The sequence below is a fragment of the Pseudophaeobacter sp. EL27 genome (genome assembly GCF_900313025.1).
Taxonomy (GTDB): domain Bacteria; phylum Pseudomonadota; class Alphaproteobacteria; order Rhodobacterales; family Rhodobacteraceae; genus Pseudophaeobacter.
Map to the genome: position 1 here is coordinate 57672 of NZ_OMPQ01000009.1, position 57671 is coordinate 115342.

Sequence of the window (57671 nt, forward strand, 5' to 3'; positions counted from 1 at the left end):
GATCCAGAGCCGGATTGATGGCTGGCAAATCCACCGCGATATCGCGCATCTGTTCCAGCGCAAAGGGCACGGTTTCGCGCACCGCCATCAGCGCCTCCAGCGCTAAAAGCTCATTTTCAGCAATAGGCGGCGCGGCGGCGTCTTCGCGCAGCAAAGCCACCCGCTCTGCCACTTCTGCTTCGCTGCGCTTGCCCAGCACTGTGGCCGAGCCGGTCAATGGACCCTCTGACGACAGCAGTTTCAGCCGACTGTCCGGCACCGGGTTACGGCCGGCGTAGCGGTCCAACAGAGAGCGAAACCGCCGGGGACGCCAAATATGACGCATCAGCGCGGCTTTGCGCATCTCGGTGGTGTTCAGCCCTTCGACCGCCGCCATCAGGATGCCAATATCGCCGGTCGCCGCCCGCAACGGCAATCCGCGCAGCTGCAAGGCAATCAGCGCAAAAACCTCGGCATCGGCGCCAGCAGGATCATCACGCTCAAAGATCTCGTAGCCAACCTGCAGATATTCATTTGAGCGATCCGGATCGTGCTCCTGACGCCGGAAAACCTCGCCGGAATAGGTATAGCGCGCAGGCTCTGCGCCGTCGCGCATATGCATCTGCACCACGGGCAGGGTGAAATCAGGGCGCAGCATTTGCTCGCCGCGCACCGCATCCGAGGTCACATAGGCGCGGGCGCGGATATCTTCGCCATAGAGGTCCAGCAGCGTGCCGGCGGGCTGCAACAGCGGCGGCTCCACAACCTGCGCACCTGCGGCCTCAAAATTCATGCGCAGCCTCGCAGCCCGCGCCAGTGTTTGAGATCTATCAGACATGATCAATCCTGACTTTCGAGGATTTCGCGCACCTTGGCGACCAGGTCACCGCGCGGCACCTCAAACTGGCTGGGGCGTTCCTTCCACTCTTCCAGAGTGGCGCTTTCGGCGATCTTGGCGCCCAGGATCAGATCCTTGATCTGGATGACGCCGTTTGCCTTTTCGTCACCGCCTTCGATCACCGCAACGGGCGAATTGCGCCGATCTGCATATTTCAGCTGGTTGCCAAAGTTCTTGGGGTTGCCCAGGTAGACCTCAGCGCGGATGCCTGCATTGCGCAGTTCCGCCACCATGGTCTGGTAATCCGCCATGCGTGCCTTATCCATCACCGTGACCACGACCGGGCCCGTAGGCGTCGCACTGAGACGGCCCTTTTCACGCAGCGCTGCCAGCAGACGGTCAACGCCGATAGACAGGCCAGTGGCCGGTACTTCCTGCCCCGTGAAGCGTTTCACCAGATCATCATAGCGCCCGCCCCCGGCAACCGAGCCGAACTGCCGCTTGCGCCCCTTTTCGTCAAAGATCTCAAAGGTCAGTTCCGCCTCATAGACCGGGCCGGTGTAGTAGCCCAGGCCGCGCACGATGGAGGGATCAATCTCGATGCGGTCAGAGCCATAGCCACCGGCAGCCATCAGATCGCCGATCTGTTCCAGCTCGCCGATGCCCTCTGCCCCGACCTTGGAGGCGCCCACTGCCGCGCGCAGGTTCTCAAATGTCTTGGCAACATTGTCTGCCTTGGAGGTCAGGAAAGCCAGAACAGGCTCCACCTGATCATCACTGAGACCAACACCGTCGATATAGGCCCCCGAGGCATCCAGACGGCCCTTGGTCAGCAGCTCACGCACCCCGGCCTCGCCCACCTTGTCAAATTTGTCGATGGTGCGCAGCACATTGTCCTTTGCCGCCTGATCATCGCCCAGGCCCATGACCTCCAGCACGCCGTTCATCACCTTGCGGTTATTGACCCGCACCAGATAGTCACCGCGCGGAATGCCGACGGTTTCCAGCGTGTCCGACAGCATCATGCAGATCTCGGCATCTGCCGCCATCGAGGCGGTGCCCACGGTGTCGGCGTCGCACTGATAGAACTGGCGATAGCGGCCAGGTCCTGGCTTTTCATTGCGCCAGACCGGCCCCATCGCATAGCGGCGATAAGGCGTCGGCAGATCATTGCGGTGCTGAGCATAGACCCGCGCCAGCGGCGCCGTCAGGTCATAGCGCAGCGCCATCCAGTCACCCTTGTTGCTGTCGGGGTCGTGTTCATCGACCTCCTGCCAGGCAAAAACACCGGCATTGGGGCGTTCAACATCGGGCAGAAACTTGCCCAGCGCCTCGACGGTTTCCACCGCCGCGCTCTCCAGCGCCTCGAACCCGTAATGATGATAGACACCCGCGATGGAGCGCAGCATTTCAGAACGCTGTGTCACCTCTTCGCCGAAATAGTCACGAAATCCCTTGGGCGTTATCGCCTTGGGACGGGGCTGTTTCTTGATCTTGGCCATGAAAAGGCCTCCTCACGGGTGGGTTGGGGTCATTTACTCGCCGCGCGGTCTAGCCCAAGCCGTGCCTGTGGGCAAGGCGACAGGTTCGCCCCTGCCCTTTGCCGGCAGGGCAGATGCGCAGCAATCGAGCGCTGCCTAGGTCTTATGCGTAACATCTGTGCGACAGGCCTTCACCCTTTTACAGGTCCTGCCCAGTGCCACTGTCAGATCTGCGAAAAATCGCCCGACCGCCCCAGCCCCTCGGCAAAGCGCTGCGCCCCATCACGCCCTTCTGCCAGAAAGGTCTTGGCCGAACGCCATTCCCGCCGTAGCGCCGCGGCCAGATCCTGCGAGGGCATCTGCGCCGACAAATGATCCGCCCGCATACAGGCCTGCGGAAACCGGGTAAGATCCTGCGCCAGGGCCTGCGCCATATCCAGCGCCTCACCGCTGGGGGCCAGGCGATCCGCAAAGCCAATGCGATGGGCCTCTGGCGCAGGCAGGGTGCGCCCCGTCAGGATCAGATCATTGGCCCGGCCCTGCCCCAGGATTTGCGGCAGGCGCACAGTGCCGCCATCAATCAGCGGCACCCCCCAGCGGCGGCAATAGATGCCGGCAAAGGCATCCTCTGCCATGACACGCATATTGCACCAGGCGGCCAGTTCCATACCCCCCGCAACGGCCGGCCCCTCAATGGCGGCGATCACCGGTTTTGACAGCATCAGACGCGACGGTCCCATGGGGCCGGGGCGGGGATCCACCACCGGATCGCGCCAGTCCGCCTCAATGTCCAGCGAGGCCAGCCATTCATCCGACGCCCCACCGCCAGCGGATTTGAGGTCAAAGCCGGCGCAGAAATACCCGCCCTTGCCGGTCAGGACCGCGACCTGTGCGGTCTCGTCCGCCTCAAACCGCAAAAACGCCGCATAGAGCGCCCGCGCCGTGTCAGGCCCAACCGCATTGCGCATGTCGGGGCGACAGATGGAGATTGTCATGACGCCATCCCGCTGGCGGATCTCTACCGGTGGTTTTTGACCTTGGCTTGCAGACATGGCCCTCTCCCTTCTTGGTTGTGTCACGCATTTTACCCCCAGCCTGCGCGTCTTGCCCATGGACCGACAAGGGGAAGAGGCATATGACGTTGCGCAGCTATGGAGAGTTACATGCAAGCCTTGGAAGAACAGATCGCCCACCTGACCCGCACCGTCGAGGAGCTGAGCGACGTGGTTGCCAACCAGCAAAGTGAGCTCGACCGGCTCTCCAAACGGGTGCGTATGCTGATGGAACGCGAAGCCGGGCGCGAGCAAGGCGGTGGTGGCGCGCATGTCTTTGGCGACGAGCGCCCACCGCATTACTGAACCCCGCGCCGGGTCTCGCTGCAAATTCCCCTTGTTTTATGGGCTCTGCCACCTCAGGCTGGGGCATCTTTTTTGCTGACCCTCCGTGTCAGCCCAGTTTTTGTAGGTGACCCAGTTTAAGGGAGCGGATTTCATGGCCGAGACAAAGGACCCCGTGGACTATGTTCAGGAGGCAATCGTCAAGCACCAGGAACGGGTGCTGAGGTTCTACAAAACCCTGTGGAAGCGGATCAAATCCCTGCTCAAACCGCTCAAGGATTTCCTGAAGGATCTGCTTTCGGCAACGAAGGAGATCGCCAAGACCGTCGGCAAGCGCGTCATCAGCATGATCACCACAAGCCTCCGCGCCATTCTGGATCTGCTGACACGGCTGGAGAAAGTGCTGAAATCCGTCATCCTGCTGGGCAAGCGCATTCTCGCCACCCTGCGCAAAGCGACGGATCAGGTCAAAGCCATCCGGTTTTTGAAAACCGTGGTGCGCAAATACGTCGAGTTCATCAAGAAGATATGGGCGATGATTACAGATCTGGCAAAACAGATCGGGCTTCTGGACGGCGCCATTGCCATCCTTGATACCTTCAGCACGGTGCTGAGCTTTGTGTTCAACTGGATCAGTGCGTTTATCAAAGGCATCACGATGATGTCGCGCAACATTGGTCGCCATTTGAAGCAGGGGATCAAGGCCTTTGTCAAAGAGCGCAAGGAGGCAATCCAGCTGGGCCGCTATGTTGCCAAGATGCCGGTGCCAAAGCCGGGATAGCGCAATAACCGGATTGCTTTGGAAACCGCCGGGGGAGCGCCCGACCCTAGGTGGCTGCGAAGCGCCCTCCCATTTTGCTGGAAGCAAACTTGCAGTTTGAAGGGAGGGTCGGGCGCTGCCCGGTCTATCGACCGAGAACACCAAACTCATCTTAGGCATGCCGCTCGAAACGATAGAAATGCAGTTGCAATGTCCGCTTCCCCAAAAACAAAAAAAGCTCGCAGCACCCCTTGAACAAAAAGAGAACACTATTAACTGGATACCAATGCAATCTAGAACAGGAAGCAAAATGGATTTTAAACTTGAACGGGTGAATCCCAATCTGTTGAACGTTAAAGTATCTGGCACATCTGAAACAACGGAACGGCTTTACGACCATGTTAAAAAACTAGCTGAGCAGATTGAGGAATTGAAACTCGAGTTGAAAACTTTTGACAATGGCCGCCAAGTCTTCTCAGGATCCAAAGGCTCAACGCTCGAAAACGTTACCAATCTAGAAATTGAACGACTGCAGAAAAACATATCGATGAACACCGCCATCATTGAAGATCTGGTTACCATTCTTCAGCCGAAATAGGCGACATCACAGCTAGCTGCTCCCTCTCAAGCTTTGATTTTAGCCATAAGTTTCCACGCGCAAGCTTAGATCTCCTCGACCTCCATCACCCCTTCCAGCGACTTTAGCGCGCCTTTGATCTGTGGGTTGATGGGGAACATCTGGCCCAAGTTCATTTCCACATCGCCCGGCAAATCTGAATCCTGCAGGTAAAGATAGATCTCTCCGGGGCTGGCGCTGCGGGCGGCGGATTTGGCGTCTTCCAACACCGTCGCCACCGTGCTGATCGCCGTTGCATCCTCCAGATAGATCCGCAATGAGGAGCGCCCGGCATCAGCCACCGCCGCATCCACCGGTCCGGCAGAGCGCATCAGCAGCTTGAGCTGATCGCTCTCCATCGTGGCCTCGGCGGTGATCACCACCTTGGATCCGGTATCAAGGTACTCGCGGGCCTTTTCCAGGACATCCGAGAAGATCGTCACCTCATACCCACCGGTGGTATCCGACAGCTGCGCAAAGGCAAACCGGTTGCCGCGCGCTGATTTGCGCTCTTGCCGCCCGGCAACCACCCCGGCCATTTTGGCCATAAAGGGCCCGCGCTCGGCCTTTGCCATGACCTCATCCAGGGTCATTACATCCTTGCGCTTCAGCGCGGGCATATAGTCGTCCAGCGGATGGCCCGACAGATAGAACCCGATCGCCTTGAACTCTTCTGACAGGCGCTCGGCCGGCAGCCAGTCGGGGGTATTGGCCAGACGCGGTTCCGGCAGATCATCGCCCGCCTCGCCAAACAGGGAAACCTGGTTAGAGTTCTTCTGCTCATGGATGGCATTGGAGTAATTCACCAGCCCTTCGAGGCTGTCAAAGATCCGGCGGCGGTTGCGGTCCAGCTGGTCAAAGGCTCCCGCTCGGGCCAGCATCTCCAGCGGGCGCTTGCCGATCTTCTTGAGGTTCACCCGGCGGGCAAAGTCGAAGATATTGACAAAGGGCTGTTCGTGGCCGTGTTCGCTCCGCGCTTCGGCCACCAGTCGCATCACATCCATGCCGACGTTTTTCAGCGCGCCCAGCGCATAGACCAGCTCTCCGTTGACCACATTAAAGGTTGCCAATGAACGGTTCACACAGGGCGGCACATAGGGCAGCCCAAGTCCCTTTTTGACCTCTTCAAAATAGACCGCCAGCTTATCCGTCAGATGGATATCGCAGTTCATCACCCCGGCCATGAACTCCACCGGGTGGTTCGCCTTGAGCCAGCCGGTCTGATAGGACACCACCGCATAGGCCGCCGCGTGGGATTTGTTGAAACCGTAGTTGGCGAATTTCTCCAGAAGGTCAAATACCTCGGAGGCCTTTTTCGCAGGCACGCCGTTTTCCCCGGCGCCTTTTTCAAATTTGGGACGTTCGGCGTCCATCGCCTCTTTGATCTTTTTACCCATGGCGCGACGCAACAGATCAGCGCCGCCAAGGCTATAGCCCGCCATGACCTGGGCAATCTGCATAACCTGTTCCTGGTAAACGATAATACCCTGGGTCTCTTCCAGGATATGGTCGATCAGCGGGTGCACGGATTCGATCTTTTTGAGGCCGTTTTTTACCTCGCAATAGGTCGGGATATTCTCCATCGGGCCCGGACGATACAACGCCACCAGCGCCACAATATCCTCGATACAGTTGGGCTTCATCCGCTTCAGCGCATCCATCATGCCGGTGGATTCCACCTGGAACACCGCCACGGTCTTGGCTGCGGAATAGAGCTTATAGGTGGGCTCATCATCTAGCGGAATGGCGTTGATCTCATTCACCGCGCCTTCCGGCGGCTCATAAAGCGTGGTCCCATCGGCGGCCACGTGCAGATCCCGCCCCGACTGTTTGATCAGATCCACCGCGTTTTGAATAACGGTGAGGGTTTTCAGGCCCAGAAAGTCAAACTTGACCAGCCCGGCCTGTTCCACCCATTTCATGTTGAACTGGGTTGCGGGCATGTCTGATCGCGGATCGCGGTAGAGCGGCACCAGGGCATCCAATGGCCGGTCGCCAATCACAACACCCGCAGCGTGGGTGCCCGCTGAGCGCAGCAGCCCTTCGACCTGCATGCCGTATTTCAGCAACCGGTCCACAACGGGCTCGTTCTTGGCTTCTTCCTGCAGGCGGGGCTCTTCCTTCAGAGAGTCCACGATCGACATTGGTTTGACGCCCTCGACCGGGATCAGCTTTGATAGACGATCCACCTGGCCATAAGGCATCTGCAAGACGCGGCCCATGTCGCGCACCGCCGCCTTGGACAGGAGCGCACCAAAGGTGATGATCTGGCCGACCTTGTCGCGGCCATATTTCTCCTGCACGTATTTGATCACCTCTTCGCGGCGATCCATACAAAAGTCGATGTCAAAGTCGGGCATCGATACCCGTTCCGGGTTCAAGAACCGCTCAAACAGCAGCGAGTAGCGCAGCGGATCAAGGTCGGTGATGGTCAAGGCATAAGCCACCAGTGAACCCGCACCCGAGCCCCGCCCCGGTCCTACCGGGATATCGTGATCCTTGGCCCATTGGATAAAATCAGCAACGATCAGGAAGTAGCCAGGGAACCCCATGCCCTCGATGATGTCGAGCTCAAAATCCAGCCGCTCCTGATACTCCTCGACTGTGACCGCATGAGGGATCACCGACAGGCGGTTTTGCAGCCCCTCATTGGCAATACGACGCAGTTCGGCGACCTCATCATCGGCAAACTTGGGCAGGATGGGGTCGCGCAGATAGGCCTTAAAGGCGCAACGCTTGGCGATTTCCACAGTGTTTTCAATCGCCTCAGGAAGATCGGCAAACAGCGCGACCATCTCCTCCTGAGACTTGAAGTAATGCTGCGCGGTCAGGCGGCGGCGGGGTTCCGACTGATCTACATAGGCGCCTTCAGCGATACAGATCATCGCGTCATGGGCCTCATACATTTCCGTATTGGGGAAATAGACATCATTGGTGGCCACCAGCGGCAGATCCATCGCATAAGCCATTTCCACATGGCCGCGCTCGCTCAGCTTTTCGGCCTCGGGCTGGCCATCCTCACCGGGGTGACGCTGCAGCTCCACATAGAGCCGATCGGCAAAGATCGCCTTGAGCCGCTGCATCAACGCTTCGGCGGCCGGGCGCTGCCCTTGTCGCAGCAGACGTCCCACCGGCCCATCCGGTCCACCACTAAGGCAGATCACGTCCTCGCAGTGCTCCGCCAGTTCCTCCAGCGTGACATAGGGCAACTCGCTGCCCTGACGCATATAGAGACAGGAATTGAGCTTCATCAGATGCTCATAGCCGGTCTCGCTCTGGGCCAGCAGAACCAGCGGCGCCGGCGCCTGGGGGCGCTCCCCCGGGGCAGGCTCGGCAAAGCGCATATCCATTTGACAGCCCACAATTGGCTGTACCCCTGCCCCGCTGGCAGAGACTGAGAACTCGAGTGCCGAAAACAGGTTGTTGCTATCGGTCACCGCAATTGCCGGCATTTCGTGCTTTTTACACAGATCCGGCAGCTTTTTCAGACGCAAAGCGCCTTCAAGCAGGGAGTATTCCGTATGGCTGCGCAGGTGAATGAATCGTGGAGCATTTGTCATGAGCGCCAAGCTATCCGATCCCCCGCGCAAGGATAAGAGCTGATCTTGCGCCAGACCGCCAAGTCTGCGAGCAATTGCGGCTTTTTCAAAACGATGCTGGATTGATCAGATCTCAGGGTGAGTGCCGCCTCTTGCATCGAGATGCCCCTTGTAAATTCAGGATGATTATCAAATGATGTTTGAAAGTCCTATGCGCCAGAGCCCCGATTGCGGCAAGCATGCAAAAGGAAGTGCTTTAATTATAACGGCATGCGCCTGTATACGGCAAGAATCTTGCGTCCGCAAAATTCTGCACCGCAGAGTCGCTTTTTCTTGCCAGAGCAAGGCAGAGCTTCCTAGGCTGAGGCAAGCAAGCAAATAAAAAAACGCCCGCTATTCCTTCTACGTCGCATCGAAGGTCTGGCACCGGGGGGAACCAAGTAACGCGACGGGTTTCTAAGATGACAATCACCTTTCATCTGAACGATGAAGAGGTTGTGCTGCAGGAGTATGATCCTTCGGCCACGCTGCTTGATTTTTTACGCGAAGACCAGGGTTTGACCGGCACCAAAGAAGGTTGCAATGAAGGCGATTGTGGCGCCTGCACCGTAATGGTGACGGATAAGGCAGGCTCCAAGCCGCTGAATTCCTGCATCCTGTTCCTACCGCAGCTCAACGGTAAATCCATCCGCACGGTTGAGGGCGCGGCTGATGCCGATGGCACCCTGCACCCGGTACAGAACGCAATGATCACCCATCACGGCAGCCAGTGCGGCTTCTGCACACCCGGCTTTGTCATGTCGATGGTCACCGCTCATAAGAACGGCGCGACGGATCATGATGTGCAGCTGGCCGGCAATCTGTGCCGGTGCACCGGTTATGCGCCAATCATTCGCGCCGCCGAGGCCGTCGAGGCCCAACCCGTCCCACAATGGATCACCAAAGAACCCCTACCCGCAGCATCTGATTCCGCCGCGATTCCGCGATCTTCTGATGCTCTGGCTGCGCGCTATGCCGCCAATCCGGAGGCGAGGCTGGTCGCCGGAGCCACCGATCTGGGTCTTTGGGTCACCAAGGGCCTGCGCGATCTGGGCGAGATGATTTTTCTCGATGGCTGTGACGACCTGAAACAGATTGAGAACAGCGACCATGAAATACGCTTTGGCGCCATGGTAGATATGAACCGTGTGCGCGAAGCCATTACGCCGCTGCACCCCTCTTATGGGGAAATGATCCGCCGCTTTGCCAGCCAGCAAGTGCGGGCTGCGGCGACAATTGGCGGCAATATTGCCAATGGCTCCCCCATTGGCGACAACCCGCCTGCGCTCATCGCTTTGGGGGCACGTCTGCACCTGCGACAGGGCGACAGCCGCCGCGAGATTGCTTTGGAAGACTTCTTTATCGACTACGGCAAACAGGATCGCCACCCCGGTGAATTCATTGAGGCAGTGAGCATCCCGCGCCAGGAAGATTGCCTGCGAGTCTATAAATTATCCAAACGCTTTGATCAGGATATCTCTGCGGTGCTTGGCGCCTTTAACATCACCCTGAGCGATGGTTGGGTGAGTAGCGCCCGCATTGCCTTTGGCGGGATGGCTGGCACCCCCAAACGGGCCGCACATCTGGAGGCAGCTCTGATTGGACAGGCCTGGGATGAAGCGAGCATTACCAAGGCCATGGCCGTGCTGGAGCAGGATTTCACCCCGCTGAGCGATATGCGCGCCTCGGCGGAGTACAGACTGGAAACCGCGCGTAACCTGCTGATGCGTTACTTCAATGACACCAATGGCGAAACCCAATCGGTTCTGGAGGTGCAGGCATGAGCGTTGCAAAACCCCTGCCCCATGACGCGGCCAAACTCCATGTCACTGGCAAGGCCCGCTATGTGGATGACACGCCTCTGCCGCGCGATGCGCTGCATCTGGCCTTTGGCCTGTCGGCAATTGCCAAGGGGCGGATCACTGAGATGGATTTGTCAGCTGTCAAATCCAGCCCCGGCGTGGTGGCGGTGCTGACTGCTGCCGATCTGCCCTTTACCAATGATGTCTCGCCCTCGATCCATGATGAACCGCTTTTGTCCGATGGCACGGTGCATTACCTGGGTCAGCCGCTGTTTCTGGTGGTGGCCAAAAGCCATCGTGCGGCGCGGGTGGCGGCGCGTAAAGGCGCAATTTCCTACGCTGAAGAAGAGGCATTGCTGACCCTGGATGCGGCCCTCGCCGCTGATAGCCGGTTTGAAGAGGGCCCACGCATCTACCAGAAGGGCGATGCCGCCAGTGCCATCTCCAAGGCCCCGCATCAGGTTGAGGGCACATTTGAACTGGGTGGCCAGGAGCATTTTTATCTGGAAGGTCAGGCCGCCCTGGCCCTGCCGCAGGAAGACGGCGCCATGCTGGTGAATTCCTCGACCCAGCACCCGACCGAAATCCAACACAAGGTGGCTGAAGCCATTGGGTTGCCAATGCATTCGGTGCGGGTGGAGATCCGGCGTATGGGGGGCGGCTTTGGCGGTAAGGAAAGTCAGGGCAATGCCCTGGCCGTGGCCTGCGCCGTTGCCGCGCGTCAGACAGGCAGGCCCTGCAAGATGCGCTATGATCGCGATGATGACATGGTGATTACTGGCAAACGCCATGCCTTTCGCATCTCTTATCGCGCCGGATATGACAAAACGGGACGTCTGCACGGGGTAGAATTTACTCATCTGGTCAATTGTGGCTGGGCACAGGATCTGTCGCTGCCAGTAGCGGACCGGGCCATGCTGCATTCGGACAATGCCTATGCGATCCCGACGATCCGTATTGAGAGCCACCGGTTGAAAACCAATCTGCAAAGCGCCACCGCTTATCGCGGCTTTGGCGGGCCGCAGGGGATGGTGGGGATCGAGCGGGTGATGGATCATATCGCCTATGATCTTGGGATGGATCCTGTCGCGCTGCGGCGGTGCAACTATTACGACGCCCCTGAGGAAATGTCTCAGGACAACACCACGCCCTATGGGATGCAGGTCAGCGATTTTGAGTTGCATGAGTTGACCGACCAACTGCTGGAAAGCGCCGACTATGCAGCGCGTAAATCCGAGATTGCCAATTGGAACGCCGGACAAAGGGATCTGAAACGCGGGCTGGCTTTTTCGCCGGTGAAGTTTGGCATATCCTTTACCCTCACCCATCTCAACCAGGCCGGAGCCTTGGTGCATGTCTACCAGGATGGTTCGGTGCATCTGAACCATGGTGGCACCGAGATGGGCCAGGGGCTGTTTCAGAAGGTGGCGCAGGTGGCGGCCAGTCGGTTTGGGATCTCAATGGCAAAGGTGAAGATCACTGCCACCGATACCGCAAAGGTGCCCAATACCTCAGCTACGGCGGCCTCTTCCGGGACTGATCTGAATGGCATGGCGGTGAAAGCGGCCTGTGACACCATCCGCACCCGCATGGCTGTTTTTCTGGCAGAACGCTACCAGACGGATGCCAAATCCATCGCGTTTTTGCAAGATCAGGTCCGTATTGGGGAAGAGGTGATCTCCTTCGATGAGGCGGCAAAACTGTGCTATGAGGGACGGGTTAGTCTCTCGGCCACCGGGTTTTACAAGACGCCAAGCCTGAAATGGGATCGCATCAAGGGCCAGGGGAGACCGTTTTTCTACTTTGCCTATGGGGCCTCATTAACTGAGGTGGTTGTGGATCGTCGCTCCGGTGAAAACCGCATCCTGCGCACGGATATTTTGCACGATGCTGGGGCCTCGCTGAACCCGGACCTGGACATTGGCCAGGTCGAGGGCGGCTATGTGCAGGGCGCAGGTTGGCTGACCACGGAGGAGCTGATCTGGGATGACACGGGGAACCTGCGCACCCATGCGCCCTCGACTTACAAGATTCCGGCTTGTTCAGACCGGCCCGATATCTTCAACGTAGCGCTCTATCAGGGGGAAAACCGCGAGGACAGTATATACCGTTCCAAGGCGGTTGGAGAGCCGCCCTTTATGTTGGGGATCTCAGCCTGGCTGGCGATCAGCGATGCGGTGGCGCAGTTTGGCGAGACCTATCCGGCGCTGGATGCCCCAGCCACGGCGGAAGAAGTCTGGCGTAGGGCCCGGAGGCAGAGCAATGGGGTTTGATCTGGAGGCGTTACGGAGCTCCGTGCAGGCGCATGGCCGGGTGACCCGCGTTGTGATCGCCGCTATTCGCGGCTCTTCCCCACGCGAAGTTGGTGCCGCCATGCTGGTCTGGGACCAGGGGCAGAGCGGCACAATTGGCGGTGGTGCGCTGGAGTATGAGGCCGCGGAGGCCGCGCGTAGGCAGACCCTGAAAACCAAGCTCAGCAGTCATGCCCTGGGACCCGACCTGGGCCAGTGCTGCGGTGGATCGGTCACATTGCTGAGAGAAACCTATGACAGGGAAGATTTGGCGCAACTGGGCGGGGAGGTCATTTTGCGCCCTGCCACACCGGAGGCAGCCAAAAGCCCGCCCTTGGCCGCAAAACGCCTGTTGGCGCAGATGCGCGCGCAGGGGCAACGCCCTGACCCGCAATTGATTGATCATTGGATGCTGGAGCCGGTTCACGCCCCACAAACAGACCTATGGATCTGGGGGGCTGGCCATGTGGGCCGGGCATTGGTGGATGTAATGGCGCCATTGCCAGATCTGGCGATCACATGGGTGGACACCTCACCGGAGCGATTTCCACCGCATATCCCGGCGGGTGTCACCATGTTGCCAGGTCAGAATCCGACGCTCTTGCTGCGTCATGCACCGGTAAATGCACAACATCTGGTGTTGACCTATTCCCATGAGCTGGATCTGGCGCTATGCCATGCACTGCTACTGCATGGGTTTTCCTTTGCGGGGCTTATTGGCTCGGCTACCAAATGGGCGCGATTCCGCAGCCGGTTGGCAGCTCTGGGCCATGGCCCGGCCGAGATTGCCCGCATCACCTGTCCGATCGGTGACCCGAGCCTGGGCAAACACCCGCAGATGATTGCGGTCGGCGTCGCGGCGGAGCTGTTGGCGCGGGCTACGACCAAAGAGATGAAAGAGGAGCTGCGCGCGTGACTGAGGTACTCTTGAGCCTGAAGGGCCTGACCAAGGCCTACCCCGGCGTGGTGGCCAATGACTCCGTCTCCTTTGATATCGGCGCAGGCGAAGTGCATGCGCTGCTGGGCGAAAACGGCGCCGGAAAATCCACCCTGGTCAAGATGATCTACGGGTTGGTGAAACCCGACAGCGGCGAGATGCTGCTGCGCGGCGTGCCTTTTGCACCCAGCGAGCCCCGCCAGGCCCGCGCCGATGGGATTGCAATGGTGTTTCAGCATTTCTCGCTGTTTGACGCGCTCAACGTGGCGGAAAACATTGCCCTGGGCATGGAAAACCCGCCGGCGCTGCGCGATCTGGCAACAAAGATTCGCGAAGTATCTGAGGCCTATGGGCTGCCATTGGACCCCTATCGCACTGTTGGCGATCTCTCCGCTGGGGAACGTCAGCGGGTTGAGATCATTCGTTGCCTGCTGCAGGATCCAAAGCTGCTGATCATGGATGAACCCACCAGCGTTTTGACCCCGCAAGAGGTCGAAATCCTGTTTCAGACCCTGGAAAAACTGCGGGCCGAGGGCACCTCGATCCTCTATATCAGCCATAAGCTGGAAGAAATCCGCACGCTTTGTGATCATGCGACCATCCTGCGCCTTGGCAAAAACGTCGGTGAGTGTGTTCCCGCAGAGACCTCTGCCAGTGAAATGGCTGAACTGATGGTGGGTGCGGCGCTCACCCCGCCCAAGCGCGGCAATCGTGATTTTGGCGCTGTGGCGATGGATATTTCCGGCCTATCGGTGCCCTCGCCTTCGGCCTTTGGCACCGCGCTGCGCAATGTACATCTGACCGTGCGCCGCGGCGAGATCCTTGGCATTGGCGGCGTCGCCGGCAATGGCCAGGATGAGCTGCTCTCGGTGCTGTCTGGCGAGGTACTAACCCAGACAGATGCGGTCAAGCTCGGCGCTGATCCCATTGGACACCTTGGCCCTGTGGCGCGGCGCGCGCTTGGCGTGCTGGCGGCTCCCGAAGAGCGTCTGGGCCATGCCGCCGCCCCTGACATGAGCCTGACTGAAAACGCCATGCTGACCGGGGCCACGCGAGAAGGTCTGGTGAAAAACGGCTTTCTGAAATGGGCCGCTGCCAAAGAATTTGCCGAGCGGGTGATCGAAGCGTTTGACGTGCGCACCCCAGGGCCTGAGAATGCTGCGCGCTCGCTCTCGGGTGGCAACCTGCAGAAATTTGTCATTGGCCGCGAGGTCTTGCAACGCCCCGAGGTTCTGGTGGTGAACCAACCCACCTGGGGGGTGGATGCCTCGGCGGCAGCGGCCATTCGCCAATCCTTGCTGGATCTGGCCGCAGGCGGCGCCGCAGTCATTTGCATCAGCCAGGATCTGGACGAGCTGATGGAGATTTCAGATAGTTTTGCCGCCCTCAACGAGGGACGGCTGTCGGCGCCGCGTCCGGCAGAGGGGCTGACGGTGGAAGAGATCGGCCTGATGATGGGCGGCGCTCATGGCATGGAGGTGGCGCATGTTTGAGACCACTCGCACAAGTTTCGCCTTCGGCGAGAATATTTGGGGAAAGATGATACAGGGGGCCGCGCAATGATCCGGTTAGAAAAACGGCCACAGCCATCGCGCGCCTGGTCGTTGGCCACGCCGCTGATCGCGGTACTGGCCACCATGATTGCCGGCGGGCTGCTCTTTGCACTTCTGGGCAAGGACCCGGTCGAGGCCATCCGTACCATTTTCTGGGAGCCGCTCTTTGGCGAGTTTTCCTTTTATTACCGCCCCCAACTTCTGGTGAAGGGTGCGCCGCTGGTGCTGATCGCCATTGGTTTGTCGCTTGGGTTCAAGGCGGGCATCTGGAACATTGGCGCCGAGGGGCAATATATCATGGGCGCCCTGGTTGGCGCAGGCATTGGTCTCGCCTTTTATCCGCTGGAAGCCTGGTATGTCTTTCCGCTGATGGTGATTGGCGGCGCCTTTGGCGGCTGGCTTTGGGCGATGATCCCGGCCTATCTGAAGACCCGCTTTGGCACCAATGAGATCCTGGTGTCCTTGATGCTGGTCTATGTCGCCGAACAGTTCCTTGCCTCCATGTCGCTGGGATTAATGCGCAATCCAGAAGGCCACGGCTTTCCCGGTTCGCGCAATTTCAACAGCTATGAGGGCGCCAGCAGCTGGATTAATGAAAACGCTGGCATGCACTGGGGCGTGGTTGCCGCCCTCATTGCGGTGATCTTTGCCTATGTGCTCTTGAACCGCCACATGGTGGGCTATCACATCCGGCTTACCGGCGAAGCGCCTCGTGCGGCCAAGTTTGCCGGGGTGAACCCGGCCCGCCTAATCCTGTTCTGCCTTGGCACCTCTGGCATGCTGGCCGGGCTTGCCGGGTTGTTCGAGGTCTCTGGTCCCTCGGGGCAGGTCTCGATCGATTTCAACGTCGGCTATGGGTTTACCGCCATTATCGTCGCCTTCCTGGGACGATTGCACCCGGTGGGTATCCTGCTGGCGGGCGGGCTGATGGCGCTGACTTACATTGGCGGTGATATTGCCCAGTCGAACCTGCAACTGCCCTCTGCCGCCATTCAGGTGTTCCAGGGAATGCTCTTGTTCTTCCTCTTGGCCTTTGACCTTCTGACCAATTTCCGCATCTCGCTTGGCAAACCGGAGGTCGCGTAATGGATCTTTCTGCAATTAACCCGATCCTGCTTGTCGCCTCACTGATGGTGGCCGCAACACCGCTGCTGTTTGCCGCTATTGGCGAATTGGTGGTGGAGAAATCCGGGGTGCTGAACCTCGGGGTTGAGGGGATGATGATCATTGGCGCTGTGGCAGGTTTTGCCACCGCTGTTGAGAGCGGCTCTCCTATGTTGGGCTTTGTGGCCGCTGCCGGGGCTGGTGCTGGGCTCTCGGTCCTGTTTGCGGTGCTGACGCAATATGCCCAGGCCAATCAGGTGGCCTCTGGCCTGTCGCTGACGCTATTTGGTCTCGGACTCTCAGCCCTGATGGGGCAGAGCTATGTCGGCATCAAACCGCCGCAGATGCAGAAACTGGATATTCCGGTGTTGAGCGATCTGCCGGTGGTCGGCCCGATCCTCTTTGGTCATGATCTGATGCTCTATGTAGCGCTGGGGGTGATCACTGCCGTCTGGGCCGTGATCAAGTTCAGCCGTATCGGTTTGGTGCTGCGCGCCGTCGGTGAAAACCACGATGCCGCCCATGCGTTGGGGTACAAGGTTGTGCGTATCCGCATCATGGCCATCATGTTTGGCGGGGCCTGTGCCGGGCTAGGCGGCGCCTACATCAGCCTGATCCGCGTGCCACAATGGACCGAAGGCATGACGGCGGGCATTGGCTGGATTGCCCTGGCCCTGGTGGTCTTTGCCAGCTGGAAGCCCTGGCGGGTGCTGCTGGGTGCCTATCTTTTTGGCGGTGTCACCGTTGTGCAGCTCAATCTTCAGGCCGCAGGCGTTGCCATCCCGGTAGAGTATCTGGCAATGTCGCCCTATCTGATCACCATTCTGGTGCTTGTCATCCTATCGGCCGACAAAAGCAGCGCACCGGCTGCTTTGGGCCGAAACTTCCACGCCGCGCGCTGACTGTCAGCGCCTGGCCTACGACTTGTCCGGGGCTAAGTCTCCCGGGCACAATTAAAAACCAACTCGGGGGATCCCTTTGATGAAACTGACTAATCTTATGACCAGCGCCGCTATGGCCTTTGGTCTTGCAACCGCAGCCCTGGCTGATGATCCGACCAAAGTCGGCTTTGTTTACGTTGGCCCAGTGGGTGACGGCGGCTGGACCTATGAGCACGACCAGGGCCGCAAGGCGGTTGTTGCCGAATTTGGCGACAAGGTCGAAACTGTCTATGTTGAAAACGTCGCAGAAGGCCCCGATGCCGAGCGAGTGATCACCCAGATGGCCCTGCAGGGTGCCGACCTGATCTTCACCACCTCCTTTGGTTACATGGATCCCACCATCAACGTGGCGGCCAAATTCCCCAATGTGCGTTTTGAGCACGCCACCGGCTACAAGCAGGCCGACAACGTCGCCACCTATTCGGCGCGTTTCTACGAGGGCCGCGCGGTGCAGGGCACCATCGCGGGGAATATGACCAAGAGCAACATCGTGGGCTACATCGGCTCCTACCCGATCCCCGAAGTGATCCGCGGCATCAACTCTGCCTATATTCACGCCAAGAAAGTGAACCCCGACGTTGAGTTCAAAATCGTCTGGGCCTTCACCTGGTTTGACCCCGCCAAAGAGGCCGACGCTGCCAAGGTTCTGATCGAACAGGGCGCGGACGTGATCCTGCAGCACACCGATTCCACCGCGCCACAGGCAGCGGCTCAGGCTGCTGGCAACGTGATCACCTTTGGTCAGGCCTCCGATATGGCCGAGTATGGCCCACTGCCACGGGTTTCTTCGATCATCGATGACTGGGCGCCCTACTACATCGCCCGCACCCAGGCCGTCATGGATGGCACCTGGGCCAGCGGCAACACCTGGGACGGCATTGGCGCCGGCATGGTTGGCATCGGTGAAATCTCCGACTCGGTTCCTGCTGATGTAAAAGAAGCTGCCCTGGCAATGAAAGCCGCCCTGGCGGATGGCTCCTACCACGCCTTCACCGGCCCTATCAACAAACAGGACGGTTCGGCTTGGCTGGCCGAGGGTGAAGTTGCAGATGACGGCACCCTGGCTGGTATGAGCTTCTATGTCGAAGGCATCGAAGGCGACATCCCGCAGTAAGCGTCCTCTATCGACAGATGTAGAAAGGCCCGCCAATTGGCGGGCCTTTTTCTTTGTACTGTCAAACACCTTGCCTGAGATGACTGCTTAGTGGCCTGAGAACACAAGGGTTTGGACGGGCAACAGTAGCATCTGCAAGCGCAGCAAGAGCGCATGCACCACACCAACGGTATCAACCATGTGCAAAAAGGCCCATTCCCCCAGCCCCAAAGAGGGATCTGACAGCCGATCATGATTGTAGGTATAGGCATTCGCCAAACAGGTGCTGCCTGGCGGAATATCATCAGCCTGCCCCGCATAGAGCGGCTCGAGATAGACCGTCACAGTCCCCGGGCGCGGGTTGTCCTGCGGGTCACGCAGCTGATCAGAGGGACGGACCTGCCCCGAGGGGATCACATCCTGAATTTCAACCACCACCATCGGAATAACCGTGAAAGGCTTGCTGAGACAGCCCATCTCGGCAAACATTCCCGGCTTAATTACATTCGCAGTCAACTGGCCAAACCCGGCAACAAAGCGATCCCGTTCCACATGTTCCTGTGGCACCAGAATGCCCGCCGGACGCAGCAAGGGGCTGACAAAGTCACCAGCCTGCAAGGCAAATTGCTCTACCCGCCCGGATACGCCAGCGACAACGGTTGTCTTGGCCAACTCGACCTCAGCCTGTTCCAGAGCTGCGATAGCGCTGCTCCGTTGGGCTGGGATCAAAACGGTGATGTTTTCCTGCACGGATGCTTGTCTGGCGCGTGCGGCTTCCAGCTCACCTTCTCGCTGTGCGACTAGGTTTTGCAGCCGCTCGATCTCTGCCTCGCGCACCGCAGTTGAACCGCGTTCCCGAAGGGTCACATTGCGCTCCAGGTCTTCCTGCGCCTGACGCAGAACGGCCGCAACCTGGGACACCCCGGCGCTGGCCGCTGCAAGGTCAGTGGCCGCGACGGCTAGCCCGGCCTCAATCTCGGCTATCTTGGCTTTTGCAGTCTCGACTGCGGCCTCCTGGCTGCTGGCATCCAACCGGAAGAGCACCTCGCCGGCCTGGACATATTGATTGTTCACCACATTCACTGCCGCAACACGCCCACCTGCCTCGGGTAGGATCGTGACGGTGCGAAAGTAAGAGGCCACCCGCGTGGTTGCCGGATGATAGTAGAAAATCGTGGTGATCAAGGCGACTGTCAGCACAAAGCAGGCGGTGATACCAAAACGCAACTCATACCAGACCGAGAAGAAATTTATTTCGTGGCCAATCCGTTTACCCTGCCGATAGCGGCGGAAAAGGTAGTCTGGCAGCACGGTCAACAGAGAGCAGATCAACAGTTCCAGCATGGGTCAGCCCTCCTCTGCTTGGGGTTTGGCGGGATCGGGGGATGACACCTTTTCTGAAACGGTAGGCACAGGAACCTCTTCTGGCCCTATTTCATTTGGCTCCAATCGTTTCAGGGACCCAGCGATTGATTGGATGGGGGTCAGAAAATCAGGCATCCGGAAGGCGGCGATCACAATGGCCGCAACCCAGAACAGATTGTTATGAGTGAACAGAGCCATCACCGACAAAATACCGATCAGCTGAAACTGCATATGATTGTCGGTATGCGCCATCTTTTCAGGCAAGGCGTGCAGCGTGAAATACAAAGCACCAATGCCCATGATCAAAACAATGGTGAACACAGCCATGACCGTAAACAGGGGGTCACTGCCATCCGCTCCCGGCAGGTAACCCGGAACATGGCCATGCGCCATGTGATGTAGATCGGGGTTGCTCAAAATAGGTCCTCCAAAACAAAAAAGAGAAATCACTCTAATGTTACTCTGGCACAAGTTGGTGCTTTCACAGAGTTCTTTTCTGAGCGCCTGCCTGGCAAAAGTCGTGAAACAATTGCATCAGCGCGCAAATAGCGGCTTTTCCCCGGGCTGCTGCCATGCAAAGTTTCGCCTATGACCAGAACCCTCACCAGCCCCGATGGAACCCCTGCCAGCTGCTTTGCCTTTGGCACAATGCAGTTTGGTGGCCGCGCCGATGCCGCACAATCAGCCGAGATTTATGCGGCTTGTCGTACAGCCGGTATCACCCATTTTGACACTGCTTGGGTCTATACGGATGGCCGCAGCGAAGAGATCCTTGGCGACCTCATCAAGGCTGAGCGCGATGAGCTGATCATCGCCAGCAAGGTCGGCTATACTGGCGGCGCCGGACCGGACAATATGCAGGCGCAGTTTGACACCAGCCGCTCCCGCCTGGGGCTCGATTGTATCGATATTCTCTATCTGCACCGCTTTGACGCGGACACCGATCTGCGCGTCACGCTGGAGTGGTTTGCGTCACGCAAACAGGCAGGGGACATTCGCTACATCGGTCTGTCGAACTTTGCCGCCTGGCAGGTGATGAAGGCGCAGATGCTGGGGGCTGATCTGGGTTTTGCGACGGATATCCTGCAACCAATGTATTCGCTGGTGAAACGTCAGGCCGAAGTGGAAATCCTGCCCATGTGCGCAGATCAGAGTATCGCTGTTGCTCCCTATTCCCCCCTGGGGGGCGGTTTGCTGACTGGCAAATATGTCACGGGAGGCGAGGGCCGTCTCAGCGAAGACGCCCGCTACAACAGCCGCTATGGCCAGACCTGGATGCACGACACCGCACGCGGCCTCAGCGCCCTGGCCCAAGAGCTCGGCGTCTCGCCAGCGACGCTGGCGGTGGCCTGGGCAGCGGCGCATCCCAGCGCGCCGATGCCGATCATCTCTGGCCGCAACGTAGAACAGATCGCCCCCTCACTTGCGGCACTGGATTTTCAAATGGATGCTGACCTGTATCAGCAGATTTCCGACCTGAGCCCGCGCCCTGCCCCGGCGACAGACCGCTTGGAAGAACAGGAGCTGGGCGCATGACATGTGACTTTTTGATTATTGGTGGCGGCATCGCCGGCGCCAGCGCCGCTGCCCGCCTGTCAGAGCTGGGGCATGTTGTCCTGCTGGAGATGGAAGAGGCCCTTGGTTACCATGCCTCGGGGCGTTCAGCCGCGATGTTTGAGGAAAACTATGGTCCCCCGGCTGTGGTGGCTCTGAACAAGGCCAGTGCCGACTACCACCACAGCGCAAATGGTGGCTACCTGACGCCGCGCGGGTTGATGTTGGTCTCGGGTCCGGATCAGGAGCAACAGTTTCGCGAGGACATCAAGGAACTCGACCTCGAGGAAATCAGCTTTGCCGAGGCACAGGCCCGCATACCAATCCTGAACCCAAAAACTGTCACCCATGCAGGCCTGCATCTGGCGGCGCAGGATCTGGATACCGACCGAATGGTGCAGGATTTTGCCAAGGCCGCGCGCAGCAATGGCGGCAAGGTTATCACCCGCGCTCAGGTCACAGAGATCAGCCGCAGCCCAACAGGCTGGCAGGTCGAGGCCGGTGGCGAAAACTATGAGGCCAAACAGCTGGTCAATGCCGCAGGCGCCTGGGTTGATGAAATCGCCGCTATGGCAGGTGTTGCGCCAATTGGAATTGCGCCACGCCGCCGCTCCATGGCGCGACTGCCAGCACCGGGTGGCCATGACGTCACCAAATGGCCGATGCTGATGGGTGTTGGCGAGAGCTGGTACGCCAAACCCGATGCAGGCAAATTGCTGGTCTCGCCAGCGGATGCCGATCTGGTTGCCCCCCATGATGCCTATGCTGATGATATGGTGCTGGCCGAGGGGCTGGCCCGCTATGAAGAAATGGTCACCACCCCGGTGACTCGGGTTGAAAGCAACTGGGCCGGGCTGCGCAGCTTCTCCCCCGATGGGTCCCTCGTGCTGGGACCGGACCCGGATCGACCTGATTTCATCTGGTGTGCAGCGCAGGGCGGTTACGGATTTCAGACCGCCCCAGCCGCCTCGCGCCTGTTGGCAGATATCCTCGGCGGACGCAGTTCAGAACTGGACGCCGCAAGCCGCTCAGCCCTTTCCCCGGCGAGGCTGCGCTGATGCCTGTGCGATCCGTTCCCGGCAGTGCCTCGATCGCCAATCCTGAGGGCGGCAAGCTGTTTGCGCCTTCAGCCGCCCGCAATCTGGACGTACTGTGCGATCTGCTGGATCAGGTTGCCCCGGCAACGGGCCGCGCCGCGCTGGAACTGGCCAGCGGCACCGGGCAGCATGTGATTGGCTACGCTGCCCGTCTGCCTCAGTATAGCTGGCAACCCAGCGAGGCTGATCCCAGCCGGTTGCAGAGCATCGATGCCTATGTTGGTGAAGCCAAGCTGGACAATGTGGGGCCCGCAAAGCCGCTGGATGCCACTGCTGCAGGCTGGGGCGCGAAGCATACCCCACAGGATCTCATCGTTCTGTCAAACCTGCTGCATCTAATCAGCACATCCGAAGCACAGTGCCTGATCCGCGAAGCCGCTGCCGCGCTTGCGCCCGCGGGGCGTCTGGTGATCTATGGCCCCTTCATGCGGGGCGGAGAGCTGACCAGCCCCGGCGACGAGAGGTTTCACGCCTCCTTGCAGGCCCATGACCCTGAGACCGGATACAAGGATGATTTTGATGTGCTGGACTGGGCGGAGGCTGCGTGGCTCACCCCGGTTGAGGTCATTGAAATGCCTGCCAATAATCTGGCACTGGTACTTGCGAAAGCCTAAGCTTTCCCTCTCCAGAGCGTTCTCAATATGCACCCCCATCCTATGACCTAGATCAAGGCTCACCGCAGCCAGCCCGCTTACACCTTCGGTAAATTGAATATTTATCGAAGGACATCAAATGGACTGGTTAAACAAACTGGACGACACCCGTCAGGGACTGCGTAATCTGAACAAGGCCATTCCTGATACAGCCCAGGCCTTTGGTGCGCTTGGGAAATCTGTAAAACAGGGCGGTGTGTTGGAATTCAAACACAAAGAATTTGTTGCCCTGGGCATCGCCGTTGCTGTGCGCTGCGACGACTGTATCGGCCTGCATGTTGAGGCCTTGGTAAAAGCTGGTGCCACACGCGAAGAGGTCTCGGACGTTCTGGCCATGTCGATCCAAATGGGCGGTGGCCCGGCCATGATGTATGCGGCCAAGGCACTGACATGCTATGACCAGCTGACAGGTGGTTAAGCAAACGGCATGCAGTTCATCGCGCTTGCCCACCTTAGAATGACAAAAGCCCCAGTCCTACGACCGGGGCTTTTCATTTCAATCACTGACACCTTAACCGTTTTGGCGGATGGTGGCATTTGTCGGATCATAGGGGCTGTCACAAGTGACTGTGGCATCCCAGAGCTTGTCCAGAATCTTCACCTTCAGCTTGGTGCCCTCTACCGCCAGTTCTGGCGGCACGTAGCCCATGCCAATGCTCTTTTCAAAGGCCACCGAATAGCCACCCGAGGTCAGACGACCAACGCGGGTTGCACCATCTTCAGTATAGAGCACTTCGCGGCCCCAAGGGTCGGCATCTTCTGGTCCGTCGATCAACAGGGTGCAGCACTTAAAACGCACGCCCTTTTCAACCATCGCCTCTTTACCGTGGAAGTCTTTCTCCAGGTCGATAAAGCGTGGCAGATCGGCCTCGGCGGGGGTGGCATCGCGGCCCAGCTCAGTGCCAAAGGCACGGTAGCTTTTTTCCATCCGCAGCCAGTTCTGAGCGCGGGCGCCAGCCAGCTTCATACCGTGCTTTTCACCCGCTTTTTCGAGCAGATCAAACAGGTAGTTCTGCATCTCGATCGGGTGGTGCAGTTCCCAACCCAGCTCGCCAGTATAGGCCACACGGATCGCATTGACCGGGCACATGCCCAGTTCGATCTGACGCGCCGACAGCCAGGGGAAGCGCTTGTTGCTCAGGGCTGTTTCCGGATCCGCATCACTGATGATTTCCTTCAGCACATCGCGCGATTTTGGACCCGCGATCGCAAAGACGCCCCATTGGGTGGTGACATCCTGGATCTCGATGTAGCCGAACTCTTCCATCTTGTCTTCGGCCGCTTTGCGCAGGAAGTCCGCGTCATACTCGGTCCAGGCCCCGGCGGAGACCAGATAGTAGTTGTTCTCACCGTTGCGCACGATGGTGTATTCGGTGCGGGTAGTGCCTGCCGAGGTCAGCGCATAGGTCAGGTTGATACGGCCGATCTTGGGCAGCTTGTTACAGGTGAACCAGTCCAGGAACTGGGTAGCACCGGGGCCCTTGACCACATGTTTGGTAAAGGCGGTTGCATCCACCAGGCCCACGCCTTCGCGGATCGCCTTGGCTTCCTCAACCGCGTAGTTCCACCAGCCACCACGGCGGAAGGAGCGCGCGTCGTGGTCAAAGGTTTCAGGCGCATCCAGAGGGCCAAAGTAGTTGGGGCGTTCCCAGCCGTTGACCCAACCAAATTGCGCGCCGCGCTCTTTTTGACGATCAAAGGCAGGTGAGCAGCGCAAGGGGCGCGCCGCAGGGCGTTCCTCGTCCGGGTGGTGCAGGATGTAGACGTGCTCGTAGCATTCTTCGTTCTTGCGGGCCGCGAACTCGGTGGTCATCCAGTTCTGCGAATAACGCTTTGGGTCGAGGGACGCCATGTCGATCTCAGCTTCGCCATCGACCATCATCTGCGCCAGATAGTAGCCGGTGCCGCCGCCTGCGGTGATCCCAAAGGAGAAGCCCTCGGCCAGCCACATGTTGCGCAGTCCAGGTGCTGGACCAACCAATGGGTTGCCATCGGGGGTATAGCAGATCGGGCCGTTGAAATCGTCCTTCAGGCCGCTTTCAGCGCAGGAGGGCACCCGTTCGGTCATCGCCATGTACTGCTCAGCAATCCGGTCCAGATCCAGCGGGAACAGATCGGCCCGGAAGCTGTCTGGAACGCCGTGCTCAAACCGTGCTGGCGCGTCTTTTTCATAGATCCCCAGGATCCAGCCACCCCGCTCTTCGCGGGCATAGGATTCATTGTCGGCGTCACGCACAACGGGGTGCTCGGGGTTGCCCGCTTCACGCCATTTGACCAGCTCCGGGTCTTTGTCCATGACGATGAAGGTGTGCTCAACCGGAATGGCAGGCATCTTGATGCCCAGCATCTTGGCAGTGCGCTGCGCGTGGTTACCAGAGGCGGTTACGACGTGCTCGGCGGTGATCACCACCTGTTCGTCGGAAGGTACAAGATTGCCGCCCTGCTCAACCATTTTGGTGCAGGTGACTTCCCAATGGGTGCCGTTCCAATGGAAGGCATCGGCCTGCATCTTGCGGTGAATTTCAACGCCACGCTGACGGGCGCCCTTGGCCATGGCCTGGGTCACATCGGCAGGGTTAATGTAGCCATCTTCGGTGTGGTAGATCGCGCCTTTCAGATCGTCGGTACGGATCAGCGGCCAGCGCTCTTTGATCTGATCGGGTGTCAACCACTCGTAGTCCACATCGCAGGTCTCAGCGGTCGAGGCATAGAGCTTATACTCGTCCATACGCTCTTCGGTCTGCGCCATGCGCAGGTTACCAACAACCGCAAAGCCTGCGTTGAGGCCGGTCTCTTCTTCCAGCTGCTTGTAGAAATCGACCGAGTATTTGTGGATATGGGTGGTCGCATAGGACATGTTGAACAGCGGCAGCAGACCGGCGGCATGCCAGGTGGAGCCGGAGGTCAGCTCATCACGTTCGATCAGCATGACATCATCCCAACCGGCTTTGGCGAGGTGATAAGCGATAGAGGTCCCAACGGCGCCGCCGCCGACAACCAATGCTTTGACTTGGGTTTTCATGAGGCTGTTCTCCGGAACAAGTGACTCGTTTTCTGCATCGGTTATGCCCAAAGCCCAGCGAAACGGGCTAAATCCATCCGACCCAAATACAGTCAAAACCGACCTTTTGGCGCGATCAGACCCTGGTTGCGGCCGCACCCCGTTTCCAGATCACGCCAGTTCCGCAGCTTCCAGTCAGGCTATTGGCAATTCAGTGCCGTCCCGCGGCGAATACAGACGGTGGTGGGGGCCTCTTCCTCGCCCCCGACCTGCGCCTCAGCCAAATCCGCACTACCAGAGAGGCCTGCGCCAATACCAGATCCTATTCCCGTGACCTTTTGCCAAAGACCATCACCCTGCGGAACCGTAGCAATCTGGCTGGCGGGGTCTTTGTCATAGCGCTTTTGCACAATGGCCGCGTAACTCTTCATGCTCAGCTCGCCGGGTCCCAGCCCTGCTTTCTGGCTTTGCATATTGTAGTCAACGGCAACAACCGCCTGGGTACTAAATATCAGTATCCCCAAGGTCTTTCGCAAACTCATCTGGCCGCTCCAAAACTGCATCAGCATTCCGCAACCAGACTATAGGGGGAGTTGGGACAAAATATGGCAGCCTCCGCGCCTGCCGCCGTGGCGGCCAGCACAGGGACGTTTCAGACCTCACCCCTTGTCGGTGAGGATCTTGCCAGGATTGAGGATATCATCGGGATCAAGGGCCGCCTTGATCGCTGCCATATAGCGGGTCGCCGCGCCCAGCTCCTGTTGCAGATAGGGGCGTTTGCCCTGGCCGATACCATGTTCACCGGTGCAGGTGCCATCCATCGAGATCGCCATACCGTTGAGCCAGCTGATAAACTCATCCGCCTTCTGGCGCTCCTCGGCATTCTCCATGTCGACCAGAACCAGCGAGTGGAAATTACCATCGCCCACATGGCCGACGATGGGCGCCACCAGTCCCAGTTCTTCGGCTTTTTGCTGGGTTGCGCCAACGCATTCGGCCAGTTTTGAAATCGGCACGCAGACATCGGTGGAAATCCCCTTGGTCCCGGGGCGGATCTGCATGCAGGCCCAATACATGTCATGGCGCGCCTGCCACAGCTTGTTGCGCTCCTCCGCCGAGGACGTGGCCTCGATGTCAAACCCCCCAAATTCATCCGCAATGGCGGCGAAGGTCTCGCTCTGCTCCAACACGCCAGCATCTGATCCGTGGAACTCCAGCAGCAACAGTGGGGTCTCTGGCAGCGACAGTTTGGAATAGCTATTGGCCGCGGCGACGCTCATCTCATCCAGCAGCTCCATCCGGGCGACGGGAATGCCATATTGAATGGTCATCATCACCGCGCGACAGGCGTCATCTACAGTGCGGAAAGAACAGCGGGCAGAGCGAATTGCCTCGGGGATGCCCTGCAGGCGCAGGGTGATTTCGGTCATCAGACCCAATGTGCCCTCTGAGCCAACCATCAGCCGGGTGAGATCATAGCCGGCCGAAGACTTCTTGGCGCGCTGCGCGGTGCGGATCACCTCGCCGTCGGCCATGACCACTTCCAAAGCCAGCACATTGTCCTTCATGGTGCCATAGCGCACCGCATTGGTGCCGGAGGCCCGCGTTGCGGCCATCCCGCCCAGCGAGGCATTGGCGCCGGGGTCGATGGGAAAAAACAGACCTTGATCGCGCAGGAAAGTGTTCAGCTGTTCACGGGTGACGCCGGGCTGCACCACAACATCCAGATCTTCGGCATGAACGGCCAAGATCTGATCCATCCGCATCATGTCGACACAGATGCCGCCGGCAGGCGCGTTGACATGGCCCTCCAACGAAGTGCCAGTGCCAAAGGGAATGATCGGCACACCGTATTTGGCACAGGTTTTGACTATGCTGGCGACCTCATCCGTGGAGGTCGGAAAGACCACAGCATCGGGGGCCTGATTGGTGATCCAGGTGGTGGTATGCCCATGTTGTTCGCGGATCGACTGACCGGTTTGCACCTGCTCGCCAAATTGCTGTTTGAGCACCCCGATGGCGGCTTGAATACCAGCCTCGTTACGCGGCAATGCAGTCGCTTGCACCATGTCTTGATCCCTTTTCTTCCCTCAACAACGCTGGGCGTTGTCACTCCAGTCGCGTGTTGTCATGACAACACGCCTATGCTTATCGCGCAAAAAAGGGGCGCAGGCAAGCTATGCCTCCGCCCCTTGAATGTCTGACCTGTGTTTTTCACAAATCACCTGAGGTTGATCATTGCCCCAGTGCAATGCCTTCGCGACGTGGATCAGCCCCCCCTTTCAGGGTCTCACCAATCTCGATGGCATGCAGGCCCGAGTTCAGATCCCGAATATTGACCTGATAGCCCATCTCCGTCAGGGGGGCCTCCAGATCCGCCGCCACCGTATTGGCCTCCAGATCATAGGTGCCAAAACGGTTGACCGCATGTGGCAGGGCCAAGGCCTGCTGAACATCCATCCCCCAATCGGCCCAGGCGACAATGGCGGTGGCCACATAGCCGATGATCCGGCTGCCCCCCGGTGAGCCAATTGCCAGAACCGGCGCGCCCTCTTTCATCACGATGGTCGGCGCCATCGAGGAGCGTGGCCGCTTACCCGGCTCCAACCGATTGGCAATGGGCACCCCGTCGCGATGGCTGCGAAAGGAGAAATCCGTCAGCTCGTTATTGAGCAAAAAGCCATTGCTCATCAGACGTGAGCCAAAGCCATTTTCAATGGTCGTGGTCATCGACAGAACATTGCCATACTGATCCACAATCGTCAGATGCGAGGTCGAGGGGAACTCGATTGAGGCATCATCCGCCCAAAGTGGTGCCAGCCCGGCATGATCGAACTCCGGCTTGCCCGGCGCCACCTCTGTCAAAGCTGCCTCGCCTGCCAGCAATGCGGCCCGGCTGGCCAGATAGTTGTTATCCACCAGCCCCTTGGCAGGGACCGGCACAAAATCACTATCGGCCATGTAGCGGCCCCGATCGGCAAAGGCGAGCCGCGAGGCGTCGCCGATCAACCGCCAGGCCTCTGGGTTTTCAGCACCCAAAGACGCCAGATCATAGCCGCCCAGCATGCCCAGGATTTGCCCAACCGTCAGCGCCCCGGATGAGGGCGGCCCCATGCCGCAGACCTCAAAAACTCGGTAGCTGGCACAGCTGGCAGGGCGCTCCTTGACCTCATAGAGCGCCAGATCGATTGCCGAGAGAACACCGGGATTGCCCTCGGCCTGCTGCACGGTGCGCACAATATCAGCTGCGATGGGTCCGGTGTAAAAACCCTCGGCGCCTTCAGCGGCAAGGGTGCGCAGAACCACCGCATAGGCATCATTGGTCAGCAGCTCGCCAGCAGCCAAAGGCGTGCCGCCGGGCAGGAAATAGTCAGCGGTGGCCGGGAACCGCCCCAGTCGGTCTGCATCACGCGCAATGGAACCCGCCATGCGGGGGGAGACTTCGAACCCCTGTTCCGCCAGAGAGATACCTGCCTCAAACAACGAGCCCCAATTGGCCCGTCCCCATTTGCGATGCGCCGCCTCCAGCAAGGCCGGCGTGCCGGGGGTGCCAACAGATCGTCCGCCAACAACGGCATCAAAGAACTTTAGCGGCTCGCCTGCATCATCCTGAAACAGCCGGGGCGTTGCCGCCAAAGGCGCGGTTTCGCGGGCGTCCAGCGTGGTGATCTCCCCGGTCTTGGCATCATACCATACCAAAAAGGCACCACCGCCCAGCCCCGAGGACTGCGGCTCGACCAGTCCCAGCACAGTCTGCACCGCCACCATGGCATCCGCGGCCGTACCGCCCTGACGCAGGATCGCGCCCCCCGCTTCGACCGCATGCGGGTTGGCGGCGGCAATCATCCAGTTCTGCGCCTCCACCGGCGTGCCTGCTGCCTTGGCCGCAAGCGAAGCGGCCACTGCCGCAGAGTTTGTGGTCAACCCGCCAGCGCTTGCCCCTTCAGGCGCAACCGCATCCGCGGCCTCCTGCGCGGCGGCCACAACCGGGGCCAGCCCCAAAGCAGACAGGGTTAGACAGGTCAGTAAAACAGATCTCATGCAATGCCCTAACACAACTTTTAGATGCAGATCAGACCCTTACAGCATGGCTGGAACAACCTGATCCGGCGGTCGATGCCCATCCTCGAAGGTTTTGATATTCAACAGGACTTTCTCACCCATCTCAATCCGCCCTTCCAGAGTTGCCGACCCCATATGCGGTAGCAGTACCACATTTGGCAACTCGCGCAAACGTGGATTGATATCGGTGCCCTTCTCGTAGACATCAAGGCCGGCACCAGCGATGTCACCACTGCGCAGCATGCGGGTCAGCGCATGTTCGTCAATCACCTCCCCGCGAGAGGTATTGACCAGGACGGCCGAGGGTTTCAACAGCTTCAGCCGACGGGCATTCAGCAAATGGAAGGTCGAAGGCGTCGAGGGGCAATTGACCGAGATCACATCCATCCGCGCCACCATCTGATCCAGGCTTTCCCAATAGGTGGCCTCCAGATCAACCTCGATTTCGGAGCGCAGGCGACGGCGGTTGTGATAGTGGATTTGCATGCCAAAGGCCCGGGCACGCCGGGCCACAGCCTGACCGATTTGCCCCATGCCCAGAATGCCCAGGCGTCGCCCGGCCAGACGTCCGCCCAGCATCGCGGTTGGCGCCCAGCCCTGCCAGTCGCCTTTTTGCATCACCGCAAGCCCCTCGGGGATACGACGCACCACAGCCATGATCAGAGCCATGGCCATATCGGCAGTATCATCGGTCAAAACACCTGGTGTATTGGAGACCAGAATGCCGCGCTGGCGGGCGGTGGCCACATCAATGTGATCAACCCCGGCGCCATAATTGGAGATCAGCTTCAGTTTTTCGCCAGCATGTCCCAAAAGGGCGGCATCAATGGTGTCCGTCACCGTCGGCACCAGCACATCCGCTTCTTTCATCGCAGCGGCGAGCTCCTGACGGCTCATCGGTGTATCATCGCTGCGCAGCTGCACATCAAAAAGCTCGCTCAGCCGTGTCTCTACCGGCTCTGGCAACCGTCGCGTTACGACAACACTCAGACGTTCTCTTGCCACTTTTGCTCTCCCCTGGCTTTTCATCTCTTCTGGCTTGATGGCATGGTGGCGCAGGACGGAACCGGGCACAAGAACCGATCCGCCGGAACCGGAACAAGTGACGCGGCTTTTTGCCTTTTTCAGGCAGGAAACCCACCAAGATTTCGGGAATAAATTTGGCAGGCTTAACCACGAGCAGAAGTGAGCAGGCAGTGACTAAAAAATTCTCGCAACAGCGCGGTCGTGCGTTGGCGTTCTGTGTGGCACTGGGCTGCACCTCCCTGGCCTCTGTGGCCGCAGCCTCTGATCGGGGCCCGGTGACCAATCTGCCGCTGCCACGCTATGTCTCGATGAAGGCCGCCGAAGGCAACGTGCGCCGCGGTCCCTCGCTGACCCATCGCATTGACTGGGTCTTCAAACGTCGTGGCATGCCGTTGGAGATCACCGCTGAATTTGGCCATTGGCGCCGGGTGCGCGATCAGGATGGTGCAGGTGGCTGGGTGCATTATGCGCTGCTATCCGGGGCCAGAACGGTGCTGATTCAGGAAGACATGCTGACACTTCACGCCCAGGCCAATGAGCAAGCCCCCGTAACCGCCGCCCTGGAATACGGGGTTGTGGCGCGGCTGGGCGAATGCGCCCTGACATGGTGCGAAGTCTCAGTTGGCGGCTTTAGCGGCTGGGCCCCCAAGGGCAAGCTCTGGGGTGTGATGCCGGAAGAGATTCGTGACTAGACCTGCCCAGACCTCCCCTTCCCTGTCCTCCGCTTAGGCCGGGACCCCGATTGGGCGGATGCTCAACTGGGTGCCGCCAAGGGCGCGAAAGCTCTTTTGTCGACAGGTAAAGACCAGGATCTGCATTTCATCCGCCTGCAGGGTCAGCGCATCAAAGATCTTCTCGATGCGGGTATCATCCGTATAGACAATCGCATCGTCCAGAATGATCGGAGCCGGCTGCCCGCCGCGCGCCAAAAGCCGGGCAAAGGCGAGGCGCACCAAAAGAGCGATCTGCTCCTGAGTGCCGCCTGACAGGCTGTCAAAACTCTCTTCCCGCCCAGCGCGCATCAACTGATCTGGCAAGACTTGGCCCGCGTCCAATCCCAGACGTGCCTCGGGCCAGAGCAGCCGCAGCAGCGGTTGCAACTCTTGCAGCACCGGCCCGATATAGGCCTCTTGAGCCGCACTGCGCGCCTGCTCCAGTGCCAGATCAAGCCGCCGCAGCACCGAGACCTCGAACTCCACAGCCGTCAGACGGTTTTGCGCCGCAACCAATTGATCGCGAACCTCGGCCAGTTCTTCCTCAACGGCCATACCTGCGGTGGTGGCAATGCGACTGTCCAGCACCGCCAGATCGCGCAGGTGAGCCTGGATCGCCTCTCGGGTTGCGGCCTGCTCTGAAGTGGCCCGCGCCGCCCGCGCCCGTGCTGTGGCCAGATCCGGCGCATCCTGTTGCAAGGCAAGGCAGCGCGCCTTCTGACCTGCCAGATCCTGGCGCAACTCCTCTTGGCGGTGCTGCAGGGCTGCGCGCCTTTCACCGATGTCTCCCTGCCCTGCCAGTGCCGCCTCGACCCGCTCCAGACGTTGCTGCGCTGCCTGATGGCTGACCCGCGTGCCTTCCAGATCCAACCTGTGGCGTGCTTCGCTCTGGCGCGCCTGTTCAAGCGCAGCTGCCGCCTTGTCCATATCGGCGCGCCGCGCAAACAATGCTGCCTCTAGCTGTTCCAGGTTTTCATCATCTAAGGCGCCTTGCGGTTCGAGCTCTCCTTCTGGAAGGTCATCAAGACGCTGCATCAGCACCATAACACCCTCGGGGGCGAGAATTTGGAGCTGCCCTTCGGCCTCTTCCAGACGAATGCCCGCTTCTTGGCGGGATTGATGCGCTTGTCGCGCCGCGTCAACAGTTTTGCTACCTGCCGCCTCTAGTGCCGCCGTCAGACCGCGCTGCGCCTGATCAAACTGGTCACTGCCAGCGTCATTGCCGGGATGCAGATCAATATGACCCAATCCAGGCGCCTCAAGGCGGCCGCCCTTTGGCAGGGGAATACGTGCGCCACCAGCCAGAGAGGCACCGTCCAGCGTCACTTGCCCTTCCTGACCGGGTTCATAGGTGATGGTCAGAGCAAAGGCGCCCATCTGTTGCGCCTGACTTGCCAAAGCCAACGCTTCCCGCGCGGTCTCGACCCGCGCCATGGTGGCCCTGTCGGGGCCACTCGCTGCCTGAGCTTTGAGCGTCGCAACCTGCTGCATGACGCTGCGCGCCTGCTCCAGCGCCTTTTGCAAAGCCCGCCGCTGGCCTGCGGCCTGTGCCAACCGTTCCGCCCGCTGCATCTGAGCCAGCCGCGTTTCTGCCGCCTGTGTTGCAGCGTTGGCAGTCGCCAAGTCCTGCTCGGCCTGCTTCAGTTGGCTCTGCGCCGGCTCCAAAACCTCGGCGATCTGTTTCAGTTTGGCCGCCGCCTCTCCCTGAGCCTGCGCAGCCTCAACACGATCCTTGCACAGGGCCACAAAGGCATCCAAGGCGCCGTTGTGATTTTCCAGCAGCAGCTTGGCATTGCGCAGGGCCTGCTCTGCGGTGTTCAGTTTTTCCTGGTATTGTTCAGCAGCTTGCAGCTCCTGTTGAGTTTGCCGCAGGCGGCTCTCTAATGCGCGCTGCGTCTCGGGATCCTGTAGATCCGCCAGCCCGCGGCGCAAATCCTGGCGCTGGTCCAACTGCCCGCGCAGCTCCTGCACCTTGGCCGCGAGTTCCTGCTCGCGCGCGGCAAGGCTGGCAGCTTCAGTCATCGCCAGCTCCAGCGCACCGCCCTTTTTGGCGCCCCGCGAAGTCACCAACCTGTCCAGTGACTGGCGCACATCGCGCCGGATTGCATCCATACGCTGGCCACCGGTAACACTGTCCACCTCTCCGGCAACTGAGGACATCAGGTCCTGACGCGCCGCCAGTGTCTCTTTGGCATCGGCAAAGTTGGTCAATCCCTGTCGCACCCACAACAAGCCAGATGGACCGCCCTCTTTTGGGGATTTGATCAGCGACTGGAGCCAGGCCTCTGCTGCGTCTGATTGCAGAAATAGACTGTCGCCCTGCCAGATCCTTACATCGCCCTTGCCCGAGGCCTTTTGGAACTGTTTGGCCAACCGATAAGACCGCCCGTCGCGCTCGATCTCCACCTCAACCCGAGGCTCCCCTCCAGCGCGCGGGGCGAGCGCGCGAATGTCCTTGTCCCAGGATTTGGCATCCTTGAAAAACACCGCATGCAGGGCGTCAAAGATCGTGGATTTACCCTGCTCGTTCGGGGCCGCCAAGACATTGAGGCCCGTGCCAATGCCAGTGATTTCAACCGGATCAGTAAAGCGGCGGATGTTTTCCAAACGGATGGCACGGATCTTCATGCTTCGCCCTCCGCTGATGATGAACTTTCCTGCGCATAGGCAAACAGTCGGTTCAAGGCAGCCGAGGCGATATCGCGCTCACCCTGCGCTTGGCGCGCATCTTCGGCGGCCCCCATCAGATCTTCTGCGGCAGCCCGCAGGGCCCCATTGGTGGCGATGAGGTCCAGATCAGAAACTTGGTGTTCACTGCGCAGCCCGGATTTTTCCAGGGCAAAGTGGCAGAACTCCGGCGCGACCTGCGCCACGGCCTCATCCAGCGCCAGACGTTGCGGTGCGGTAACCCACCCCTCAGCCTTGAGCCGCATAAGATGATGGTGCCACTCCGCCCGCCGTGTAGGCAACAGCGCCTGAAGCTGAGCCACAACATCGCTCGCCGGGGTCAGCTGAAGGATCTGCTCTTGCCAGTGATAGGCCCCGGTCTCGAGCGTGGTGACATCGGGCAGCTGACCAGCCCCCGTCAGCTCGACCAGCAGGCACTGGCCACGCCCGGCATGTTTGAACCGGTCTGCCTCTGGCGTGCCGCTGTAGCGGCTGCGATCATTGAGGGTAAAGGCACCGTGCCAATCCCCCAGCGCCAGATAGTCCAACCGGGCAGAGCTGGCGCGATTGGGCGAAATCACTTCACCGTCGGCTTCATCAGAGCCAAAGTCCAGCACTCCACCATGGGCCAGACCAATGCGCAGATCGCCCGCAGGTGTTTCGTAATCATCCATCCATTGCGTCAGATCCTGACCCGCAAAGCGATGGCGGCAGGGCGCGGGCAACAGATGCACCCCCGGCGTCATTTCCACCGGTTCTGGCTGCATCAAAAGATGTGTGTTGTCAGCGGCATGGGATTCCATCCCAGCCCAAAGCGTTTCAGCGGCAGCGCTGTCATGGTTGCCGGGAATCATCCACCAGTGCAGGTCAGTTGCCGCGCCCATCGCCGCCAGCGCCTGCCGCTGGACCCGCTCCGATGGCGTTTCAGTGTCGAACATATCGCCCGCAATCAGCACATGCCCTACGCCCTGCTCCTGGGCCATCCGCGCCAGGGTGGCAATGGTTTGCTGCCGGGCCTGCTGCAGATCTGCCCGCGCCTCCTCGGGCATCTGACCAAAGCGTTTGCCAAGATGCAGATCCGAGGTGTGAAGAAAGCGAAAGGGGGTCATCAAGGCTCCGGGTCAATCAATGATCTTGCCCGCCATGAGTGGCAGAGCCACAGCGGAGGGTCAACGCAGCTGGGATGGAATGTCCTGCAAAAGAGGGGGAAATACAGGCGATTGACTCGGCGCGCCTGCTGCGGCAAAAATATCCAACATTTTTGAAAATCGGGTTCAAATGATATTTGGTTCAAAACATGATGAGGATGAAACCGTGGTGGCGATGCTGGCCTCCGTCTTGCGCCGCGACATCTCCTTTGGCCTGCTGAGACCCGATGAAAAGCTCAAGCTGAACGCCCTGCGGCAACGCTATGGCGGCTCCAACCACTCGATGCGTGAGACCCTGCGCCTGCTCAGCGCCGAAGGCCTGGTGGCGGCAACCGCCCAGCGCGGCTTTCGCGTCACCTCTGCCACCGAGGCGGATCTGCAGGACATCCTGTTCATGCGTATCCAGGTCGAAAAGATGGCGCTGGAAAAAGCACTCACACTAGGCGATGTCGCCTGGGAGGGCCGGGTTCTGGCCGCGCATCATGCCATGCGACATTGCGAAACCACAGTGCAGAATGATCTCAGCGATCTGGCGGCCCTCGAGTGGGACAATGCCTGTCGGGCCTTTTCCTATAGTCTTTGTGAGGCCTCTGGCTCGCCGCGATTGCTGGGCACGCAACAGAAATTCTACGACCAGTCCCGCCGGTTCCGGCTGGCCCTGCTGCGCGAAGGGCGGCTGGATTTTCGCGACCGCGCGCAGCAGCATCAGGCGCTGCTCACGGCTGTTTTGGACCGCAACACAGAGGCGGCGCTTGCGGGGTTGGAGCGACTGATAACAACGGAATTACAGGCCTGAAGCATAAGGAACAGGCCAGAATAATCACCAGGGAGGAAAGATCATGACCACATTTACCCGCCGCAAGGCATTGGCCCTATTGGGTGGCAGCGCTGCCGCTGCTGGACTGGCAAGCCCAGCCCTGGCCGCAAACCGCAAAATCACCGTTGGCGCGCTGCGTTTTACCAGCCATTCGGGCAGCTTTATCGGCTTTGAGCGCGGCTATTTTGCCGAAGCAGGCCTGGATGTGGAATTCAAGTTCTTCCAGGCCGCCACCCCAATGGCCGTCGCCATTGCCTCGGGTGATGTGGACTACGCTGTGACGGCGATGTCCGGCGGGCTAGTGTCTCTGGCGGACAAGGGCGCGGTCAAGGTGATCGGCGGTGCATTGTCCGAAGAGACAGGTATTGATGGGCAGAAATTCCTGGTCTCGGATGCGGCCTATCAGGCCGGTGTCACCAGCCCCGACCAGCTGGGGGGCAAGAGCTACGGCATTACCTCTGCGGGCTCGTCCTTCCACTACATGGGCTCCAAGATGGCCCAGGCCGAAGGCATTGAGCTGAAGTTCAAGCCGCTGCAAAAGGTGGGCGCCATTATCGGCGCGCTGAAGTCCGGCCAGATCGACGCCTGGTCCATCGTGCCGCATCTGGCCAAACCGCTGGCCGGATCTGGCAAGGTACATATCATCGGCAATGTCTCGGACTATCTGCCTGACTATCAGGTCACTACGGTCTTTACCTCTGCCAAGAATGCAGGCAGCGAGCAGCAGATGACACGCGATTTCCTAGGCGGTTATTCCAAGGGCGTAAGCGATTACAACGCCACCATGATCGACAAGACCCATGGCGATGCGGGTGTTCAGGAACTGGTCGATCTGATCCACAAATATGTCTATGCGGATCGCCCGCGTGAAAAGGCGGCCAAGTCGATCATCAATGGCACCATGCGCCTGAACGAAGGGGCGGCAATGAACACCGCCTCATTGCAGGATCAGCTGAGCTGGTTCCAGTCCGAGGGCCTGGTGGATCAGAGCATCAGCCTGGAGACAGTGATTGACCCAAGCTACGTCAAAACGCTCGGATAAACCCTCTCAATTCCCCTGATCGGGGCGGGATCTAATCCTGCCCCGTCAACAGCCCCCTGTTTCGGAGCGCCCCCGCATGGACATCCGCCTCTCTGGCGTCAGCCATTCCTATGATGATTTTGAGGTGCTGCGCGATATCTCACTCGATATCCCTTCGGGCAAGATTGTCTGCATTGTTGGCCCTTCGGGCTGCGGCAAATCAACCCTGCTGCGCTTTATTGGGGGGTTAGAGCAGCCGACCCGGGGTGAGGTGCTGCAAATCGGAGCGCCGCCCAAGGACTGCCTCAACCCGCTCACCTATATTTTTCAGGACTTTGCCCTGCTGCCCTGGCGCTCGGTTCGGGGCAATATCTCTTTGGTGCTGGAAGATCACGGCATTCGTGGTCCCCGTGCCGAGGCAATTATTGCCGATGTGCTGGCCCGCACCAAACTCAGCGAATTTCACAAGGCCCTGCCCAAACAGCTGTCTGGGGGAATGAAGCAACGGGTGGCCATTGCCCGTGCGCTGGCCGTAAACCCGGCAGTGATGTTGATGGATGAGCCGCTGTCGGCACTGGACAGTCAGACCCGAGAACTGCTGATGGATGATCTGGTCAGCCTCTGGACCCGGACACCTTTTACGGCTGTCTATGTGACGCATAATCTGGCCGAGGCCGTGCGGCTGGGCCATTCCATCGTTGTAATGTCACGCCGCCCCGGCAAGATCCGCGAAGTGGTGCATCTGGAAACGCCATTGGATCAGCGTCACTACGGCGATAACGCTTTGGAAGAAAAACAAAAGTACCTATGGCACTTGATGCGCGAAGAAGCGCGGGCTGCAGATGCGGAACTTGTTCATGTCTGATCCAAAATCCACCACCGCCAGCGCTGTGCAGCCGCAAGCCCGCCAGGTCACCTTTCGTGGTGGTGGCTTTGCCCCCGCCAGTCATCGCTGGATTGGCATCGCGGTCTTTGCCCTGCTGTTGACTCTGGCCGAGATGGGCACCCGCCAGGGCTGGATTTCGCCGCTCACTCTGCCCCTGCCCAGTGATGTGCTCAAAACTTTTGGCGAGCTCTATGCCTCGGGTCTCTTGTGGGCGCATCTGAGCGTGTCCTTGACGCGGTTGTTTGTCGGCGCCTTGATTGGGGCCAGTCTGGGCGTCGCGGTTGGCGTTCTGATTGGGCTGTTTTCCTATGTGCGCGCCGGGTTGGTGCCGCTGACGGCAGCCCTGTTTCCGATCCCCAAGATCGCGCTCCTGCCCCTGTTTGTGATCTGGTTTGGTATTGATGAGGGGTCCAAATACGCGCTGATCGCTTTTGGCACCTTTACCCCAACAGTGGTGGCCACTTACGGCGCGGTGGATAATGTCGACCGCAGCCTGATCCGCATGGGACAGAGCTTTAACCTGTCGTGGTTCTCGATTGTGCGTAAGATCGTGCTGCCCGGAGCCATGCCCGGTATCCTGTCAGGTCTGCGCATCAGCCTGGCCATTGCCATCATCCTGCTGGTTGCCGCCGAGATGCTGGGTGCGGAGTATGGCATCGGGGCCTATATCCTTGAAGCCGGGTCGCTTTATGATCTGGAACGCCTGTTTGCCGGGGTCACCATCCTGTCGCTGCTGGGGGTCACTCTGAGCGCCACAATTGGCCTGATCGAGCGCCGGGTGCTGAACTGGCGTCAGTAACTGAGCCTTTGAACCAGATCAGTTTCGCGCCGCATCCCAATCGCGCGTTACAACAGGTTTGCTTGTCTGGCGCGGCTTTGACGGGCCAACTGGCAAGTGGTGTTTGATGAGTTGCGCACGATGGGCAAAGACCTGGGCATCACTAAAGGGCCTGCCATCTGCCCGGGCCTTTGTAATGCGCTGTGCCAATGCCCCACGATCCGCGTTCAACTCCGCAACCCTGTGCGCCAATGCTTCGGTATCCCCGCGGGCCACCAGCGTGCCCCCCCCCTGTGCGGAAATCAGATCCCGCGCATAGGCCCCGTCATAGCCTAGAATTGGTGTGCCGCAGGTCAGGGCCTCGATCAGGCAGCGCGGTGATTCAGGGGTTTTGTGACAGAACATGAATATATCAGCCTGCCGCAGGGCCTTTAGCACGGCTGCGCGATCCTCGACAAAGCCGGGGAATTCAACCCGGTCCGCCAGTCCCGCCCGCTGAATGCGCGCCTGCATCTGTGGCAGGGCCTCGCCCTCTCCAAGCCAGGTCGCTTTGAAATCGACGCCCAAGACATTCAGGCGTTCCAGCACCGTGGTCCAATCAATCGGTCCCTTCATTGCCTCGGCTCGTCCCGTGTAAATCAGACGCAGGGGGCGCTCGCCCGCAACATCCTGCACCTTTTCGGCCAAGGCTTTGTCGCTGATGTGATCTTCCTCTGCGATATGGATGTCATGCACCAGCTGGGGATTGCGACAGAACCCGTGAAAGGCCTGAAAGGTCTCCGCCCCATGAAACAAGCCCAGATCGGCCCGTTGGATCACCGCCTTTTCCAACGACGCCATAGGCCGGTGATACAGGCGCCCGCGGAGACGACTGCGCCAGGTTGTCTGATCCAGTGCCTTGTCCATCGGGCGCTCTTGCGACTGGCGCATGACTTCGGATTCCACCCGATCCGTCCAAACCGCATAGGGGCGCTGCATCTGATGGGCCAAAAGACAGGACAGTGATCCCCAGTCGCCAAACAACCCACCAATCGCAAAGCTGAGATAATCCGCCTGAGCAATCAAAGACCGTATCCGCTTGAGCACCTGCGGCAGGGCGCGCAGGAACTGGTCCGGGCGATAGGCCATGGGCAGAGGTTCGATACAAACCCGTGACAACGCATGCTGATGGTTCTGCAAGGGCACCCATCCCGCGGGCGGGGCCGTGGCGCTGACCGGCATCATCACTGTAACCTGATCAAAATGTCGGGCCCAGAGATGCAACCCATTGACCGCCTGGCGTTCAATGTAGAGCGTGTCTTCAAAAAGGTGCAGCGGTACCGGGGCATAGATCAAAAGGTTTGACCCTGTCGTGGTCCTGGTCATTGGTTTCCTCCCTGTCAGCGGAGGTAAGGCTGCCTCCTTGCCAACAAGGTTACGTAAGATTTGTCTAAAGTTTCCACTTTCCCTAAGCAGAGTCTCATGACGCAAAGGGCTAGGTCGCACACCAAAAGGCGCTGGCTAACACCCACAAGTGCGGAAAAATGCAGCGCCGCGTCAATCTGCCAAGCCAAAATTCGCATCCTAATGATTGCACCGCCCGCCCTCCTGCTCTACATGAGGGCCTAAATGGATCCTGCCCGGAAACCAATTTTGGCGCGATCCGTCCCGTCTCTTACATGAGATGTAGTCCAGCTACACTCTCGTCACCAAAGCTTCCGCTATCGCTGAAAGGTTGAGAAACATGACAGAAAAATCAAACCCCGACATTCTGTATACCATCGTAGACGAAGCACCCGAACTGGCCTCGGCGTCCTTTCTGCCGATCATCCGCAAGTTCGCTGCAGCCGCCGATGTCAGCGTTGGTACCAAGGATATTTCCCTGGCTGGCCGTATCATTTCCGCCTTCCCCGAGAACCTGAGCGAAGACCAGCGTCAGTCGGACGATTTGGCCGAACTGGGTGTTCTGGTGAAAACCCCCGACGCCAATGTCATCAAGCTGCCAAATATCTCGGCCTCGGTACCGCAGCTGGTGGCCGCCATCGAAGAGCTGCAGGCCCAGGGCTATGACATCCCTTCCTATCCTGAAGAGCCTGCCACTGACGCAGAAAAAGACGCCCGTGCGCGTTACGACGGGTTGAAAGGCTCGGCGGTGAACCCGGTTCTGCGCGAAGGCAACTCGGATCGCCGTGCCGCCCGTGCGGTCAAGAACTACGCCCAGAACAACCCACACTCGATGGGTGCCTGGGTGGCCGACAGCAAGACCAAAGTCTCGTCCATGCCCGGCAATGACTTCTATGCCAATGAAGTTTCCGCCACCATCACCGCGGCCCAGGCCGGCAATGCCAAGATCGAATTCGTCGGCAAAGATGGTTCGGTTTCCGTGCTAAAAGACGGCTGGACGCTGGAGGCCGGCACCGTTGCGGATGCAACCTTCATGTCCGCCAAAGCTTTGGGCGCCTTCCTGGCCGAAGCGATTGAGGACACCAAGGCAGACGGCACCATGTTCTCGCTGCACATGAAGGCCACCATGATGAAGGTCTCTGACCCGATCATCTTTGGCCATGCGGTAAAAGCCTGGCTGGCCCCTGTGTTCGACAAATTCGGCGCTGAGATGGACGCGCTCGGTGTCAATGCCAACTCCGGCATGGGCGATCTGCTGGACCGCGTCGCGGGCAATGCCGATATCATGGCTGCGATCGAGGCCATAACTGCTGAACGCCCTGCCATGTATATGGTCGACAGCGACAAAGGCATCACCAACCTACATGTGCCATCCGATGTGATCATCGACGCCTCGATGCCTGCGGTTATCCGCGCGGGCGGCAAAGGCTGGGACGCCGCCGGCAACAAGGGCGACACCAACTGTGTGATCCCCGACCGCTGCTATGCCACCATCTATGACGAGACCATCAACTTCTTCAAAGCCAATGGCGCGCTGGACGTAACCACTGCTGGTTCCGTCGCCAACGTTGGCCTGATGGCACAGAAGGCCGAAGAATACGGCAGCCACCCCACCACCTTTGAAGCCCCTGCCGATGGCTCCATTCGTGTGGTTCTGGCCAATGGCGAGACACTGCACAGCCATGAGGTTGAGGCAGGCGACATCTGGCGTTCTTGCACCGCCAAACAGGCCCCAATCGAGAACTGGATCGAACTGGCCTTGGACCGTCAGCGTCTGACCGGCTCGGAAGCAATCTTCTGGCTGGACGCAAACCGCGCCCATGACGCCGAGCTGATCAAATATGTTCAGCCCGCGCTGGAAGCGGCTGGCAAAGCCGACCTGTTCCAGATCATGGCCCCACGCGAAGCCACCGCGCAGTCGCTGAAAACCATCACCGCAGGTAAGGATAGCATTGCCATCACCGGCAACGTGCTGCGCGACTATCTGACCGATCTGTTCCCGATCCTGGAACTCGGCACCTCGGCCAAGATGCTGTCGATTGTGAAACTGATGAAGGGTGGCGGTTTGTTTGAAACCGGCGCTGGTGGCTCGGCGCCCAAACACGTGCAGCAGCTGGTTGAGCAAAACCACCTGCGCTGGGACTCGATGGGTGAATTCTGCGCCCTGGGCGAAAGCTTGAACTTCCTGGCTGACAGCAAAGGCAATGCCAAGGCTGGTGTACTGGGAGCGGCTGCCGAAGTAGCAACCCAGGGTATTCTGGATCAGAATAAGTCACCCTCGCGCAAAGTCGGCGAGCCCGACAACCGCGACAGCCACTATTGGTTTGCCCGGTTCTGGGCCGAGGCGCTGGCAGCGCAGGGTGATGATGCCGATCTGGCTGCCGAATTTGCCCCTATTGCCAAAGCTCTGACTGACGGCGAAGCGGCAATCCTTGCGGAACTGGCTGCGGCCCAGGGCCCAGCTGCCGAGATCGGTGGCTATTTCCGCCCCTCTGTGGAGCTGAAAGCCAAGGTCATGCGCCCTTCAGCAACGCTGAACGCCATTATCGGGTAAAGCGTTCCATTAGGTAGAAATGAAAAAGCGCCCGGCAGAACTGCCGGGCGCTTTTTTGTGCTTGTTTTGGGGCTCTGCCCCCGCGCCCCTATGGGGCGCTCCCCCGGAATATTTTGGGAAAGATGATGACGGGCGGAATCAGAAGTCCTGCCACATGTCCTTGGCCGCATTGCCATCAGCACTGACGGCGGCGGGCGCTGGGGTTGCCTCCTCGAGATCCCAATTGTCATCGCCATGGGCCGAAGGGGCCGCAGCTGGACCAGCAGAGACAGCAGGGGCTGCGGCGCGTGGCATCGGGGTGGTGGGCGCGGAGCCATCCACCTTGAAGACGGCGACCAGCTCAGCCAGTTTGGAGGAGTCGGCATTGAGCATATGTCCGGCAGCCGTCGCCTGTTCAACCATGGCGGCGTTCTGCTGGGTCACCTGATCCAGCTGTGTTACACCAGTGTTGATCTCGTTCAGACCAGTGGACTGCTCCACCGCACCTTCAGCAATGCCGGACACCAGCTTGGAGATATGGCTCACCTGACCCACAATGCTGTCCAGGGCTTCGCCGGCCTTGCCAACCAGATCCACACCACGGGCAACCTGCTTTGAGCTATCGCCAATCAGCGTTTTGATCTCCATCGCCGCGTCCGATGAACGCTGCGCCAGTGCACGCACTTCCGAGGCCACAACTGCAAAACCTTTGCCAGCCTCACCAGCGCGAGCCGCTTCGACTCCCGCATTGAGGGCCAGCAGGTTGGTCTGGAATGCGATATCATCGATCACCGAGATTATCTGGCCGATGTGGTTCGAACTCTGTTCGATCTCGGTCATGGCGGAGACTGCGCTTTGGACAACCTCACCACTGACCTCGGCTTCCTGCTTGGCGGCCTCCATGGTGGCCTCAACGCTTCTGGCGCCCTCAGCGGCTGATTTTACACTTGCGGTCAACTCATCCAGCGCTGCGGCGGTCTCTTCCAGAGTGGCGGCCTGGCTTTCGGTGCGATGCGACAGATCATCCGACGCCTGGCTGATTTCTGTGGCGCCATTGCGGATTGAGCTGGTGGCTTCGACCATACGCGACATGGTTCCGCTCAGCGTTTCAATGGTCTGGTTAAAGTCCTGGCGCAGTTGGCCGTAATCCTCTGGGAAATCACCGCCGATCTTGGACGTCAGATCGCCCTGCGACAGCGCCGACAGGTTGCGGCTGAGAATGGAGACAACTTCAGCCTGTTCAGATTCGCGTTCCTTTTGTTTGGCTTCCAGCTGTTTTTGGCGGATCAGTGACTGCCGGAAAACTTCCACGCTTTGCGCCATATCACCTAGTTCGCTTTTGTTTTTGGTGGCAGGGATATCCGCATCGGTGTCGCCATCTGCCATGGAATGCATCCGGTTCTTCAGCGCATTGACCGGCTTGGTCACGCTGCGGGTGATCACTGTGGCCCCAACCACGAGAATGGCCAAGCTGATCGCCAGAGCAATCATCGCCGTCATCCGCATGATGCTGAGTTCTGCTTCGATGTCAGAAACATAGGCGCCCGTTCCGATGATCCACCCCCAGGGTGCGAAGAGCTTTACATAGCCCATTTTGGCTTCCTGGATTTCGGAATCCGGCTTGTTGAAGTGATAGATCAGCGGCCCCGCACCACTGGCTTCAATCACCTTGGTGAACTCTTCAAAAATGCGAAGCCCGTTTACATCTTCATAGCCAGATTGGTCTTTTCCAATCAGCTGTTTGGCGACAGCATGCGCTCGCATGACGTTGTTTTCGTCAAAGGCAAAGAAATATCCAGCCGAACCAAAACGCAATAGCTCAATCTGCTCTTTGCCCAACTCCTGGGCCTCTTCCACGGAGAGCGTGCCCGCCTGCACCTGTTCATCCAGGTTGGCCAGGATGCTGATCATGGTGTCAGTGAGGCTACCGAGCTCTTTTTCCCGCATTTCATAGGCGTTATCCACGGCACGGGACAACAGAACAAAGGTTAAAACTGCGGCCAGACCCACGGCTAATCCCGCTAAGGCATATATTCGTATCGGCAATCGGAACAAAAACTGGGGCATTTTAGGGTCGTCCTTTAATACTAGAATTGCCCCTCAGGCTATGTCTGGCATCCTAACATTCAGTTATCCCTACCTGTGCGGATTACGATTTCACCAAGTTACCTGACGTATTTCCCGCATGATTTTTCGCAAAACGCCCCAAAAGGCAGCTTAAAACTCTTAAAGCAACTTGGGGTGTAATTAATTTGCGCTGGGAGCATCTCCCCTTACGTAAACTTAAACTGTCATGGTGTTCAGCCGCGAATCTGTTCCAATACGCGCTTCAAATTGCCGAGACCTTGGTCCAGCTCCACTTCGCTGTAGCCACAAAAACCTAAAACCAACCCGTTGTAAGTGCCACCTACTGAGTCCAGGGCCTGCACAAACCCCGACAAAGCTTCGATGCTCAGCCCCTGCTCTGCCGCCCGGTCACAGATTTCCCGATCCTGTAGAGAGCAGGTCAAATGAAAGACCACCTGCATGCCGGCCTGGTGATCAACACAATAGCCGTAAGCGCTGAACTCTTTGGTCAACTGCTCCAACAGAAACCGCCGGCGCTCTGCATAGATCCGTCTGACCCGGCGCAGGTGCCGGTAGAACTCACCGCTGCTTATAAAATCGGCCAACGGCTGCTGCGGCATGCTACTGGCTTTGGGGCCAAAGCGTTGAATGCTGTCCGCAAAGCGCCTGATCAAGGGGTCAGGCAAGATCAAATAGCCCAGCCGCAGCGCATTGGAGAAGATCTTGGAGAAGCTGCCCACATAAAGTGTGCGGTGCAAATGATCAAACCCTGCCATCGCCGGGATCGGGCGACCTGCATACCGAAACTCGCTGTCGTAATCGTCCTCAACAATCCAGGCCTCAGTTTTAGTCGCCCATCGAAGGAACTCCATCCGGCGCGCTGGCGACATGGCGCCGCCGAGCGGAAACTGATGCGAGGGGGTCAAAATGGCCAACCGCGGGGCGACCGGCCCTGAAGGCAAAATCGCGCCATTCTCATCAACCCGCAGATATTTCGGTGTCAGCCCTTGGGCCGCAATAAAATGCTGCAAGGGTTTATAGCCGGGGTCCTCCAGGGCAACGCTGTCTCCTGTCTCTGCCAGTTCATGCAGGCAGATCTCCAGGGCATCCGTGGCCCCGGCGGTTACAATCACCTGCTCTGGCCGCGCCGAAATGCCCCGCCACTCTGCCACATGATCACAGATGGACTGCCGCAGCGCCCAAGAGCCAAACCCGCGACTGCCCAGAAACATTGACTGGGGGTCAGATCGACAGATCCGCGCCACGGTCTTGGCCCATTGCCGATAGGGAAACAGCCGCATATCAGGGGCGCCCGCTCGAAAGGGGCGCACCACTGGCTCTTCGGTCTTGGGCCTATTGGAATCCTTTTGCGTGCGATGACTGACTGCCGCTGCGCCACTGCGATTTGTTGTCTCGGGTTTCGCGCGTACCGGCCGCTGCGTCAGTTCCACTTCACCCGCAGCACAGAGCCGATAGCCCGATCCCTGCTGACTGCTGAGATAGCCTTCGGCGACCAATTGCTCGTAGGCGGTAACGATGGTGGAGCGCGACACCCCCAGTTCAGTCGCAAACACCCGGGTGGGTGGCAGCTTGCTGCCCGATGCCATGTCCCCAGACGCAGCGCGCAAACGAATTGCGGCGCAGATCTGCTCGAACACCGGGGTGCTGGCCCCGCGATCAATGGAAAAGCCCAACCAAGGTGTCTGTGTCATCTTTGATCCAGCAAAATTGGTATGCAAGAAATACTTATATCTGGATGTTATAGAACACCCAGATCAAGGGCAATCTGCGCCAAACATCCCTTGGAGGTCATATGCCCCGTTCGACCCTGCTTGCCCTGTTTTACCTCGCCAGTTTTTTACAAGCAGGCGCCTATGGGCTGACCTTTCTACTGCCAAGACTCTTTGCCGAATTCGGTTCAGATGAAAAAACTGTTGGCGCCATGCTGGCGATAACCGCGTTATCGACCCTGGTTACGGTCTATTACTCTGGCCACCTGGCTGACCGTTTTGGACGCACTAAGGTTCTCGGGCTGGCCTGCCTTGCGATCGCAGCAGCCCTTGCGGGTTATGGGCTCGCCACGGGTCCTGGCTCAATCTTGGTCACGGCAAGCCTGTTGCTTGGGGCAGGATGGGGGCTGACATATGCGCTTTCGCCCGTTGTGCTGACAGGTTTGACCGCACCAGAGGAACGCGTGCGCTATTTTGCGCTCTTGTCGGTGGCCGTCATGGCAGGTTTTGGGCTTTCACCTGTGCTGGCCGCGCAGATGGAACTGGCGGGGCTGCCTCTTGAAGCCGCATTTTATGCCACGGCCCTGCTCTGCGCCCTGGCTGCCCTGCTGTTTTTTGCCCTCATTGGCCCTATCCGTGCAGGGGACAGGGGCGCAGGCCGTGCCAACCGCTCACAACTCTCTCTGCGCTCAATCCAGCAGATCCTCGCCAGCCCAGCGCGTTTACCGGTCACCATGGTTCTGATCGGCGCCAGTGTCTTTGCCGGGATGAACAATTTTCAAACCGTCTTTGCAGACCAGCGTGGGCTGGACTATGCGCAGTATTTCCTTGCCTATACGCTGACAGTGGTTCTGTGCCGCCTGCTACTGGCCCGTTTCACCGGAGGCAGGCGCCCCTACCTGATGATTGCCGCTTTGCAATATGTGATGTTTGGCTCTGTCGTGCTCTTTGCGGTTTCTGGCGGTAGTGCCGCGCTCTATCTGGTTACGGCTGCTCTGTTTGGCATTGGATATGGCGTCTCCTATCCTATTCTGGCAGCCATGGCAGCAAACGATGCTTTTGAGGACCTCCTGCCACAGACGCTGCAACTCTTTGCGCTGAGCTATTTTGTCGGCATTTTTGGTTTCCCGCTGCTGGCAGGCTGGATCCTGGTCGATCTGGGGGGCAGCAGCCTTTTGGGTCTCGTTGCAGTGCTGGCAGCGCTGGAAGCAACTCTAGCACTCCGACGCGGCTGGGCTGGCTGATGGGATTACCGACGACGTCGGCGCGCGCTCAGCCCTGTGGCTTTAGAGGACAGCTTTTGCGATACCTTTACCGACCACTTCAACTCTTGAAAGAACGCTGCGTTATTCCCGCCCAGCCTCTGGAGAGGCTTGACCCTGCCCCCCGCTCCTTAGTCATCTGACCACAGGTGACGCGCGATCACCCAGTATATTGCTGCGATGTCTGCTCACAACGGCTCTGTGATTTCCAAGGGAAGCACAGGTCAGGTTGTTACATTGCAGCCCTAGACCAGCGCTATCCCCGGACAATGGCTCGCAGAGGCCTTGGGACAGTTCAATTGGATACAGAATTGGGAGAGAGAAATGTCTAAGAAGAGTATTGCCGCTGGCATGGGGCTTGCCCTGGCCGCAACAGCCCTGCCCCTGGCGGGCGCGGCGGAGAACCGCATCGACCGCATCCGACCAGATGCGCCTGAGCTTGCCGCCTTTGGTGCCCATCCCATCGGGGTGCAGACGCTGGAGTTCACCAATCCCGACCAGAATGATATCCTCAATACCAATGAGGAGACCCAACCGCTGTATGATCGTGATCTCACGGTGGAGGTCTGGTATCCGGCCGCGGCGGGAACGGAACAGGGTGGCAGCTATCAGGCCATCCTGCGGGACGGCAAGACCGAAGTCACCCTGCAGGGGCGCGCCGCCCGTGATGCAGCCCCGGCCAGCGGCGCGACCTATCCGCTGGTGGTGATTTCACATGGATATCCCGGCAACCGCTATCTGATGTCACACCTCGGAGAAAACCTCGCAACCAAGGGCTATGTCACCGTCTCGATTGATCATCGCGACAGCACCTATTCCGATCAGGCCGCCTTTGGCTCAACCCTGTTGAACCGCCCTATTGATCAGCGCTTTGTCATTGATCAGATGGAGGCACTGGAAGGCCCCTTAGGCGCGATCATCAACACCGATCAGACCGGAGTGATCGGCTATTCCATGGGCGGCTACGGTGCTTTGATTTTTGCCGGCGCCGGAGTAACCGAGGCCTCGACTCAATATAGCTGGGGCACCCCGGCAGGTCTGCTGGCCCGTCACCAGGCTGGATCTGACAGCCATGCGGCCTTGAGTGACGCGCGGGTCAAAGCGGTGATTGCGATTGGCCCCTGGGGCATGAACACCGGCTTTTGGGACACGACCGGCCTGGCCGGGATCAACAAGCCGCTGATGATGATGGCGGGCAGCCAGGATGATGTCTCTATCTATCCGGCGATGCGCAAGATCTTTGAGGGGGCGGTCAATACCAACCGCCACCTGCTGACCTTTGAGGGCGCCAATCACAATGCCGCAGCGCCGATGCCCGCCCCGATTGAGAGCTGGGAGCCAGTCGACAATCTCGACTTCATCCCCTTTGAGCACTATGCGGATGCGATCTGGGACACCAACCGGATGAATAACATCACCCAGCACTTTGCCACTGCCTTTATGGGCCTGCATCTGAAATCTGAGGTGGACAAGGACAGCTACCTGGAGCTGACCCCCAATGCCAGTGACGGCGTCATCTCCAAAGACGATGCAGGCAAGGAACTGCCTGATCACAGCTACTGGAAGGGTTTTGCTCCCCGCACGGCTCTGGGCCTCCGCTTTGAGACCCTCACCGTCGACCAGTAACTGCGCGCAACTGAAGTCCCTCTCCTCCACAGGCTGCAGGTCGGGTCAGACCGCCCATTCCCAGGAGGGGAGGCTTTGCCGGAACCCGAACAAAGCCTGCTTTCGGTCAACATTCAGATTACCGCGGCTTTGTTGCGCAAATCGCGTGAGAGCCAGACTTCCCCTTACCCCGGACGGACTTATCCTACGGGCTCTGTGACAGGTATGCCGATTGCCGTGTAGCGGTTGAGGAATGAGACCTTTTCCGCCATTGGTCCGAGGACAATGGTCGAATGATGCGGATTTGGATCTCCGCAACCTGCGTTTCGAAGTCCCTTGCCATGAGCGATTGACCGAGAAGTTTCACACAATGCATCTTTGTTTCGACGCGGCTTCGGCGGTGGTATCCGGTCAATTTTCGCCACAGCGCCCGGCCCAGGTACTTTGATGCGCGCACAGCTTCGTTTCTGGCGATGGCGCCAGCACTCGTCGGCTTCCAGGGCTTGGCGTTTTTGCGCGGTGGTATGATGGCGTCAGCACCACGTACGGCAATCGCCTCGTGGCATTTGGGGGTGTCATAGGCCCCATCCGCCGTGACTGATCCGAGCTTCTGGTCGGGCGGGATTTGATCCAGCAGGTTTGGCAGCATGGGCGCATCCCCCACATTGCTGGTCGTAACCTCGACGGCTCGAACCTCCAATGTTTCCTCGTCGCCCCCCCTCTCGGGATCATGCAATGCATGACCCTGCCGGGCAGTGAATGTGTATCTTACGCCAGATACGCCGTTTCGAACCTCCGTGCTTGCGCGCGTTCCATTCCCCTTCACCTTCGGCCTTGATGCCGGTGCTATCGATAAGGAGGTTCAGTAGGCCTTTGCCGCCTCGATACGGTAGGCGCATGTTCAGCGTCTTTTGTCGACGGCACAGCGTGCTGTAATCCGGCATCGCCCAGTCCAACCCTGCCAGCCGTAACAGGCTTTCGACAAAGCCAGAGGTCTGGTGGAGCGGCATGCCAAACAACACTTTCAGCGTCAGGCAGATCTGGATCGCGGCATCGCTGAAACTCTGATGCCGACCGCGTTTGCCGTTCGGCGGCGGCACCCAGACCATCTCGGGATCAAACCAGATTGTCAGCGGTCCACGACGCTTCAATGCCGTGTTGTAGGTCGACCAGTTCATGGTCTTGTACTTCGTAGGCGTCCAACTGCTCATGGCCTCCAGCTATCATGCTGGATTCACCGCGTGAATCCTCTAAACCCATTTGCGCAACAAAGCCGTAACAAATCTAAAGTGTCATGCCTGGCGGCTCTGCCTCAAGAGAGGCACATATCACGACAGAGAGAAGCGCTCCCTCCAAAGAGGGATACGCTGCGCGTCGCGGATGTCATATTCGTCAAGGGCATCAGTGATGTCACGTTCTGGCTGGCCGTCGCGATCCTCGCCAAGGTCCGCCATACGCATAGTGAACCAAGCTGTCATTCCCCCGGCTGGCAAGGAGGTGAAACGTGGAAAGACAGGCCCCCCTTTGCCCGCCTGCCATGTTGCAGGCAAAGCTGGATCAAGAACAAAGCCCCGCGCAATCCCCACCACATCCACATCTCCGGCGAGGATTGCCGCCTCGGCCTCCTGGTACTGTTTGAACCCGCCCGTGGCCATGAGCGGAATCGAGGTCACTTTCCGCGCCGCACGCGCGAAGTCGAGGAAATATGGCCCCCTGGTTGCCCGCTCCGAGCTTGAGGGCGCGCCGGGGAAATAGGTTCCTCCGCTGATGTCCAGCAGGTCCACACCTGTGCCATCTAGCGCTGCCACCACCTGCAGGGCTTCCGCCTCTGACAGCCCCCCGTCGAGCTGATCCGTGGCGTTCAACTTGACCGCAACCACAAAATCCGCAGGCACTGCGGCGCGTATGGCCTCAACCGTTTCGATCAGTAGCCGCATTCGCGCCTGGACTGTTCCCCCATAGGCATCGGTTCTCTGATTGAACAGAGGCGAGAGAAACTGGCTCAGCAAAAACCCGTGGGCGGCATGGATCTGCACACCGCCAAATCCCAACTCTGCCGCGCGCCGGGCGGTTGCGGCAAAGTTTTTGGGCACGGCCTTGATCTCGGCAAGGGACATGGCCTCGCTGGTAAAATCGGGAAACGTAATGGCGCTTGGGCCCTTTGGGCGACTAATGGGCAGATGGGACAAGGCCCCGGCATGGCCAAGCTGGAGCCAGAGTTGCGCCCCGTCTCCCGACCCACGCCGCGCAAGTTCGCGAAAACGGGGCAGATCCGCCCCGGCATCCAGCACCAGATTGCCTGGCTTTTCGGGGTAATCAGGATCCCCCTGCACCTCCCCAATGATCGAGGCCGCCAGACCGCCTTTGGCCCAACGTTCATAAAGACGTATCTGCGCAGCAGTTGGATTTCCCTGCCCATCCGCCAGGGAATCCGACATCGCCGATTTGATGATCCGGTTTTTCAACACCTGTCCATTGGGCAATGTCAGCGGGGAAAAGAGGGGGCAATCTGTATCCGTCTGCAAACCGGTTCTCCTTGGAATAGAGGTCTGTATCTGTGATACATTGGATTTACAGGGGTGATAATCAGGAGGTTTGGATCATAACTTGATCCTTTTTGGAACAGATGACGCAAAAAACTGAGATGGAAATCCTTTTGACCGTCGTTGATCAGGGCAGTTTTTCCGCGGCGGCCAGGGTACTGGGATACACCCCCTCGGCAGTGGGCAAACGGGTGCATCACCTGGAAGAGCGGCTCAGGGTGCCACTGCTGATCCGCTCCACCCGGCGCATGACCCTGACCGAGGCTGGCCAGCGCTATGTTGAGGAAACACGGGAGCTGCTGGCGCGGCTGACAAAGCTGGAAGCGGATATTGCCGATGATGCCGACAGCCTTCGCGGCCCGATCCGCGTGACCTGCTCGGCGGCGCTGGGACGGATACATGTTGTTCCCCAGCTGGTCCTGTTTATGGAGCGTCACCCGGAGATCGAGATTGACCTGGCGCTTTCGGATAAGCTGGTTGATCTGGTTGGTGAGGGCTTTGATCTGGCGATCCGAAGTGGCACCTTGCCGGATTCCTCGCTGATCTCACGAAAGCTGATGACCAACCGTCGCCTGCCCTGCGCCGCCCCCGGCTATCTCGATCAGCATGGGGTTCCGCAACAGCCCGAGTCACTTGCGGCACACAGGTGCTTGCGACTGCCCCGGGAGAGGCTGGTTTCGGATTGGGGGTTCCGCTGGCGGCCTGGCAGTCCGGATCGGCTTGGGGCGGGGTTCAGCTGTAACAGTTTGGATGCGCTCCATGCCGCCTGCTGCGGGGGACAGGGAATTGCCTGGCTGCCTGAGTTTCTCATCCGGGAGGACCTGCGCGCGGGTCGGTTGCTACCACTCTTGGCGGATTGTGTGCCCCCGGATGCAGGCGGCGCGATCTATGTTCTCCGCCCCGAGGCCGCCTTCCAGCCCCGACGGGTCCGGGCTTTGGCCGATTTTCTGGCCGGTCACTTCGCCGCTGTGGGGTCCAGCAATCTCAAAGCGAGATAGCTTGGATCAAACAAGCGCAGCAAACCCTTTCAAGGCAGGGTATCCAAGCGTCAGGTTCAGCCCTCTGCCAGGGCGGCCTCGACCCAGGCAACCAGGTCCTCAAGCTCAGTTGCCCCTTGCACGGCCATGCCGTCAGAGAACTCTTTGAAGGGCTCAACATTCATGCGGTTGACGCCGGAGACAACCACCAGCCCCTGAGCCAGGGCCTCGCCGATGACCGGGCGCATGCCGCGACCATCCGCTTCGTGTTTGCCAAACTTGTTGACGATCAGCACCTGTGGACGCGGCGTGGCATTCAAGCTGCTGCTCACCTGCCCTACGGCCTGCTCCAATGCCTCGGGGTTCAACCGGCAACCGCGGGCTCCGGCTCCCAGAGACTGTGAGATGCGGATGGTCTCGCCCGCAGGCAGGACCCGTACATCCATGTCACACAGGGCGTCATCGCTGCATTCAGTATTGGTTTGCACAATACCAGCCAGCACGATGCCTTTGGCATGCAGCGCCTCCGCCAGGCTGCTGAGCAGCCGGTCGGTACCACCACGGGTTTCAGTCCTCACATAGGCCAGATGCATTACATGCCCTCTCATCACTGGTCTGGAGTTGCGCCTCAATTGCTATCCGCAATTCATCCCCGGCGCCAGAGGGGTTTTCCCGCGCCCAAATACAGGGGCGCGGGGGGGATGGGTTTTATAGGCCAAGCGCCTTTTTGCGTTCCTCAGCAAAGCCCTGCACGATTCGGTCGGCGATCAGCGCCAGGATCGCCATGGCCGCCCCGGCTGAAATGCCAAGCCCCACATCCGCCTGCCCCAGCGCCAGATAGATCGACTGGCCCAGACCGGTGGTGCCGATCAGCGCCGCAATCACCAGCATGGCAAAGGCATAGAGAATGGTCTGATTGAGCCCCAAGAGGATGGTTGGTGCCGCATAGGGCGCGCGCACATCCCGCATCATCTGCCAGCGGGTGGCACCGGAGGCCGTGGCTGCCTCGATCATCTCTTCCGGGGTGGAGATCAGCCCCTGCCGGGTATAGCGGATCATCGGCACCACCGCATAGGCGATGATCGCCAGAAAGGCCGAAAACTCGCCGATCTGAAACACCATCAGCACCGGGATCAGGAAGACAAACAGCGGAATGGTCTGCAGCATATCGCAGATCGGCCGCACCAACCGCCAGGCCATGGGTGAAACCGCGCTGAGCAAGCCGAGACCGCCGCCCAAGAGCGCACAGGCAAAGACCGCAGCGCCGGACAGATAAAGCGACAGCAAAGCGCGCTCCCATAGCCCCGAGACCAGAATGGTGGTGAGCAACACCAGCGACAACATCGCCAAGCGATGCCCCCCCGCGACCCAGGACAGGGCCGCCGTGCCAACCAGCACAAAGGGCCAGGGCAATTGCGACACGCCTGTTTCCAGAATTCCGGCTGCAATCAGCACCACCAGCCCCAGGGTCAACCGCCCCCGCAGTGCCAGCACCACGGCAACGACAGCAGCGGCGACAAAGAACCAGAGGCTCATCGCAGCGGTCCACTGAAAGCCCCAGGTAAAGGGCAGGAGCGCCTGATCCAACCCGATGCGCAGTGGCAGCAGAACGTAGAACATGATGGTGTTCTTTAAATTCGCCAGGAAATAGGCATTGGCACGGGTGAAATCCGTGAGCCAGCTGTCCAGACCATCCGCCACCGGATCCAACATCTGATAGCTGCCGGGGTCACCAATGCGGCTCCAGAACAGCAGGCTGACCAGCAGCCCCAGCGCCAGGATCGCCAGCGACACCCGCCCATCCCACAATTGGCGCCGCTCCTGCGCCAGGGTGGCGCTCATCCGGTCGATCAAAATGGCAAAGATCACAATCACCGCACCCGCCAGCATGGCAGGGCCAAACTGCGCCTTGCGCATGGTCAAGAGCACTTCCCAGCCGATGTCATTAAAGCCGCCGATAACAGCGGCAATGATCACCATCGACAGGGCCGCCATCAGACATTGATTGACCCCCACCATGATCTGCACCTTGGCCGCTGGGATCTCTACCTGAAACAGCTGCTGCAATCGGGTGCCCCCGGCCATAACTGCGGCTTCTTTTACTTCGTGTTCAACCCGTTGCAGCCCCAAGAGCACATTGCGCGCCATCGGCGGTGCGGCATAGATCGCCGAGGCAATAAGCCCCACCACGGGGCCAAAACCAAAGAGCACCAGGAGTGGCGTCAGATAGGCAAAGGTCGGCACCGTCTGCATCACATCCAGCAGCGCCTGAATCGGGGCGCGAAAACTGGGGAATTCATTGGCGAGAATGCCAATGCCTGCCCCCACCACCAGCGCCAATGGCACTGAAACAGCCACCAAGGCCAGCGTGTTCATCCCCTGTGGCCAATAGCCGGAGACCAGCACCAGCCCCAGCCCGATAGCAGCCATAGCTGCCATCTTGATCCCACCCAACCGCCAGCCCAGCGCCACAGTTGCGGCAATCAACAGGGGCCAGGGCACTGTTGCCAGCAGATAGTTCATCGCCGCCATCGGATAGGCCATCATGGCTGAAAACATCCGCGCGGCGGGTTTCAGGAAGGTCAGCCCGCCCTTGACGCCGGTGCCAACACTCTCGGTGGCGGGCAGCACCCAGTCTTTGGGAAAAATGCTCAGCCAAGGCACCAGCCCTTCCAGCGCCAAACAAAGCGCCCCGATGAGAAGGGCGATCAGCGCCGCCAGACTGCCTTTGCTCAGGCCTGCGATGTTCACGCCATTCATGCGGTGGGTTCCACCTGCAGGGCCGCGGCCAGATCCGCCGGGTTGATCACCCCAACCAGGGTGCCATCCTTGTCACGTACCGGCACTGGCTCATAGAGATCCATGCAGCGCGCCAGCGCCGCATCCAGCGTCATGTCGCGGCGCAGCCCGGGATCATCCGCGCCGTAGGGGTGGTTTTCCGGGTCTTGCATCACCGAGGCCACATTGGCGTGACGCCCCTTGGCCACGTCTTTGGAGAACTCGCGCACATAATCATCCACCGGATTGAGCACGATATCCGCCGGGGTGCCGATCTGCACGATCTTGCCATCGCGCATGATGGCAATGCGATCCGCCAGTTTCAGCGCCTCATTGATGTCATGGGTGATGAACACAATGGTGGTTTTCAACTTGGCCTGAATATCGAGGAATTCATCCTGCAACTGGCGACGGATCAGCGGATCCAGCGCCGAAAAGGGCTCATCCAGGAACCAGACGGAACAATCCGCCACCAGGGAACGCGCAATGCCAACCCGCTGGCGCTGCCCACCGGAGAGTTCACGTGGGAAGCGGTCTTCGCGCCCTCCGAGGTCAACCAGATCAATCACCTCTTTCGCCTTGGCCAGACGGGCCTTTTTCTTCACCCCCTGCACCTTGAGCGGATAGGCGACATTCTCGGCCACGGTCATATGAGGAAACAGGCCAAAGTGCTGAAACACCATGCCCAGGGTCTTGCGGCGCAGCTCGATCAGGCGGGCCTTGCTGGCAGAGACGATGTCCTCGCCCTCAATGCGGATTTCTCCGTTTGAGGCAGGCAGCAACTGCGAAATACAACGGATCAGCGTCGATTTGCCCGAGCCGGAAAGCCCCATGATGACAAAAAGCTCGCCTTCCCTGACGTCAAAATTGGCATCCTGCACCGCAGGCACCAGCCCCTGAGCGCGCAGCGCCGCAGAGACCTCATCTGCTGATGCATGTTGCGACAGCGCCTGTTTCAAGGCGCTGTCTGCGTTCTCGCCAAAGACCTGCCAGACGTTCTGGCAGGAAATGGCGGGTGTATCGGAACCGTTCACGGCACTCACTTGGTGGCAGCGTCAACAACCGGGCGCCAGCTGTCTTCATTGGCCGCCATCCAGGCTGCAACAACCTCTTCGACCTTGCCGCCATCAACATCGATTGCGCCCATCATTGGCTGCTGCGCTTCTACTGCCAGAGTGTAGTTGGACAGGATTTCAAAAGCCGCAGGCCATGTTTCCGCAGTGCCGGACCAGGCCGCCTTGAAGATGCGCGAAGGTGCAAAGTCACAGTCATTCACCGCATTGGGGTTTGGCCCCCAGGCCGGATCATTAAAGCAGGCCTCTTCGCCAACTGGCAGGTCAACAAACTGCACATCATAGGCAGACATCGCCCAATGGGGCTGCCAGAAGGTGATCAGCAGCGGTGTTTTACGCTCGGTCGAGGCACGCAGCTCGGCGATCAGGGCGCCCTCGGACCCTGCAGGAACCGCTTTGAAGGGCAGCTCCAGACCGGTCATGCGATCGGCACCGGGTGTCCCCCAATCCGCAGGGTAGTCCACCAGGCGGCCGGAAGGCAGGGTTTCAGCCGTGGCAAAAAGCGGCGCACAGGCCTTCAGCGCTTCCCAGGCGGGCAGACCGGGGCAAAGCTCAGCCACATGAGCGGGATAAGCGATGCCTTCCTTGGCGTTCAGCTCCAGATCGCCCAGTTCAACAACGG

General features: G+C 59.4%; 44 protein-coding genes and 1 pseudogene (2 of these 45 cut by a window edge). 23 read left to right on the top strand and 22 right to left on the bottom strand.

Translation table 11 applies throughout. The features are described from left to right. From ED661_RS08065 to ED661_RS08075, 3 genes are all read right to left on the bottom strand, one after another. On the bottom strand, positions 1-817 hold the 5' portion of the coding sequence (locus ED661_RS08065; protein WP_122073421.1) for an ATP phosphoribosyltransferase regulatory subunit. The gene continues 272 nt to the left of window position 1, outside the view; only the first 817 of its 1089 coding nucleotides appear in the window; it begins with the start codon at positions 815-817; its stop codon lies off the left edge, out of view. Positions 818-819: 2 nt separating this feature from the next. Next, positions 820-2319 (bottom strand): histidine--tRNA ligase, encoded by a 1500-nt coding sequence (gene hisS / locus ED661_RS08070; RefSeq protein WP_122073422.1) that lies wholly within the window; start codon positions 2317-2319, stop codon positions 820-822. A 203-nt stretch (positions 2320-2522) separates the two neighbouring features. After that, positions 2523-3350: a crotonase/enoyl-CoA hydratase family protein gene (locus tag ED661_RS08075; RefSeq protein WP_122073423.1), complete on the bottom strand. Its 828-nt coding sequence runs from the start codon at positions 3348-3350 to the stop codon at positions 2523-2525. Positions 3351-3461: 111 nt separating this feature from the next. Between ED661_RS08075 and ED661_RS08080 the strand changes: the two genes are divergently transcribed. The 3 genes from ED661_RS08080 (at position 3462) to ED661_RS08090 (ending at position 4993) form a co-directional block, all read left to right on the top strand. Then, on the top strand, positions 3462-3656 hold the full coding sequence (locus ED661_RS08080) for a SlyX family protein (RefSeq protein ID WP_122073424.1): 195 nt from the start codon (positions 3462-3464) through the stop codon (positions 3654-3656). 133 nt (positions 3657-3789) lie between these two features. Continuing rightward, entirely contained in the window at positions 3790-4416 is a 627-nt protein-coding gene (locus tag ED661_RS08085) for a hypothetical protein (protein WP_122073425.1), read from the top strand. Between the two features lie 157 nt (positions 4417-4573). Then, on the top strand, positions 4574-4993 hold the full coding sequence (locus tag ED661_RS08090) for a hypothetical protein (RefSeq protein WP_162930083.1): 420 nt from the start codon (positions 4574-4576) through the stop codon (positions 4991-4993). A 65-nt stretch (positions 4994-5058) separates the two neighbouring features. Here the strand turns inward: ED661_RS08090 and dnaE are convergent, their stop codons facing one another. After that, the gene (gene dnaE / locus ED661_RS08095) at positions 5059-8571 is read right to left on the bottom strand and encodes a DNA polymerase III subunit alpha (protein ID WP_122073427.1); all 3513 of its coding nucleotides are present in this window, start codon (positions 8569-8571) and stop codon (positions 5059-5061) included. A gap of 440 nt (positions 8572-9011) precedes the next feature. Between dnaE and xdhA the strand changes: the two genes are divergently transcribed. From xdhA to ED661_RS08130, 7 genes are all read left to right on the top strand, one after another. Then, complete coding sequence (gene xdhA, locus ED661_RS08100) at positions 9012-10373, top strand: xanthine dehydrogenase small subunit (RefSeq protein ID WP_122073428.1); 1362 nt, start codon at positions 9012-9014, stop codon at positions 10371-10373. Further along, a complete protein-coding gene (gene xdhB / locus ED661_RS08105) occupies positions 10370-12664 on the top strand; it encodes a xanthine dehydrogenase molybdopterin binding subunit (RefSeq protein ID WP_122073429.1) in 2295 nt (764 codons plus the stop codon). The genes xdhA and xdhB overlap by 4 nt, the downstream gene beginning before the upstream one ends. Beyond that, a complete protein-coding gene (gene xdhC, locus ED661_RS08110; protein ID WP_122073430.1) occupies positions 12654-13598 on the top strand; it encodes a xanthine dehydrogenase accessory protein XdhC in 945 nt (314 codons plus the stop codon). The genes xdhB and xdhC overlap by 11 nt, the downstream gene beginning before the upstream one ends. Then, positions 13595-15112 carry an ABC transporter ATP-binding protein gene (locus tag ED661_RS08115; RefSeq protein ID WP_122073431.1) on the top strand — a complete coding sequence of 506 codons (1518 nt, stop codon included), beginning with the start codon at positions 13595-13597 and terminating at the stop codon, positions 15110-15112. The genes xdhC and ED661_RS08115 overlap by 4 nt, the downstream gene beginning before the upstream one ends. A 66-nt stretch (positions 15113-15178) precedes the next feature. Then, a complete protein-coding gene (locus ED661_RS08120) occupies positions 15179-16258 on the top strand; it encodes an ABC transporter permease (protein ID WP_122073432.1) in 1080 nt (359 codons plus the stop codon). Beyond that, positions 16258-17178 (top strand): ABC transporter permease, encoded by a 921-nt coding sequence (locus ED661_RS08125; protein WP_122073433.1) that lies wholly within the window; start codon positions 16258-16260, stop codon positions 17176-17178. The genes ED661_RS08120 and ED661_RS08125 overlap by 1 nt, the downstream gene beginning before the upstream one ends. Before the next feature lie 79 nt (positions 17179-17257). Further along, positions 17258-18331, top strand: a complete 1074-nt coding sequence (locus ED661_RS08130) for a BMP family ABC transporter substrate-binding protein (protein WP_122073434.1) — start codon at positions 17258-17260, stop codon at positions 18329-18331. 87 nt (positions 18332-18418) lie between these two features. Here the strand turns inward: ED661_RS08130 and ED661_RS08135 are convergent, their stop codons facing one another. Together ED661_RS08135 and ED661_RS08140 are read right to left on the bottom strand one after the other, a co-directional pair. Further along, complete coding sequence (locus tag ED661_RS08135) at positions 18419-19654, bottom strand: HlyD family secretion protein (protein WP_122073435.1); 1236 nt, start codon at positions 19652-19654, stop codon at positions 18419-18421. A 3-nt stretch (positions 19655-19657) separates the two neighbouring features. Beyond that, positions 19658-20092, bottom strand: coding sequence for a hypothetical protein (locus ED661_RS08140; protein WP_371412418.1), 435 nt, complete (start codon positions 20090-20092; stop codon positions 19658-19660). Between the two features lie 171 nt (positions 20093-20263). Between ED661_RS08140 and ED661_RS08145 the strand changes: the two genes are divergently transcribed. The 4 genes from ED661_RS08145 to ED661_RS08160 all read left to right on the top strand — a co-directional run bounded on the left by ED661_RS08145 (position 20264) and on the right by ED661_RS08160 (position 23397). Next, on the top strand, positions 20264-21211 hold the full coding sequence (locus tag ED661_RS08145) for an aldo/keto reductase (RefSeq protein ID WP_122073436.1): 948 nt from the start codon (positions 20264-20266) through the stop codon (positions 21209-21211). Continuing rightward, positions 21208-22287 carry an FAD-binding oxidoreductase gene (locus tag ED661_RS08150; protein WP_122073437.1) on the top strand — a complete coding sequence of 360 codons (1080 nt, stop codon included), beginning with the start codon at positions 21208-21210 and terminating at the stop codon, positions 22285-22287. Before ED661_RS08145 ends, ED661_RS08150 begins: the two co-directional genes overlap by 4 nt. Then, positions 22287-22940 (top strand): DUF938 domain-containing protein, encoded by a 654-nt coding sequence (locus ED661_RS08155; RefSeq protein ID WP_122073438.1) that lies wholly within the window; start codon positions 22287-22289, stop codon positions 22938-22940. The genes ED661_RS08150 and ED661_RS08155 overlap by 1 nt, the downstream gene beginning before the upstream one ends. 118 nt (positions 22941-23058) lie before the next feature. Then, a complete protein-coding gene (locus tag ED661_RS08160; protein WP_122073439.1) occupies positions 23059-23397 on the top strand; it encodes a carboxymuconolactone decarboxylase family protein in 339 nt (112 codons plus the stop codon). 93 nt (positions 23398-23490) lie between these two features. Here ED661_RS08160 and ED661_RS08165 read toward each other — a convergent pair whose 3' ends face one another. The 5 genes from ED661_RS08165 to ED661_RS08185 form a co-directional block, all read right to left on the bottom strand. Next, positions 23491-26001 carry an FAD-dependent oxidoreductase gene (locus tag ED661_RS08165; protein ID WP_122073440.1) on the bottom strand — a complete coding sequence of 837 codons (2511 nt, stop codon included), beginning with the start codon at positions 25999-26001 and terminating at the stop codon, positions 23491-23493. Between the two features lie 179 nt (positions 26002-26180). Then, positions 26181-26522 (bottom strand): hypothetical protein, encoded by a 342-nt coding sequence (locus tag ED661_RS08170; protein ID WP_162930084.1) that lies wholly within the window; start codon positions 26520-26522, stop codon positions 26181-26183. A gap of 117 nt (positions 26523-26639) precedes the next feature. After that, the gene (locus tag ED661_RS08175; RefSeq protein ID WP_122073442.1) at positions 26640-28049 is read right to left on the bottom strand and encodes an FAD-binding oxidoreductase; all 1410 of its coding nucleotides are present in this window, start codon (positions 28047-28049) and stop codon (positions 26640-26642) included. A 166-nt stretch (positions 28050-28215) separates the two neighbouring features. Next, complete coding sequence (gene ggt / locus ED661_RS08180; RefSeq protein ID WP_122073443.1) at positions 28216-30021, bottom strand: gamma-glutamyltransferase; 1806 nt, start codon at positions 30019-30021, stop codon at positions 28216-28218. Between the two features lie 39 nt (positions 30022-30060). Next, positions 30061-31047 (bottom strand): D-glycerate dehydrogenase, encoded by a 987-nt coding sequence (locus ED661_RS08185; protein ID WP_122074066.1) that lies wholly within the window; start codon positions 31045-31047, stop codon positions 30061-30063. 245 nt (positions 31048-31292) lie between these two features. Here ED661_RS08185 and ED661_RS08190 point away from each other — a divergent pair, with 245 nt between their 5' ends. Then, the gene (locus ED661_RS08190) at positions 31293-31760 is read left to right on the top strand and encodes an SH3 domain-containing protein (protein WP_122074067.1); all 468 of its coding nucleotides are present in this window, start codon (positions 31293-31295) and stop codon (positions 31758-31760) included. A gap of 33 nt (positions 31761-31793) precedes the next feature. On the opposite strand, the gene ED661_RS08195 is transcribed toward ED661_RS08190, so the two are convergent. Next, positions 31794-34409 (bottom strand): AAA family ATPase, encoded by a 2616-nt coding sequence (locus tag ED661_RS08195; RefSeq protein WP_122073444.1) that lies wholly within the window; start codon positions 34407-34409, stop codon positions 31794-31796. Next, positions 34406-35557, bottom strand: a complete 1152-nt coding sequence (locus ED661_RS08200; RefSeq protein WP_122073445.1) for a DNA repair exonuclease — start codon at positions 35555-35557, stop codon at positions 34406-34408. The genes ED661_RS08195 and ED661_RS08200 overlap by 4 nt, the downstream gene beginning before the upstream one ends. 169 nt (positions 35558-35726) lie before the next feature. Between ED661_RS08200 and ED661_RS08205 the strand changes: the two genes are divergently transcribed. The 4 genes from ED661_RS08205 (at position 35727) to ED661_RS08220 (ending at position 39119) form a co-directional block, all read left to right on the top strand. After that, entirely contained in the window at positions 35727-36392 is a 666-nt protein-coding gene (locus ED661_RS08205; RefSeq protein ID WP_122073446.1) for an FCD domain-containing protein, read from the top strand. A gap of 43 nt (positions 36393-36435) precedes the next feature. Continuing rightward, entirely contained in the window at positions 36436-37455 is a 1020-nt protein-coding gene (locus ED661_RS08210; RefSeq protein ID WP_122073447.1) for an ABC transporter substrate-binding protein, read from the top strand. 76 nt (positions 37456-37531) lie between these two features. Next, positions 37532-38299 carry an ABC transporter ATP-binding protein gene (locus ED661_RS08215; RefSeq protein WP_122073448.1) on the top strand — a complete coding sequence of 256 codons (768 nt, stop codon included), beginning with the start codon at positions 37532-37534 and terminating at the stop codon, positions 38297-38299. Continuing rightward, a complete protein-coding gene (locus ED661_RS08220; RefSeq protein WP_122073449.1) occupies positions 38292-39119 on the top strand; it encodes an ABC transporter permease in 828 nt (275 codons plus the stop codon). Before ED661_RS08215 ends, ED661_RS08220 begins: the two co-directional genes overlap by 8 nt. 18 nt (positions 39120-39137) lie before the next feature. Here the strand turns inward: ED661_RS08220 and ED661_RS08225 are convergent, their stop codons facing one another. Continuing rightward, positions 39138-40463 carry a glycosyltransferase gene (locus ED661_RS08225; protein ID WP_122073450.1) on the bottom strand — a complete coding sequence of 442 codons (1326 nt, stop codon included), beginning with the start codon at positions 40461-40463 and terminating at the stop codon, positions 39138-39140. Between the two features lie 358 nt (positions 40464-40821). On the opposite strand from ED661_RS08225, the gene ED661_RS08230 reads away from it, so the two are divergent. Further along, the gene (locus ED661_RS08230; RefSeq protein ID WP_122073451.1) at positions 40822-43035 is read left to right on the top strand and encodes an NADP-dependent isocitrate dehydrogenase; all 2214 of its coding nucleotides are present in this window, start codon (positions 40822-40824) and stop codon (positions 43033-43035) included. 138 nt (positions 43036-43173) lie between these two features. On the opposite strand, the gene ED661_RS08235 is transcribed toward ED661_RS08230, so the two are convergent. Continuing rightward, the gene (locus ED661_RS08235) at positions 43174-45081 is read right to left on the bottom strand and encodes a methyl-accepting chemotaxis protein (protein ID WP_122073452.1); all 1908 of its coding nucleotides are present in this window, start codon (positions 45079-45081) and stop codon (positions 43174-43176) included. A gap of 233 nt (positions 45082-45314) precedes the next feature. Continuing rightward, positions 45315-46793 carry a PLP-dependent aminotransferase family protein gene (locus tag ED661_RS08240; RefSeq protein ID WP_122073453.1) on the bottom strand — a complete coding sequence of 493 codons (1479 nt, stop codon included), beginning with the start codon at positions 46791-46793 and terminating at the stop codon, positions 45315-45317. Positions 46794-46894: 101 nt separating this feature from the next. Here ED661_RS08240 and ED661_RS08245 point away from each other — a divergent pair, with 101 nt between their 5' ends. Both ED661_RS08245 and ED661_RS08250 read left to right on the top strand, forming a co-directional pair. After that, entirely contained in the window at positions 46895-48055 is a 1161-nt protein-coding gene (locus ED661_RS08245) for an MFS transporter (protein ID WP_122073454.1), read from the top strand. A gap of 342 nt (positions 48056-48397) precedes the next feature. Next, positions 48398-49699, top strand: a complete 1302-nt coding sequence (locus tag ED661_RS08250; RefSeq protein WP_371412419.1) for an alpha/beta hydrolase family protein — start codon at positions 48398-48400, stop codon at positions 49697-49699. A gap of 179 nt (positions 49700-49878) precedes the next feature. On the opposite strand, the pseudogene ED661_RS08255 reads toward ED661_RS08250, so the two are convergent. Both ED661_RS08255 and ED661_RS08260 read right to left on the bottom strand, forming a co-directional pair. After that, a pseudogene (locus ED661_RS08255) lies at positions 49879-50889 on the bottom strand (IS5 family transposase). A 117-nt stretch (positions 50890-51006) separates the two neighbouring features. Further along, on the bottom strand, positions 51007-52203 hold the full coding sequence (locus ED661_RS08260) for an NADH:flavin oxidoreductase/NADH oxidase family protein (RefSeq protein WP_122073455.1): 1197 nt from the start codon (positions 52201-52203) through the stop codon (positions 51007-51009). A 101-nt stretch (positions 52204-52304) separates the two neighbouring features. Here ED661_RS08260 and ED661_RS08265 point away from each other — a divergent pair, with 101 nt between their 5' ends. Then, complete coding sequence (locus tag ED661_RS08265; RefSeq protein ID WP_122073456.1) at positions 52305-53219, top strand: LysR family transcriptional regulator; 915 nt, start codon at positions 52305-52307, stop codon at positions 53217-53219. A 56-nt stretch (positions 53220-53275) separates the two neighbouring features. Here ED661_RS08265 and ED661_RS08270 read toward each other — a convergent pair whose 3' ends face one another. The 4 genes from ED661_RS08270 to ED661_RS08285 form a co-directional block, all read right to left on the bottom strand. Continuing rightward, a complete protein-coding gene (locus ED661_RS08270) occupies positions 53276-53791 on the bottom strand; it encodes a DUF2478 domain-containing protein (RefSeq protein WP_122073457.1) in 516 nt (171 codons plus the stop codon). 115 nt (positions 53792-53906) lie between these two features. Then, on the bottom strand, positions 53907-55958 hold the full coding sequence (locus tag ED661_RS08275; RefSeq protein WP_122073458.1) for a proline/glycine betaine ABC transporter permease: 2052 nt from the start codon (positions 55956-55958) through the stop codon (positions 53907-53909). Then, the gene (locus tag ED661_RS08280; protein ID WP_122074069.1) at positions 55955-57010 is read right to left on the bottom strand and encodes a glycine betaine/L-proline ABC transporter ATP-binding protein; all 1056 of its coding nucleotides are present in this window, start codon (positions 57008-57010) and stop codon (positions 55955-55957) included. Before ED661_RS08280 ends, ED661_RS08275 begins: the two co-directional genes overlap by 4 nt. A gap of 5 nt (positions 57011-57015) precedes the next feature. After that, a protein-coding gene (locus tag ED661_RS08285) for an ABC transporter substrate-binding protein (protein WP_122073459.1) crosses the window boundary here: on the bottom strand, positions 57016-57671 show its 3' portion. 304 nt of this gene lie beyond the right edge of the window; only the last 656 of its 960 coding nucleotides appear in the window; its start codon lies beyond the right edge, outside the window — the gene reads right to left on this strand; the stop codon is at positions 57016-57018.

Coding starts and splice junctions, on each gene's coding strand:
- hisS (WP_122073422.1), bottom strand. CDS start 2,319: ATGGCCAAGATCAAGAAACAGCCCCGTCCCAAGGCGATAACGCCCAAG.
- ED661_RS08075 (WP_122073423.1), bottom strand. CDS start 3,350: ATGTCTGCAAGCCAAGGTCAAAAACCACCGGTAGAGATCCGCCAGCGG.
- ED661_RS08080 (WP_122073424.1), top strand. CDS start 3,462: ATGCAAGCCTTGGAAGAACAGATCGCCCACCTGACCCGCACCGTCGAG.
- ED661_RS08085 (WP_122073425.1), top strand. CDS start 3,790: ATGGCCGAGACAAAGGACCCCGTGGACTATGTTCAGGAGGCAATCGTC.
- ED661_RS08090 (WP_162930083.1), top strand. CDS start 4,574: ATGCCGCTCGAAACGATAGAAATGCAGTTGCAATGTCCGCTTCCCCAA.
- dnaE (WP_122073427.1), bottom strand. CDS start 8,571: ATGACAAATGCTCCACGATTCATTCACCTGCGCAGCCATACGGAATAC.
- xdhA (WP_122073428.1), top strand. CDS start 9,012: ATGACAATCACCTTTCATCTGAACGATGAAGAGGTTGTGCTGCAGGAG.
- xdhB (WP_122073429.1), top strand. CDS start 10,370: ATGAGCGTTGCAAAACCCCTGCCCCATGACGCGGCCAAACTCCATGTC.
- xdhC (WP_122073430.1), top strand. CDS start 12,654: ATGGGGTTTGATCTGGAGGCGTTACGGAGCTCCGTGCAGGCGCATGGC.
- ED661_RS08120 (WP_122073432.1), top strand. CDS start 15,179: ATGATCCGGTTAGAAAAACGGCCACAGCCATCGCGCGCCTGGTCGTTG.
- ED661_RS08125 (WP_122073433.1), top strand. CDS start 16,258: ATGGATCTTTCTGCAATTAACCCGATCCTGCTTGTCGCCTCACTGATG.
- ED661_RS08130 (WP_122073434.1), top strand. CDS start 17,258: ATGAAACTGACTAATCTTATGACCAGCGCCGCTATGGCCTTTGGTCTT.
- ED661_RS08135 (WP_122073435.1), bottom strand. CDS start 19,654: ATGCTGGAACTGTTGATCTGCTCTCTGTTGACCGTGCTGCCAGACTAC.
- ED661_RS08145 (WP_122073436.1), top strand. CDS start 20,264: ATGACCAGAACCCTCACCAGCCCCGATGGAACCCCTGCCAGCTGCTTT.
- ED661_RS08150 (WP_122073437.1), top strand. CDS start 21,208: ATGACATGTGACTTTTTGATTATTGGTGGCGGCATCGCCGGCGCCAGC.
- ED661_RS08155 (WP_122073438.1), top strand. CDS start 22,287: ATGCCTGTGCGATCCGTTCCCGGCAGTGCCTCGATCGCCAATCCTGAG.
- ED661_RS08160 (WP_122073439.1), top strand. CDS start 23,059: ATGGACTGGTTAAACAAACTGGACGACACCCGTCAGGGACTGCGTAAT.
- ED661_RS08165 (WP_122073440.1), bottom strand. CDS start 26,001: ATGAAAACCCAAGTCAAAGCATTGGTTGTCGGCGGCGGCGCCGTTGGG.
- ED661_RS08170 (WP_162930084.1), bottom strand. CDS start 26,522: ATGAGTTTGCGAAAGACCTTGGGGATACTGATATTTAGTACCCAGGCG.
- ED661_RS08175 (WP_122073442.1), bottom strand. CDS start 28,049: ATGGTGCAAGCGACTGCATTGCCGCGTAACGAGGCTGGTATTCAAGCC.
- ggt (WP_122073443.1), bottom strand. CDS start 30,021: ATGAGATCTGTTTTACTGACCTGTCTAACCCTGTCTGCTTTGGGGCTG.
- ED661_RS08195 (WP_122073444.1), bottom strand. CDS start 34,409: ATGAAGATCCGTGCCATCCGTTTGGAAAACATCCGCCGCTTTACTGAT.
- ED661_RS08200 (WP_122073445.1), bottom strand. CDS start 35,557: ATGACCCCCTTTCGCTTTCTTCACACCTCGGATCTGCATCTTGGCAAA.
- ED661_RS08205 (WP_122073446.1), top strand. CDS start 35,727: ATGATATTTGGTTCAAAACATGATGAGGATGAAACCGTGGTGGCGATG.
- ED661_RS08210 (WP_122073447.1), top strand. CDS start 36,436: ATGACCACATTTACCCGCCGCAAGGCATTGGCCCTATTGGGTGGCAGC.
- ED661_RS08215 (WP_122073448.1), top strand. CDS start 37,532: ATGGACATCCGCCTCTCTGGCGTCAGCCATTCCTATGATGATTTTGAG.
- ED661_RS08220 (WP_122073449.1), top strand. CDS start 38,292: ATGTCTGATCCAAAATCCACCACCGCCAGCGCTGTGCAGCCGCAAGCC.
- ED661_RS08225 (WP_122073450.1), bottom strand. CDS start 40,463: ATGACCAGGACCACGACAGGGTCAAACCTTTTGATCTATGCCCCGGTA.
- ED661_RS08230 (WP_122073451.1), top strand. CDS start 40,822: ATGACAGAAAAATCAAACCCCGACATTCTGTATACCATCGTAGACGAA.
- ED661_RS08235 (WP_122073452.1), bottom strand. CDS start 45,081: ATGCCCCAGTTTTTGTTCCGATTGCCGATACGAATATATGCCTTAGCG.
- ED661_RS08240 (WP_122073453.1), bottom strand. CDS start 46,793: ATGACACAGACACCTTGGTTGGGCTTTTCCATTGATCGCGGGGCCAGC.
- ED661_RS08245 (WP_122073454.1), top strand. CDS start 46,895: ATGCCCCGTTCGACCCTGCTTGCCCTGTTTTACCTCGCCAGTTTTTTA.
- ED661_RS08250 (WP_371412419.1), top strand. CDS start 48,398: ATGTCTAAGAAGAGTATTGCCGCTGGCATGGGGCTTGCCCTGGCCGCA.
- ED661_RS08265 (WP_122073456.1), top strand. CDS start 52,305: ATGACGCAAAAAACTGAGATGGAAATCCTTTTGACCGTCGTTGATCAG.
- ED661_RS08270 (WP_122073457.1), bottom strand. CDS start 53,791: ATGCATCTGGCCTATGTGAGGACTGAAACCCGTGGTGGTACCGACCGG.
- ED661_RS08275 (WP_122073458.1), bottom strand. CDS start 55,958: ATGAATGGCGTGAACATCGCAGGCCTGAGCAAAGGCAGTCTGGCGGCG.